The organism is Flavobacterium sp. Root935, from assembly GCF_001429295.1.
Taxonomy (GTDB): Bacteria; Bacteroidota; Bacteroidia; order Flavobacteriales; family Flavobacteriaceae; genus Flavobacterium.
The window spans coordinates 580,025-637,695 of record NZ_LMJL01000008.1 but is presented as its reverse complement, the minus strand read 5'-3'; the positions used below and the strand labels follow the sequence as shown (position 1 = coordinate 637,695).

Below are 57,671 nucleotides of genomic sequence, written 5' to 3'. Positions count from 1 at the left end.
AAAGAAAAATTAGCAGGCGATTTGGCCAGTCTTGAAAAAGCACAAAAAGATTACCAAAGATTCAAAAATATGTATGCAGATTCTGCCGTTACGCGTAATCAATATGATCAAGTAGTTTCAAAATTAAGATCAGAAGAAGCGTATTTAAAAGCAGGTAAAAAAGGATTAGACGCAAATAATTCTGTAACAAAGCAAAGTAACATTAATCTCGAAGCAGCTAGAGCTACAGTCGCACGTAAAAAAGCTGACCTTGAGGCAGTAAAATTACAATTATCGTATACCAATATTATTGCTCCCGCAGATGGTATAGCTGGAGAACGCAACTTATCAATTGGCGAATTAATAAATGCCAATCAAGTCATTGCAACAATTGTACTCAATCAGAAATTATGGGTTTCGGCTAATTTTAAAGAAACACAAATCAGAAAAATTAAAATAGGACAACAAGTTGTTATAACAATTGATGCTCTTGGTGAAAAAGAGTTTAGAGGGAAAGTTACCGGCTTTTCGCCAGCAACAGGTGCTAAGTTTTCGATGGTTGAGCCAGATAATGCAACAGGAAACTTTGTCAAAATAACACAGCGAATTCCAGTTAAAATTGAATTTGAGTCAGATCCTAAAGATTTAGAAGAAGTAAAACCGGGAATGAACGTAACAGTCGAAGTAAAAAAATAAATATGTTTGCAGGAAAAAAAGGAAGCGTTTTTACACTCGTAGGATTATATATCTTAACCATTCCTTTTTTTAATGGATTGAATGTCACCACTTACGACAATTCTCAAGTTTTAGGACATTTTGGTGCATCGACTACCGTTTTTACCTATTCCATTTATATTCCAATTTTTGTCATGCTGGCTTTTATGCCTTTAGGATTAAAATTGGGCAAGCAGATTAAGGTGCGGACAATGATTTTGTCAGCTGCATTTTTATCCATTATATTCAATACTGCTTCCTTATTTGCTTCAAGTATAGAATGGTTTACCTTTTGGCGTTCGCTTTTAGGAATTGTTTCTGTAATTGGAATTTTTGCTTCAATGGTGCCAATTTTATTAAAATACAATCCAGCTTTTAATATGGCATTGCTGTACGGAATTCTGCAATTCATTCAAAAAGGAAGCCAGCATGTTTACCAATATTTAGGAGCACATTTTACTAGTTTTTATAATTGGACATTTGGCATATATTTTCTGAACATCAATTTTTTAATCTGTATTCTTCTGGCGTGGTATTTTTACAAAGCAGATGTTGCTCCAATGAAAACCAAATTTCAATTTGACTGGCGTGGATGGATTATTATGATTTTATTTTTCACCGTAATTCTCTTTCTATGCGCGGAGGGGCAGAGTAAAAATTGGTTTAACGATCCTAAAATTAATTTAGCAGCAGCTTTATTATTGATTCTTATTGGCATTTACTTAATTCATGTACGTTTTACAGATGATCCCATAATTGATCCCGACGTTTATCGTTTTAAAAATGTAATTATTGGCACTTTTTTAATGTTCTATATTGGTGTAATCAACGGAACAGGAAGTGTTGTAACAGGTTATATGACCAATATTTTAGGTTTTGATGCTGTTTCAGGAGCCAGAACACATTTAGCATTATTAATAGGATTATGTATTGCTATTCCTCTATCGACTTATCTTTTGTTTAAGAAAATTTACCTGGCTACTATTTGGATTATGGGATTTGCATGTTATGGATTTTATCATATTATACTTTTTTTTCGGTTTTATCCCGGAATAGATTCTTCAGATTTTTTTCTTCCTTTAATTTTTAAAGGACTCGGAATTGGTTTTCTTTTCCCAATTTCTCTTCTTTATATTTCCGAAGGAGTTCCTCCAAAACTAAGCGCATCTAGAATGATGAGTGGTATTATTGCCCAAGCGGTTTTTGCAGGTTTATTAGGAAGTGCCATTTTAGCGACTTTTATCTCAGGTTTAAATATACAGCATAAAACAGGTCTTAACCAGCAGTTAACAGAACTAAACCAAATGGCGCAGAAGCAACTAGCAAATTCCAAAAGGAATTTTCTCTATATGGGATTATCCGAAACGGAAGCACAAAAAAAGGCAGAAAAAGCGCTCTCGAACAAAACTTCTCAAGCTTCCATATTATTAGCATATAAGGATATTTATCTTGTCATGTCGGCCGTTTGCTTTTTTCCTGTTTTAATTATTTTAATATTTAAACTTTGGCGAAGACCACTCAAAAGAGTAGATGTAGGACCAATACCAATCTAGCTGTCAATAACTTTAGCTAAAATTGAAATAAGTTTATGAAGACAAGAGTGGAATGATATGTAAAGTTTATTTTAATACAATAGATTTTATCTATAAAATAAAAAATATTTATTATTCAAACCAATGGAATTCTCTTTGTATAGTTTGTAATTTAGTAAAAATAAAAAAAAGCAATTATGGATAATCAATCGAATGACATCAGCAAATGCCCATTTCATAATGGGAGCATGGATAAGGAAGCAGCAACAGGCACAAAAAATCGTGACTGGTGGCCAAAGCAGCTAAAAGTAAATATCCTGAGACAGAATTCAGCTTTATCAAATCCGATGGATAAGGATTTTAATTATGCTGAAGCATTTAAAACTCTTGATCTTGAGGCGGTAAAAAAAGATTTACATGAACTCATGACTGATTCACAAGATTGGTGGCCCGCAGATTTTGGTCACTATGGAGGTCTTTTTATCCGAATGGCGTGGCATAGCGCTGGAACTTACAGAGTACATGACGGACGCGGTGGAGCAGGAGCAGGACAACAGCGTTTTGCGCCGCTTAACAGCTGGCCAGATAACGTAAGCCTTGATAAAGCCAGAAGATTATTATGGCCGATAAAACAAAAGTATGGTCAAAAAATTTCTTGGGCAGATTTAATGATCTTAACTGGAAATGTTGCTTTGGAATCAATGGGCTTTAAAACATTTGGTTTTGCAGGAGGAAGAGCAGATGTATGGGAGCCAGATGAATCAGTTTATTGGGGTTCTGAAACTACATGGCTTGGAGGTGATGAACGTTATAAAGATGGTTCTGAAGGTGTGCCAAAAGATCATGGAGTTGTATCGTCAGATGATGATGCAGATGGTCATATTCACAGCAGAAATCTAGATAAACCTCTTGCCGCTGTACAAATGGGGCTTATATATGTAAATCCGGAAGGTCCAGACGGAAATCCAGATCCTATTGCTGCGGCAAAAGATATTAGAGATACTTTTGGACGTATGGCAATGAATGATGAAGAAACAGTAGCATTAATTGCGGGAGGACATACTTTTGGTAAAACTCACGGTGCAGCTTCTTCTGACCATGTTGGTAAAGAACCAGAAGCAGCAGATTTAGGACTTCAAGGTTTTGGATGGAAAAATAGTTTTGGTTCAGGTAAAGGTCCTGATGCCATTACAAGTGGACTAGAAGTAACATGGACAACAACTCCAACACAATGGAGCAATAACTTCTTTGAAAATTTATTTGGTTTTGAATGGGAACTTTCTAAAAGTCCTGCAGGTGCACACCAATGGGTAGCTAAAAATGCTCCAGAAATTATTCCTGATGCTTTTGATGCTAATAAAAAGCATTTGCCAACAATGCTTACTACTGATTTATCGCTGAGGTTAGATCCAGAATATGAAAAAATATCACGACGCTTTTTAGAGAATCCAGATCAGTTTGCTGATGCCTTTTCACGTGCATGGTTTAAATTGACACATCGTGATATGGGACCACGTGCACGCTATCTAGGACCAGATGTTCCGCAGGAAGAATTATTGTGGCAGGATCCTATTCCAGAAGTAAATCATAAATTAATAGAGGAGAATGATATTGCTCAGCTAAAAGAAAAAATATTAAATACCGGATTAAGCACATCTCAATTGGTTGCAACAGCATGGGCTTCGGCTTCTACTTTTAGAGGATCTGATAAACGTGGTGGTGCAAATGGAGCACGTATAAGACTACAGCCGCAAATTGACTGGGAGGTCAATAACCCAACGCAGCTTAGACAGGTTTTAAACCAATTAGAAACTATACGCGTAGAATTTGACAATGCTCAAATCGATGGAAAAAAAGTTTCTCTGGCAGATTTAATAGTTTTAGCAGGTGCTGCAGCAGTAGAAAAAGCGGCGAAAGAGGCAGGAAGTACAGTTGTTGTACCTTTTACTCCAGGTCGTATGGATGCATCATCAGAACAAACAGATGTTGAATCATTTGGATATTTGGAGCCTAAAGTAGATGGTTTTAGAAATTATAGAAAAACTAAATCACCAGTTTCAACAGAAGAACTTCTTATTGATAAAGCAAATTTATTAACCCTTACAGCACCTGAACTAACGGTGCTTTTAGGAGGATTACGCGTGCTGGACATCAATACAGATGGTTCAAAAAATGGTGTATTTACACATCGTCCGGGAAAATTGACGAATGACTTCTTCATAAATCTGCTTGATATGAATACACAATGGCAGGCTGTTTCAAATGATAAAGAGCTGTACGCAGGAAATGATCGCGCAACAGGTCAGCCAAAATGGATTGGTACACGCGCAGATCTTGTTTTTGGTTCTAATTCAGAATTAAGAGCTGTAGCAGAAGTGTATGCAAGTACAGATGCACAAGAAAAATTTGTAAACGATTTTGTTGCAACATGGAATAAAGTAATGAATTTAGATAGATTCGATTTAGTGTAAAACAAAAAATTAATTTTACAATTGCCCCCAAAAAGTTTGCTGCTTATTGGGGGCATTTTTTTATAAAAAAAATTAAAACAGCTATGATTTAACCTTCCGTGCGCTTAGAGCCTTTAATTTTTTGTTAAGCACTTTTTTATCATTCAAACCTCAAAAAAAGCTTTTTTATAAGAGAAGGATTATTATAAAAGAGAGACCATTCTATTTTTTACTTCAAATACTTCATAACCTTATTTTACAGGTAACTTTTAGTTTCAAATGTTAATAATATGTTTCGTTTTAAGACCGTTTTATTAATGTAAACGTAACCTTTTCGACCTACCCTCATCTTTAATTTTGAAGACATATAAAAAGAACCTAATACTTTGTATATGTCATTTTTGAAACAACACGAACATTATCAACACGAAATCAGAAGAAATGCTGCAGACTGCATTTTTCATTTGATTATTCATGCCAAAATAATGTACAATGTATAAGAAGTTTACAGACGAAGAACTTGTCGAACTATTAAGAAACGGCAAAGACAAAGCTTTTGATGAACTCTATTTTAGATATCGAGACATACTTGTTCGATTTGTATACCTCAGAATGAAATCTGTAGCAATATCAGAAGAAATTGTTCAGGAAGTTTTTACCAGTATCTGGGAACGACGCAAGACAATTGTCATTCAAAAAAGTTTTGCGGCTTATATCTACACTTCGGTTCGTTATATGACATTAGATTATATAAAATCTCATACAGTTGCAGACCAATATGTACAAGAAGTTTTGGATAGAAATACTGTTTCGTACGGCAGTCATAATGCAACAGAAGATTCTATTTATTACGACGAACTGCAAAAAGCAGTTGATAAGGCAGCAATGCTACTTCCTAAAAAATCAAAAGAAGTTTTTATTCTAAGCAGGGTAAAACATTATACCAATAAAGAAATCGCTGAGGAACTGAATGTTTCAATCGAAACGGTAAAGTATCATATTACTTATGCGCTCAAATTTATGCGCACTTATTTGGGCGAGTTCAATTAAAAGTGAAATCAAAATTAAGGTTTCTTTTTTTTCTTAACAGAAGCGTAACCTTGCGCACCTACCGAAAATTACAATTCCAAAGACATACTATTAAAGACATAAAGAAATTATAATGCCTGATAAATTAAGACAAGAAATAAAACATTTTTTAGAAGGAAAGTATTCTCCAAAAGGACAAGAAATGTGGAATAAATGGTACGATCGTACTGATGATTTTTTTGAAAACATGGAAATGATACAGTCAGATCGTTCGAAACTAAAAAAAGAGTTACGTCAAATTAAGAAAACCAATAATGTTATTGCTCTTCAATATAAAAACTGGGCGGTTGCTGCCTCTTTGGTTTTTCTAATCGGATTATCAGTGTTTTTTTATCAGTCATCACATTCAATTGAAAACACACAATTAGCGGTAAAACTTGGCGAACATGCTCAAATAAAATTGAGTGACGGAACGCAGATATGGCTGAATGCCGGAAGTGTTTTAAAATATCCAAAAGAATTTAAAGGAGATACAAGAGAAGTATATCTCTCTGGTGAAGCTTTTTTTGATGTAGCCAAAGACAAAAAACATCCTTTTATCATTCACACCAATAAAATGGATACCAAAGTTCTGGGAACCAGTTTTAATGTACAGGCATATCCAGACCAAACAACCCAGGAAGTTTCAGTTTTAACTGGAAGAGTGAACGTGAAATCTACCGTTACAGAAGAGAATGTGTATGTAACTCCTGGCCAAAAAGTGGTATTTAAATCACACAACAATAAGCTTCAGGCTTTTAAAGATATTCCAGTGAATACAATTTCACTATGGCGAAAAAATATTATGGTTTTTGAAGATACGCCTCTGCCCGAAGTTGTTGCCACAATTAACCGCAATTATAATGTGGCTATCGAAATCAAAAATCAAAAATTAAATGCTTTAAAGATAAGCGCCTATTTTAAAGAACTGCCTGCCGATCAAGTAATTGGATTGGTGTGTAATATCATCAATGCCGATTATAAAATGGATTCGGGTATTTATAAAATAGAGTAATTCTTCAGCACATTAAAAATAAACTACGTAGCATCCTAAATAAACAAAAACAATCAACTAAATCTAAAAATTATGAATGAAAAACAAATGCGGTATGCCGTAAATTGTCAGAGCTTAAGGACAATAGGAACAAAATTATTCCTGTTTATGGCTTTGTTTTTTGCGACGCTGACAGTAAACGCCGGGAATGTTGACATTAACAAAAGAGTAACTTTAAAAGTTGAAAATGAAAGTATAAAAAATATTTTTCAAAAAATTGAAAATCAGGTCGATGTGCATTTTATGTACGAAAGCAGCCAAGTCAATACCAATCAAAAATTAAGTTTAAAATTGAGTAATGTAACGCTGGAACAAGCGTTGGACAGAATTTGCGGTGCAGCACTTCGATATGAAATTGTGAGTAATAATATCGTTATCAAAAAAAATCAAAAAGTAGCAGCGGCAGATCAGAATAAAATAATTGTTTCAGGAACTGTTTTTGGAGGAGATGATAATATGCCGTTACCAGGCGTTGGAATCAAAGACAAAGGTTCTGATGCAGCTGCAGCTACAGATTTTGACGGAACTTTTAAAATGGAAATCAACGCAGCCGAAGCGACTCTTGTTTTTTCATACGTTGGTTATATTACACAAGAAGTAAAAGTTACCAGCACACAAACCATTACAGTAAAACTGGCAGCTGATGTAAAACAACTTCAGGAAGTAGTTGTTATGGGTTACGGAAGTGTAAAAAAGAACGAAGTTCTTGGCGCTGTAGGATCTGTTTCTATGAAAGAAACTTCTAGCAGAACGTATAACAATGCTGCCGAATTACTGCAGGGAACAGTTGCTGGTGTAACGGTTATTAATGATGGAGGTGATCCAACATCTTCGCCAACAATCAATATTCGCGGTATAGGATCTTTAAATGCTGAAACTCCGTTAATTGTTCTAGACGGAATTATTTATAGTGGTTCTTTAAACACTTTAAACCCAAATGATATTGCTTCAATAAGTGTTTTAAAAGATGCGGCTTCTGCGGCAATTTACGGTGCGAGAGCTTCTGGAGGTGTAATTTTAATTACTTCTAAAAAAGGAATTTCAGATCGTATCAATGTAAATGTAAACTATCAGGGAGGTTTTCAAAATGTAGCGAAAAAATTAGAGGTTCTAAACGCTGCAGAATATGCTGATGCTATGAATCTGGCAAGAGATAACGCTGGATTACCAAGAATTCCTGCTTTTGACACTGCATTTGAACCAACAGCAAGAACTACAAAAACAAACTGGATGGATGAAATTTTCCGTACAGGAGAAATTCAAGATCTGTCTCTTTCTGTAAACGGAAAAACAGAAAAATCTAATTTCTTTCTTTCTGGAAGTTATAGAAAAAACGAAGGTATTTTGTTAAACACATACGGAGAACGTTATACAGTAAGAGCAAATTCATCTTTTAAATTGGCCGATAATTTCACAATTGGGGAAAATCTTTCATACTCGTTAACTGATGGTCAAACTGCTAATACTTCAAGTTCGTATACAGGAGCAATTCAAGCAGCGATTTTGTATCCGCCAAACGCGACGATTTACAGAGAAGATGGTTCTGGACAATTTGGCGGTGTTCCTGAAAAATATATTGGTTCTTACGGAGATGTTATCAATCCAGTGGCATATTTAAAAAGATTAGATAACAAAAATCCAATTTCTACCATTTTGATCAATCCTTATGCAGAATGGGAAATTGTTCCAGGGTTAAAAGTAAAATCAAACTGGGGATATACCAGAATTCAGGATAATGCAACAGATTTCACAGTAAAAGTTACTGAGCCAGGAAAAATATTTGATTTCAATAGACTGACTCTAAAAAATATGACAATTACTGATTTATTGAGCGAGCAGACTATTTCTTATGAAAAATCATTCGGAAAACACAACCTTAAAGCTTTAGCCGGATATACGTATCAAGAAACTAAAAGAAATTTCTATACAGTTGAAGGAACTGGATTTGACAACGAAGATCCATCACAGCGTTATTTATTAAATGCAAAATTAATTCAGCAGACAGGGGCAGGTTTATCAGATGAAATCATTTCTTCTTATGTAGGAAGATTAAATTATGACTTCAATCAAAAATATTTATTCTCAGGAATTGTGCGTCGTGACGGAACTTCAAAACTTTTACAAGACAACCGCTGGAAAGTATATCCTTCTGTTTCTGCAGGTTGGTTAATTTCTGAAGAAAGTTTTATGAAAGGTCTTGAGCCAATTGTAAGCAATTTAAAATTACGTGCAAGCTGGGGACAAATTGGAAATTTAGGAAACCTTGGACCATATCAGTTTAGTGTGCCATTATCACAAACTCAAGCTTTAATTGGAGCAACTCCATCTATTAATTACGGTTATGCAGAAAGCGAATTATCAAACCCTAATTTAAAATGGGAAAGCTCTGAGCAGACTAATATTGGTTTAGATTTTACAATGCTAAATAATAGTTTAGTTGGATCTGTTGATGCTTATGTGAAAAAAAATAAAGACATGCTGGTTCGTGACCAACTGCCAGGTGTTTCTGGAACGCCGCAAGGAAGAATTGTAAACTCTGGAGATGTTGAAAATAAAGGTATTGAGGTTAGTTTAACGTATCAAAAAACAAAAGGCGAATTTAAGTTTGACGTTACAGCAAACGCTGGATTCTTAACCAATAAAATTGTCTCTATTAAAGACGATTTGACTTCGCTTGAACCCTTAAACTTAAGCAGAGTTCGTAGTTTACCTTTAGCAAATATCTATCAAGTTGGAAGTCCTGTTGGTGCTTTCTACGGATATGCAACAGACGGATTATTTCAAAGTGATGCAGAAGCAAAAGCGTATGTAAACAAAAATGGTGTGGCCTATCAGCCAAATGCTGTTGCAGGAGATATTAGATTTAAAGATGAAAACGGCGATGGTGTTATCAATAACAGCGATAGAGTAGTATTAGGAAGTCCTTTTCCAAAAACAACTTACAGTTTGAATGCTAATTTTAGGTACAAAGGATTCGATATGAATATCTTTTTTAACGGAGCTGCCGGAAATAGTGTTTTCAACGCTGTAAAACATACAGGTTTAAATGCTTCTTTCCCAGGATATAACTTATTGGCAGAGTCTAAAGATGCTTGGTCTCCAACCAATACAAACACCAATGTTCCGGTTCTATCTTCAACAGACAACAATAATAACTTCGGACGTATCTCTGATCTTTATATCGAAGATGCTTCTTTCTTAAGATTGAAAAACGTTTCGATTGGTTATACCGTAAAAGAAAGCTGGCTGAACGGAAAAGCAAAACTTAGATTCTTTATTTCTGGACAAAACTTATTTACAATTACTAAATATTCTGGAATGGATCCTGAAGTTGGTCTTAAAAACTTCGGAATGGATTTAGGTAAATATCCACTTTCACGTATTTACATGACAGGTGTTAATGCAACTTTTTAAAAAATAAAAAATAATTAAAATGAAAAAAATAAGTCTTTTATTATTGAGTTTTGTGCTTTTAATGGGCACTTCGGCTTGTGAAAGTGAACTTGATGTTGTACCACAGGGGGCTCCTTCAAGCGGAAATTTCTGGAAAACTCCAGCAGATGCAAAGGCAGGAGTAAACGCAATATATGCTTTGTATTCTGATGATAATATGTATGGCCGTGGTTTTTTCTGGCTGAATAATGCAAGTGATGATATCGGAACCAAACCAAGACAAAACGCAGAGCGTATCAAAAATTTTATTGTTGACGGAGCAGAATCGGATACAAAAGATATTTGGAGAATTCACTATGAAATTATGAAACGCTGCAACGATGTAATTCGCAATTTGCCAAATATTCCTTTGGATGAAAGTACAAGAAACGGAATGCTGGGAGAAGCTTATTTTAATCATGCCGTAATGCATTTAGAATTAGCATACCATTATGGAGACGATCGTGCAGGAATTCCAATTCAGGACAGAGAAAATCCAACAAATGTGTATGTGCCTCGTGCTAAAAACGTTGCAGAAAACTACGCTTACATTGCTGCAGATTTAATTAAAGCGGCCGATTTATTACCATACTTTGACCAGCTTACGCCAGACAATTACGGACGCGCTCACAAAACTGCTGCATGGGCTTATTTAGTTCGTACGTATTTGTATGCAAAAGATTGGGACAACGCTATAAAATATGCCAACATGATTGTGGCAAGCGGTAAACACAAACTGCTGGACAATTTTGAAGACGTATTTAAAATCAGCAATAACTGGTCAGCAGAATATATTTGGTCTGTTACTTCAAGTGCAGAAAATACTTCTTTAGGATCTATTTTTCCTGGAGTTTGTTTAGAAGATAAAGGATGGGGAGTTTACAACGGATGGGGAAATTTCTATCCAACAAAAGAATTGTTTGATACTTATGTTCCAAACGATAAAAGACGCAGTGCTACGATTTTACAAAAAGGAGATAAATTCATGTATTTTGGAGAATTGGTAACTTTTAATGAAGGAAACCACGTGGTGAGTTCAAGTAATAGAACAGGTTATCAGTTTAAAAAATACATGGAGCCATTCAGCTATCCAAAAACAACATCGGGCGGAGTTGATATTCGTTATGTAAATGCAAACGGAGACAAACCTTCAACGGCTTTAAACGTACCTCTTTTACGTTATGCAGATGTGATTTTAATGTTAGCGGAAGCGAAATTAATGAAAGGGCAGAATGCAGATACAGAAATCAATATGATTCGCCGCCGCGCAGGTCTTACAGATCTTTCAGGAGCTACTTTAGTTGATTTAAAAAGAGAAAGACGCTGCGAATTAGCAGGTGAGTGGACAGACCGTCACTTCGATTTAGTACGTTGGGGAGATGCAAAAGAAACGTATGCCAAACCATTACACCATTATGATGGAAGCGTAATTTATCCAGCTCGTAATTTTAATCCTGCTATTCACCATGTTTGGCCAATACCGCCAGATGAAATCGCAGTAAGCAAAGGAGCTTTGACTCAAAACCAAGGCTGGTAATCAATAATTTCATTGTGTTTTTTTAGTTTTTTTACGCTGCAGTCTTTTTTGTCGGGAGGCTGCGGCCGTAAAAAATTAATAAAACCATTTTTTATTTTCATACAATTCAAGAAGTAACCTACCACTTTTTGTTATTTAATTTATTTTCGATGAAAAAAATAATCACCCTTTTTTGCCTTCAGTTTTTCCTTTTCGCGCAGGCGCAGGAATACAGTTCTTCTAATATTCATTCTCATAACGATTACGAGAGTAAATTACCATTTTATGGCGCTTATTCTAATGAAACCGGTGTTATTGAAGCCGATGTTTTTTTGGTGAATAACGAATTGTTTGTAGCCCACACTTCAAAAGAAATTGCAGCTCACAACACACTTAAAAGCATGTATTTGGAACCGCTTTCTTCTAAATTAAAAACTTTAGAAGGAAAGGCATACCCAAGCGGCAAACCTTTAATTTTAATGATTGATATTAAGTCTGATGCCGATGCGACTTTGAAAGTTATTGCACAGCAGTTAAAGACTTTTCCAGATATTATTTCGAATAAAAATATAAAAGTGGTCATTTCTGGAAATAGACCTTTACCTTCAAAATGGAATGAATATCCAGATTTTATTTATTTTGACGGAAGATTAAACGAAAATTACACGCCAGATCAATTAGCGCGTGTAGAAATGATCAGCGAAGATTTAAAAGAAATCACCGTTTGGAACGGGAAAGGAGTTCTAACGCAGGCAGATTCTGAAAAAATTCAAGCTATTATCAAGAAAGTTCACAATCAAAATAAAAAAGTAAGATTTTGGGCAACGCAGGACAACGTAAATACTTATATGACGTTGATGAATTTAAAAGTTGATTTTATCGGAACAGATAAAGTTACTGAGCTGACTCAGTTCATTAATAACATTAAAACGACATTTTACCAAAACACAGAATTTCATCAAGCTTACGTTCCTAAAAATGCATTTAAAAGTAAACGTCCTAAAAACGTTATTCTTTTAATTGGCGACGGAATGGGATTAACTCAAATATATTCTGGTTACACCGCAAACAAAGGACAATTGAGTTTGTTTAACATTCCAACTCAAGGATTTTCTATCACCAAAGCTTCAGATAGTTACATTACAGATTCTGCTGCTGGAGCAACTGCAATGGCAACTGGACATAAAACCAATAATCGTTTTATTAGTGTTGACGAACAAGGAAAACCGTTGGAATTGATTACACAGCAATTGATTAAGAAAAACTATAAAACGGCAATTATTTCAGCAGGAAATATTACAGATGCTACGCCGGCGGCTTTTTATGCACATCAGCCGGAAAGAAGTTTGAGCGAACCAATCGCAAATGATTTCTTGGCAAATCCTTCTGATATTTTAATTGGCGGAGGTCAAAATGAATTTAAATCCAGAAAAGACGGTAAAGATTTGTCTAAAGTTTTAATCGAAAAAGGATATACATTTTCAGATAGTTTTGCCAGTTTAGATACCATCAAAAACAATCGATTTGTAGTTTTAGAAGATAAAGCAGTCGTTTCTATGAAAAATGGGAGAGGAGATTTTCTAACTAAATCTTTAGCGAAAGCAACAAGCACTTTTTCAAAAACTAAAAATCCATTTTTTATCATGGCAGAAGGTGCGCAGATTGATTACGGCGGGCACCAAAATAATGTTGAATATGTTGTTCGTGAAATGCTGGATTTTGATAAATTAGTTGGACAAGCAATGGAATTTGTAGATAAAAATCCAGAAACTTTATTAATCGTAACCGCAGATCACGAGACAGGTGGATTATCATTGATTGATGGAAGTATCGAGAAAGGTTACGTTCACGGAAGTTTCAGCACAAATGATCATACCGCAGTTCCAGTTCCTGTTTTCGCTTATGGACCAGGAGCAGATAAATTTATGGGAGTTTATCAAAACACAGCGATTTATCATAAGATAATGGAATTACTTTCTGCGAAATAAGATTTTTTTATTGAGATATAAAAGGGCGGTTGATTTTCTTCAAACGCCCTTTTTTAATGAATGACCGAACAAAAAAGGCTGCCCAGAGAGGACAACCTTTAATGACTAATAAAATAAAAATGTATCCTAAAGTTTTACTTTCCTGATTCGATTTCAGGGCTCATAATAACTTCGACACTGCTAGAACTATCCAAAACGTGCTTACTAAACTGCTGAATAGTTTTTTGATTAATTTTAGAAATTAAATTTTTATATTCCTCATCCGTCGAAAACGGAATCTGATTTAATGTGCTGTTATAGATTGTTGTATTCCAGAAAGAATTGGTTTTAAGCGATTCTTCTCGGTTTTTTAACAAAGCTTTTTTAATATCTTCCAAATCATTTGCATTGACTGGATTTGATTTTAAGTCGTTTATTTCTTTCCAGACAATCTGCATTAATTTTTCCTGTTTGTCAGGATTACAGTCAAAAGTGAGAGCCAGACTGAAAGTTGGTTTAGGAATCAATTCCAGATTTCCGCCAACGTTTACACCGTAACTGCCGCCTTCTTCTTCACGAATGGTCTGCAAGAATCGTTTTGATAACAGTTCTCCGATGATATACATTGTCAAGGCATTTTCTTTACTGTATTCTGTTTTTCCGGTTAAGTTTAAATAAACGGTTGCTTTTGCAACTTCCATAGGACGTTTGAAATGAACTTGGGTCTTTCCTTTTTTAGGCTCAAAATTATGATCCACATAATTTTCCTTTAAGGCTGGATTGGAGTTGATATTTCCGATGTATTTCTGAATTAATCCTAATGCGGAATCTGGAATGTTTCCAACAAAAATAAAAGTAAAATCACCGGCATTTTTAATTCTGTCACGGTAAATGTTTTCGGCTTTTTTCAGATCAATAGATTCAAGAAATTTTTCATTGAAAATAAAAGTACGGGCATTATGATTTGAATTTGCTAAATCAATAGAATCTTTAAAGACACTTTCATTATCTTTTTTAATAGTTTCCAGTCGGTTTTTATATTGGTCTTTTAGGATATTGAAAATATTTGGATCAAAACGCGGCGACTCAAAAGAAAGATAAACCATTTGCAGCATGGTTTCGAAATCGGCTTTATTTGAACTTCCTTGGAATCCCTGTGTATTTTGACCAATAAACGGTGCGGCCTGCGCAACTTTTCCGGTCAGTTTTTCTTTTAGACCAATATTATCGAAATTACCTAGACCTGAAGATCTTGCAATTGTTGTTGCAATTTCAGCAGAAGCGAGATCTTCTGTCTTAATTAAAGATTTACCTCCTTTTGAAAATGCTGAGAAAATAATCTGATCTTGTGAATAGTTTGTTGGAAGTACAATTATTTTAGCTTCATTTTCTAAAATATAACCTTTTGCGTCCTTAACTCCAGCTATTTCAAATGTTTTTTTAATTGCAGCAGGTTTTAGTTCCTTATCAATTAACGGCGCGTTGTTTTCTTTTTTAGTGTAAGGTTCCAAAGTCATGTTTTCGACTTTTTTCATTACGCTTACAACAGCTTCTTTTGTTGGAAAATCATTTTTATCCTGATCTGAACCAGTAACTAAAACCACTTGGTTTGTTGGTTTTTGAATGGTTTTCGCATAAGCATTCAATTCCTCTAAAGAGATACTTTTTATAATCCCAACAATTAATTTATAATCATCTTCAGGGGAAAGGAATGGCTTAGCTTTTAAGAAATAATTGGTCAGTTTATCTGCCCAGCTGTCGTTGTCAACTTTATCTTTATTGTTTATAAAATCATCATAAGAGCTTATGAAAATCTTTTTAGTTCGATCTAATTCTATTTGAGAAACACCAAAACGCTTTAGGCGCTCTGTCTCTGTATAAGCTTCTTCAAATGCCTGGATTATTTTTCCTTTTTTGGCTAAAGCCGAAATATTAAAAGAAGTATTTAATCTTGAAATAGGTTCAAAATAGGTTTTTAAGTTTAAAGCACCACTTTGATTTTTTAAAAGCAATTCTTTGAAACGATTGTTTAAAATGCTGGTGTAAAATGAGTTCATTACGTTTTTACGCGTAACGATGCTGTCTTTTAATAAAGGCTCGTCTAAGACATATTGAAGTGTAATGGAAGAAGAAGATGCTTCTTTGTCTGACGCCGTGCCAAAATACAATTCATCGTGTTTTGGAATATTAAAGTAGGGGCGGGAAACTGCTTTTTTTGCCAGTGGAATTCCTGAAAAAATGGTCTTCACTTTTTGTTCCATTGCTTTTACATCAATATCACCAACAATGATTACAGCTTGTAAATCTGGGCGGTACCATTTTTTATAATAGTTTCTCAGTTCAGGATATTTGAAATTGTTGATGATATTTAAATCGCCAATAACATCTCTTTTACTGTATTGCGAACCTTTGTATAAAACGGGATCTGTCTGCATTTTTAAACGAAAATCACTTGTTCTTCTGGTTCTCCATTCTTCTCTGATTACACCTCTTTCAGCATCGATTTCGGCATCAGTTAAAGACAGCGATCCTGACCAGTCATGCAGCACCCAAAGTGTAGAATCGATTAGTTTTTCGTTGCTGACAGGAACTGTGCTGATATTATACACTGTTTCATCCTGAGCAGTATAAGCGTTGATGTCTTTACCAAAACTTACTCCGTTCTTCTCTAACATTTTAATGATCCCTTTTCCTTTAAAATGTTCTGTTCCGTTAAATGCCATGTGTTCCAGAAAATGTGCCAATCCGTTTTGATTGTTGTCTTCTAGAATGGCACCTACATTTTGAACAAAATAAAAACTGGCTCTGTCTTTTGGTTCTTCGTTGTGGAGAATATAATATGTCAGCCCATTTTTTAATTTTCCGGTTGTCACATTTTTATCCAGCGGAATGTTGGTTTTGAATTGGGAAAATGCGCCTTGAAAAGACAAGGCGAGAATACCAATGATGATATTTTTTTTAGTGTTCATTTTGATATTTTTTATCTTCTGTTTCTTCTAATCAGTATGAAAGCAGCACTGAGTATAATCAATAAAGGAAACAGTGCAATAAATACAATTTTACTCATGAAAACCTGATTGGCATTTACCGTTATTTTTTTATCGATATTTTCAGGTCGAGTGGTGTCTATAGGAAATTCATAATTGGTAAACCAGCTGAAGATATCAGTAAAAAACTGAAATGTTCCTGATCCGCCTCGGCTTAATTCGGCATTACCCATAAAATCGGCATCTCCTGCCACAATTATTTTTTGTGATTTACCATTTACATTTCTGGTTAAAGCTATAGCAAGCGGAACAGCAGTTACAGCAGGTTGTTTTTTCAAATCTTCAGGAATTGAAGTAATTCCAGTCTTTGCTTCCCAAGCCGGCTGTGTGTTGGTTTTTAAAAGCGGTGTCACTTTAAAACCAACGTCTTTTACCATTTTAATCCCACTGCTTCCTAAAAACGGAATTGGATTGTTGTCTTTGTTTTTAGTTAATTTGATTACAGTCGAATCAATATTTTTTGAAACTTCAGTAACTAAATAATCTGGCGAATTAGTTTCACTTTCTTGAACTAGAGCTTGTTTGGTAAAACTTAAACCCAACTTATCTGTTACAGCGGCCAAAGCAGAATTCGTTTCAGGTTCAGCCAAAAGCATTACATTTTTTCCCTGATCGATGTATTTATTGATGCGGTCTACAGCACCTTGGCTCAATTGCGTTTTCGGATCGGCAATGATTAAAATTGTGGTTTGTTCTGGAATATTCTGCGCATTAATATCTACAGAAGAAACATCAAATCCTTGATTGATAAGTGAATATCTGAAAGTGATTTCATTAAAACCAGTTTTGTAATTTTTATCTCCAATTTTATCAACGCTTCTTTCCATGTTGCCGGTTGCAAAAACGATTTTAGGAGCAGGAACGACCAGACGTTTTAAAGAGGCGGAGATTTCTTTTTCCATAGGAACCTTAAACATATCGTCATACATTCTTAAGAATGTTTTCTTACCGTTATATTCAATAGTTCGTACAACTCTATTCTGCTCAGGTTTTAAATCTACAACCTTTTTAATCTCTTCTGGAGAATAAAGTTTTTTTAGCTTTAAATCCTGTGTTTCGATCATTTTCTGCGCAAGCTCTTTGTCGTTTAATCCAGGGTTTTGAGCATATAGAGCTTCATTGTTTGAAGTATCATAATAATACACATATTCCATTTCCATCTGTGGTATAAAACGGGTGTATTTTTCAAAGCTTGCTATATCTGAATTTTGAGAGTAAGGCATCGCCATATAATAGTTGATGTCTAGTAAGTTTACATAAGTAGTTAACTTTATAGGGCCGTCTATTTTTTTGACAATATCTAAACTGGTTTTTGTTAATGTTCTGTCTTTTGTACGCGTCATATCTTGATACAGCGTAAGAGAAGCTCTGGAAGTAATATAGCCAAATGATAAAACAATTGTGACTAGTAAAGTATATTTTAAAACTCTTTTTGAGATTGTTTGTGCGTCTCTTCCTGTCTGTAGTTTATAGATGCTCAATACTATAAAAAGACTGCTTACCAAAATAAAGTAGATTACATCTTTACTGATGATAAGACCTTCCAGCATTTCATTTGCACGTCCGGAGATAGAAAGGAAATAGGTGATGTCTTTTACAACTTCAACATCCTGCCAAAGTTTGCCGATGAAATTTAAACCTGCCAAAACTACCAAAGTACTGATCGCAGCCACAACCTGATAAGAAGTGAGGCAAGACATAAAAAGCCCGATTGCGGCATATGTACAAACCAATAAATACAAACCAATAAGACCTGATACGGCAAATTTTAAATCTAAATTTTCAATAGAGAAGTACGCAATACCAACCTGTAATCCTAATATCACAATGAATAAAAGACAGTAAGCAGCGATAGCTAAATATTTACCAAGTACAATATCTTTAATTTTAATTGGCGAAGAAAGTAACAGTTTGATCGAACCGCTGTTAATTTCGCGACTTACTAGTCCCATTGTTAAAAGCGGCACATACAAGTATAAATAATTCTGCATTTCTGTATATAAACCATTGAAGCCTGAAAATGTAATCTGAGTTAAGTTGCCAAGACCCTCTCCAATTTTTTGTGCTTTTTCAAAACGTTCAATAGAGTTGAAAAATTTCCAGCTGGACTGGATTGAAAATATTACTAAAACAACCCATGCGACAGGTGAGTAAAACATAGTGTTGAGCTCTGTTTTAGCAATTCTATATATTGTTTTCATTTGTTTGTTTTTTAAGAAGGAATAGCGTTTTTAGAAGGTGCTTTTTTAGATAATTGTGCGAAGATTTCATCTAGAGAAACTTTTTCGAATTGAATTTCACGTAATTTCCAATTGTTATGAACACTTAACGAAATGATTTTTTCGGCAACTTCCTGAGTTCCGTCAAATGTTATCTGCACTTTTTTAGGAGAAAGAAAAACGGCATCTGTCACTTCTGGAATAGCTGTTAAAGATTCGACTTGCGGTGGATTTTCAAAACTTGCTGTCAATTTATCTGCTTCGATGTAGTTATTGAAGGCATCAAGCGTATCGGCAAAAACCATATGTCCGTTTTCAATCATCCTGATATCCTGGCAGGTTGCCTGAACTTCGGATAAAATATGAGAAGAGAAAATAACGGCTTTATCTTTTGATATTTTTTTGATTAATTTTCTAACTTCTAAAATCTGGTTAGGATCAAGTCCGTTTGTTGGTTCATCTAAAACTACTAATTTAGGTTCGTGAATAATAGCTTGAGCAATACCTACACGTTGTCTGTAACCTCCGGATAAGTTTCGAATTAATCGGTGGCTGAAATGTGAAATACCGCATTGTTCCTTGGCTTTCTCTAAAGCATTTTTTAAATCTTCTTTTTTTACATGACGCAGTTCCGCACAGTGAATTAGATATTCATCTACCGTTAGATCTAAGTGCAAAGGTGGTGTCTGCGGTAAAAAACCAATTAATTTTTTGGCTTCAACCGGGTTTTCCTTTAGATTTATTCCATCAATAAAAATATTGCCGCTTGTTTGGTTTAGCACGCCGCAAAGAATATTCATTGTAGTTGATTTTCCAGCTCCATTAGATCCTAAAAGACCTAAAATTCTATTTTCTTTAATTTCAAAACTTATATTTTGTATTGCCCAATCCTTACTGTATTGATGCGACAAATCCTCAACTCTTACAATTGTTGTTTCCATAGTGTTTTTAAAATCGCAAGAATGTATTTTTGTTGAAAGTACATTCTTGCGTTATTTTTAATTTTTTAGTATCCTTTATTTTGGATTAAAAAGGGATTAGAACGAATAGCAGGTTCTGGTATTGGATATAAATTATCTGTAGTTTTCCAGATTTTATCAGATAAAACAGAGAGGGTTTCATCTAGTTTGCCAGTTCTTTTAAGGTCCAGCCATCGATGTCCGTTTTCTGCAAAGAACTCGCGTTGTCTTTCAAGAGCAATTAAGTCTAGCAACTGATTTACATCTGTTAAGGTAGTATCATTTAATAAGGCTCTATTTCTAAGAACATTAATATCCTGCTGGGCACCTATAATATCATTTGATCTTACTCTGGCTTCGGCTCTAATTAAATACAGCTCTGCTAATCTTAATACAGTAGAGCGTTCTACAGGAGAATCACCAAATCCGTTGTGATATTTATAAGGTGCGATACCTAATAATACGCCGGCTCCATTTGTAATATCAATTGTCCAATTTGTTTTTCTGGCGTCACCAGTTTCAAAGAGCGAATTGCCTTTTCTCAGCAAAAAAGTACCACCGGTTGTAAATACAGAAGATCCTTCGTATGTGTAATCAACATTAAAGTAAGGTATCTGTAATATAGCTTCATCATTGTCTGCAATAAACGGACTGTTATCATCTCCCAGATCAGTAATTATTTTGTAAGTTCCTGTCTGGTTTATTACTGTAGAGGCATGAGCAGCGGCTTCAGTCCATCTTCCTAAATAAAGATTTACCCTTGCCAATAAAGTTTCTGCAGCCCATTTTGTAGCTCTAATTCTTTCTTGGTCATAATCTTTGTAATCCGTTGGAAGATCTTTTGACGCATCTGTTAAATCAAGCAAAATTTGTGCATAAACAGTTTCTTGCGGAGATTGCGGCAACAGTGCAGATACATCTACATTTGTAGTCAGTACTAAAGGCACATTTCCCCAAAGATTAGTCAGATAAAAATAACAATACGCTCGTAAAAATTTTGCTTCTGCAATCCATCGCTTGCTTTTCACATCATTAAGAGAAGTACTTTTAGAGATTCCTTCAATTACGTTATTTGCGTTATAGATAGTTTTATATAATTCGCCCCAATTACCATTTATAGTTCCGTCGGTTTCTGGGATTTCATTAGAACTGTAAACATTGGCAATACCAGCTGCTGGCACCAATTCATCAGCAGTTTCTCCAAGAATAGAATGCACTCTGTTATAATAAAAATCTGTAACCATACTTTGGTAGATTCCGTTTACAGCGGCTTCAGCAGTTGCTTCTGTAGAGTACACATTTTCTGATGATAATTGATTACTAGGGATATCAACATCAAGAGCATCGTCACAGCTCGTAATTCCTAGCAAAAGAAAAAATGAAAATATATAGGTATATTTATTTGAAATATTTTTCATGATTTTGAGATTTAAAATGTAAACTGAGTTCCAAAAGTTATAGTACGTAATGGCGGAAGTGCCAATCCCTGTGTTTCAGGATCAAGACCTTTATACTTAGTAAATGTTACTAAGTTTTGTCCTTGAATCGAAAGTCGGATACTCTGCAAATATTTCTTTGTTGCCTCATCTAAAGGAATTTGGTAAGAAGCACTTACATTTTTAAGTTTTATATACGATGCATCTATAATTGAGGCATTTGATCCCATATAATCATAGAAACTATCTTGAAAACCAGAGCTTAAAACATTTCCCTGCGCTAAATAATGATTATACTCATCCACTTGAAAATTTGCAGTGCTGTAAGGATAACCTGGTTGTGCCCCGGTGTCCGTCATTAAAGTTGTACCATCCTGTTTTACAAATTGAAATAAAAAATCAAGAGTAAAAGCCTTATAGCTAATCGTATTGGAGATACCGCCATAATATTGCGGATAAGTTGGTCCATAATATTTTCTGTCTCCTCTGCCGGTTTCTGCAAATCCGCTGGAGATTCTGCCGTCTCCATTTTTATCTTCAAATTGAGCAATTCCATCTGCATCAACACCTGTAAAGTTGTATAAATATCTGCCGCCTAAAGGTTTTCCAACAACATATTGAGAATAGTAGCTGGTAAACTCTATTCCAGAAAATGATACTAATTTGTTAGAATTGGTTGAAATATTAAAAGAAGTTGACCAGTTTAAATTTTTAGTATGAATATTTGTTGTACCAAGGGTAAATTCCCACCCTTTATTTTCAACTTCAGCCGGTAAATTTGCCGTATAAGTTGTAAAACCTGCCTGTGCACTAAGGGTATAGTTTACCAATTGGTTACTCGAAGTATTTTTATAATAAGCTGCGGTAAAAGAAATGCGGTCGTTTAGGAAACTTAAATCAAGTGCCGCTTCAAATTTCTTTGTTAATCCCCATCTAATGTTAGGGTTTGCAATTCTAGCTGCTGTCATTGAAGCATTTCCGCTTCCATATGTACGAGTGTCAAAAGTATCAGCATATTGGTAATCTCCAATAGCATCGCTTCCAATTTCACCATAACTAGAGCGTAGTTTTCCAAAGCTTAACCATGAAAGATTGTTTAAGAATTTTTCCTGTGTAAATACCCAGGCTGCACCAACAGAACCAAAATTTCCAAAACGATTATTCGCTCCAAAACGGGATGAGCCATCTCTTCTAAAGTTAACGTTTAGTATGTACCTGTTTTGAATATTATAGTTTAATCTGCTGAAAAGGGAAATGTACTTATATTCAACACTTCCATTGTTGGCAGTAATGCTTTCTGCAGTTCCTAAGTTACCAATTAAATTATCTGAGCTGTAACCATTTGAATTCACATAAGAAGGCATCTCTGATTTTCTATTCTGCAATGAACCTCCAACAAGTGCTGTTAAGTTTCCTTTCCATAATTCTGTTGTATAATTAAGCTGAGGCTCAACAGTAAAATTATTGGTATTATTAGTTGAAACCGTATAAGATCTTTGAAAGTTTACATTACTGCCGTTTGCTTCAGCATAAACATGATTAACTGCCGATCCTGGCATAAATTGTTTGGTCTGCATTTGAGCTCTTCCATATCCTAGATCTGTTTTGAAAGAAAGTCCTTTTGCAATTTCGTATTGAAGATTAAAGCTGGTAATTAAATTGAGTCCTTTATCGTCTACTCTCTTCTCTAGAGCGGCAAGAGGATTTATATCACTAAAATAGTCTGGTGACCAATAATAGCTGCCATCTGCATTGTATAAAGGACGGTTAGGAGCAGTGCCGACCGCATATGTTGTGATATCAAAAAATGGTAGTTTATTATTATCTGTAGCAAAAATTACCGAAGCACCAATTTTTAATCTCCTGTCTAATGTGCTGTGATTAATATTAAAATTAGTAGAGAATTTATCATAGCTAAAATCTCCAGGCACAACCGTAGTTTCTTTATGGTAAGCACCACTCAAAAGGAAATTCGTTGTTTCGTTCCCGCCTTTTAAAGATGCCGAATAATTATTAAAGTTAGCAGTTCCTCCAATTAATTTTTTCTGCCAGTTTGTATAAGCATTAGGATCCCAGTCTGTAAGGGCAATACCGTTACTGCCAACATCAGCAACATCGCCGTTATTATTCAAAGCAGTCTGCAGCATGTTCAGGTAAGCGGGAGTATCTAATGTTTTGACCATATGTGCTACTTCCGAAACTCCAGAGTTGGTAGTTATGGTAAACTCAGTTTTTCCAGACTTGCCTTTTTTAGTCGTAATCAGTACAACACCGTTTGCACCTCTTGAACCGTAAATTGCCGTTGCATCGGCATCTTTTAAAATTTCGATGCTTTCGATATCATTTGGATTAATGATGTTTAGCGGACTTGTTGATTTTTGAGCTCCTCTAATCACATTTTGATCCTGCACCTGTTGTTTAATGTCGTCTCCAATGTATGGAACTCCATCTACGATATAAAGAGGAATATTACTGCCTTCAATAAAGTTTCGCCCGCGGACACTAATATTCATATCACTTCCTGCATAACCCGAAGTCTGCGTTACAAAAACGCCAGGAGTTCTTCCCTGCAGCGTTTGCAGAATATTGGTTATCGGTTGTTTTTCAATATCTTCAGATGTAATTTTCACTACAGACCCAGTTGAAGTTCTTTTTGTCGTTGTGCCGTAACCAATCACTACGATTTCATCTAGTTTAGCCAGATCGGGCTGCATTTTAATGGTAATAGAGGTTTGGTTTTCAACGGTAACCTGTTGTGTTTTATATCCTAAATAAGATACTTTCAGCACGTGTTTCCCTGCTGGCAGTTCGATGTAAAACTGACCATCAAAATCTGAAACGCCCTGTTTATTGCTTCCTACAACTGCAATAGACACACCCGGCAGAGGCAGGCCATTTTCATCCAGCACTTTACCATTTAGCATGTAATTGGCTTCACTGTCATCTGTTTTTGATGCTGTGGTTTTAGGAGTTTCTTTTTTATAAATGACAACGTTTTTATCTACTTGTTTGTAAACTAAATTACTGCCCTGAAATACGGTATTCAAAATATCACTAACACTGCGGCGTCCTCGTGGTGTAGTTACTTTTGGAAAATCTTTTATGATCTGCGGCTGATAAGCAAACAGTAGTCCCGTTTTATTTTCTATTGTCTTAAATAAAGTTTTAATGTCTTGATTATGAAGTTCAATATCAACAGATATCGATTCTAAATTCTGACCGCTCATTTCGGTAGCAAATACCATTGGAGTGCCGCAGGTCAGTAAGAAAATGTGGAATAAACTGATTCGCATGATCATAATGGTTTTTTTTGACAAGTGAAAAAAAGATGATTTCTTTTCCCTGTCAAACATGGTTGTTTTACAGCGTAATTTCATAAATTTGCTTGTTTTTTAATGGTTACTGGATTAATTGTTAAAAATCTTGGCCATCTGGTGTAGGAGCTGGATGGCTTTTTTAGTTTTGGTTTTGGGTTGTTTTTCTTCGTTTTTTAAGGTTAATATTTATTTTTCTCAGCTTTCTAAGTAGGAGATTAGCCAGCCTGATTACTAGTTATTATGTATTCTTTACTCTTTACTCTTTACTCTTTACNTTCTTTATTCTTTATTCTTTATTCTTTATTCTTTATTCTTTATTCTTTATTCTTTATTCTTTACTCTTTACTCACACCCTTTGCCATCTAAAATAACAGCGCCGGCTTTGTCGTAATGATATTCTGTTTCTAGAACACTTGAGATTACTTTTAAAACATGATCCAAATCTTCTTCATTTAAGAAACTCGCGGTTATTCTGCAGTTTTTAATTTTTTCATTCTGTATTAAGATCTGAACTTTATATTTCTGAGAAATTAATGCAGCAGCTTCGGTCATATTAATATCATCCAGAATCAAGTAATTACTTTTCCACTCCGTTACAACAGCAGCGTTGATATTATTCTGTTCAAAATTCAAAGTGTTTTTGTTGACTTTAATCTGCTGGTTCGGAGTAATCACACCATAGACTTTTTGAGTGTCTCCAACCTGAACTTTACCACGAGTAACGGTAACTTCGATATTGTTTGAAGAATTTTTGGCATTGATATTAAAAGCAGTACCTAAAACTCTAGTCTGTACCTTACCCGTATGTACAATGAAAGGTTTTTCTTCGTTGCGTTTAATGTCAAAAAAAGCTTCTCCCGTCAGTGTTACTTCGCGAGTTTTGCTGTTAAAAGAATTTTGATCGTATTTTAAACTACTGTTGTCATTTAAAAGAACCGTACTGCCATCAGGAAGGTGTACCAACTGTTTACCGCTGAAATCAATTAAAGTGTTTTCTGCTATAACTTCTGGTTGAACAGCTGGGGCAGGCAGAGAATTATTTTTTGTAAAAAAGAATGAATTTCCAACAGCGATCAAAGCAATAATACTAGCAGCCGCAAATACAAATTTCAAAACTGTTCTTCTGCTTTTTTTCTTAGGATTTAAATCTAAAACTTTATGTTCGTTTTGCGGTTTAGATAAAATGTAGTTTAGAATATCATCTCCCTGCTTTTTATCCATTACTTCAGTAACGTAATCGTTTTTCAGCATATCATGAAGTTTTTCTTTTAGAAAATCATCATGGGTTCCCTGCTGAATTATTTCCATCATTTGCTGCTGTTCTGCATCAGATAGATTATTCTGCAGGTAGCCTTCAAATAACTCTTCGAATTTTTTTTGCTGCATTGTTTAGTAAATTAAATTAGTACTTGTTTGTAAATGATAGATTGGGTTATTCTTCTTTTTTTTCTTTTTTCAGCCCTTCTGATTTTAGGGATAAGACATGTTTAATGTGTCTCTTTATTATAAAGACCATTTAAAAAAGGGGAGGGAGTAGTGAAATGTAAAAAAAAAGTAAAAAAAAGGTAAAATAATAGCCAATGAGGCTTTTTTGAGAGAAAAAACTTTAATCTATAATTTAAAAAATAGAAGAAACGTCATGAACATATTCATGTACGGAGAAATTTTAAGACGTATAAATTTTAGAGCCTGCGCCATATGTTTTTTTACAGTCTCAGTCGAAATGCCCAAACTTTCACCAATTTTTTGATGACTCAAACCGTCCAATTTAGCCATTTTATAAACTTTCTGTTGCTGCGGAGGAAGCTGTTCCACAATCTGGTTTAAAATTATATTGTACTGCTCGTCTTTAATTGAGGTATCTGTATCTATAAAGCCGGTCTCTTTTAAATTAATTTCTGATGCTAAAGTAGCTTCTCTTGCAATTTTCTTAATGGAATTGAACAAATGATTGCGCGAGATGATATAAAGATAATTTTCAAAATGATCTATTTCAGACAAAGTTTCACGATTCTGCCAGATCTTTAAGAAGATATCCTGAACAGCTTCTTCTGATAAAATTTTTGATTTAGTAATTCTAAAAGCAGTAGAATAAACAGTATTTTTATACTGATTGTACACATTTGTAAAAGCAAGCTCACTTCCTTGAGATAATTCAAGAAGAAGTTTTTTTTCGTCAATATTTGAATTTTGAGCCATGCTTTAGGTAAGAATCAATTCAGCAATATTATTTATTTTTTTTCAAATAAAGATTATATATCAAGAATATGCATTCAAAAATGTTGTTTTACGATTTTATTGAAGAAAATAATAAATTATTGTAAAAATAAACATCTCTATTTTGCATAAGATTCATTGCAAGTTATTGTAGTGTTTAAATTATTGTAGGTTAAGTCTTGTTTTAATTGAGGATTAAACAAAATGTAATAAAAAAAGTATTTTTTATTGAAGGATATTTATAAAAAGTATAGATTTGTTTTTTTTCAGACCCTTCTTTTTTTGCAAGAAAATTATTTTAATTCTTTAATTTGATTTTAATTATGAAAAAGAAGTTATTTATATTACTTAGTTTATACTGCAATGTGATTTTTTCGCAAGCAGTAAAAAAGCCTTTAGTTTCTGCAATTACGGTAAAAGATCTTAAAACAGATATGTACCAAATGGCGGGAGACCACTTTAATGGGCGCGAAGCCGGTACTTTAGACGAGTTGAAAGTATCTGTTTGGCTGGCAGAAAAAGCAAAACAAGCTGGAATGTCTCCTGCAGGAGACGATGGTACTTTTTTCCAGTTTTTTGATTTGTACAGGCATCAGGTTACAAACTACACCAAATTTAAGATTGGTCAAAAAGAATTCAAATTGTGGAGTGAGGTTTTAATTGCAGAAACCACAACCAATAAAGTTGAAGCTCCCTTACTTTATTTAGGAAAAATTTCACCAGAAGAAATTAAAAAAGTAGATGTAAAAGGAAAAGCTGTTCTTTTGCTTGCATCGAAAGACGGGATTTCCGAAGACATTTCTCTTTTTGAAAGACGCTATCCAGGATTTGTTAAGCAGAAGTATTATGAAGATCTCGCTTATAGAGGCGCTGCAGCTCTTATCATTATTGCAGATGAATTTGGAGAAAAATGCTGGTCTCAAGTGGAGCCGCAGATGAAAAGAGGTGTTTATGGTATCGAAGGTTATCGCGACAAAATGCCTGTGCCCTCTAGAATGCCTGCTTTTTGGTTGCATAATGATCAAATTGATTTTCTAAAAAACACGAAAGAGAATTTATCAGCCGAAGTCATTTCTGAAACTTATAAATATCCTTCAGTAAATGTTGTTGGAAAAATCGAAGGCACAGATCCCCAATTAAAAAATGAATATGTTCTTTTTAGCGGACATCAAGATCACGACGGTGTGCGTCAAAAATATGGACAAGATTCAATCTACAATGGAGCAGATGATAACGCAAGTACTTGTGTCGCCATGCTTGCCATTGCGAGAGCTTATAAAAAACAACCAGCTAAGAGGTCTGCATTATTTGTATTTCATGGTTCAGAAGAACGCGGATTATTAGGTTCTAGCTGGTATGCTTCGCATCCTACAGTGCCTCAAAAAGATATAATCGCAGTTTTAAACGGAGATATGATAGGAAGAAACGATATCAATCAAGCGGCATTATTGGGTTCAAGTGATCCTCATCAAAATTCTCCTGACCTGGTTAATATCGCTAAGAAAGCAAACGAAGAAGGTCCTAAATTCGAGCTTGATAAACTTTGGGACAGACCTGAACATCCTGAATTCTTTTATTTTAGGTCGGATCATCTTCCTTACGCTCAAAAAGGAATACCAGCTGTTTTTTTTACCAGCGTACTCCACAGTCAATACCATACACCAATGGATGAGTCTGAAAATATTGATTTCGCCAAACTTCATAAAATGACAGATTGGATATACCGCACCGGCTGGATATTGTCTAATAACCCTGATAGACCTAAACTCATAGTAAACAAAAAGACAAAAGAATAATTCTTAGTATATAATTTTGAAATTATACAGCTCTGCATTCAATAATGTTGGAAGATCATTTAAAGTAAATTTAGATGATCTTTTCATTTTATCATTAGTCGCCAAGATTAGTAATTTTTATACCTAACAGTCGATAAGTATTGATTATACTGTGATTTTGTATATTTGCGGTCAGTTTTTAATATACATAACTCAATAATGTTCAAATTTTTACCTCTAGATCCAAAAACGGTTTTTATGCTCTATTTTTGGGGAAACTTATTTATTTGTATTCTTATTTTTAGTTATGCCTTTTCGTATGCTACAGCAGAGAATAAGAAAAAATTAAAAACATTTGGATATGGAAAAATATTACTGACTATTGGCTGGGTATTTATTTTTTTAAGAAACGTAGCTCCAGATTTTATCTCGATAAACCTTGCCAATACTACCATTCTTGCAGGCGCTTGTTATGAAACGATCGCAATAATGTCTATGATTAAAACCAAATTTTCAAGACGTTATCATTTGCAAATTGGTATTACAGTTGTGACAATGTTGGTTTTTAATATTTCAACGTTTTTAGAAAGTACGATGAATACTCGTATTTTGATTATGTCCCTCGGAATATTTGCCATTTATCTGCCGCCAACAATTAGTTATTTTAAAGAAAAAAAGAATAATTTATTCCGTATTTTTTACCTGCTTTGTTATGTTTCTTTTGAAATTTTAATCTTTTTGCGAGCGGTTTACAGCTATATAAATCCACAGAAAAATTTTTTCAGACCAAGTATTTTTGACAGTTTATATAGTATCGGCTTATTTTTATTAACCCTCATTGGTACGGTTGGATTTTTATTATTAGTAAAAGAAAAACAAGATCTTAGAATACAGAAACTTCTAAGAGATAAAAACTTATTCTTTTCTATTATTGCACACGATCTAAAAGGTCCATTGGGATCGTCGGTTGCATTATCAGAAGTAATGTCGGAGGAAATTGACACGTACAGCCGTGAAGAAATTAAAGAGATTACCGAATTGCTGCACGAATCAAACAAAAATATTTACAAGTTGCTTGAAAACCTTTTGGATTGGTCTAGGGTGCAAACTGGAATGATGGAATACAATCCTAAAAAAGTAATCTTAAATAAATTGATTGAAGAAAACATCGGACTTAATAAAAACGCTGCATTAAATAAAAACATTGACATTAAGTTTGAATCAACTGAAATTATTGAAGCTGATCTGGATAAAGATATGATAGATACCGTTTTGCGAAACTTGCTGACCAATGCAATTAAATTTACAGATCATCATGGTGAAATTATAATCAGGATGCAAAAGTCCAATCAAAAAGTTGAAGTTTCAATTAAGGATAATGGTATAGGAATTCCAGACAACATAAAAGAAAAACTGTTTAAAATCAATGAGAAAGTAATCCAAAAAGGAACAGAAAATGAAATCGGAAACGGACTTGGATTATTACTTTGCAGTGAATTTGTAAAAAAACATAATGGCGAAATTTGGGCTGAAAGTAAACTCGGAAAAGGAAGTACTTTTAAATTTATCTTACCATTAAAAAGACAAAATCACTAGAAATCTCCTGTTTTATAAGCAGAACTGGTTTTTTACTTATCTTTATAAAATAAATTTATAATCATGACCATACAACAATTAAAATATATTGTAGCGTTAGACGAAGAAAGGCATTTTGCGAGAGCTGCTGAAGTATGCATGGTTACACAGCCAGGTCTTACAATTCAATTAAAAAATCTGGAAGAAGAAATAGGCATCAAAATTTTTGATCGTAATAAAGTACCCTTAACACCTACAATACTAGGAGTAGAAATTATAAACCGAGCCAAAAAAATACTACGTGAAGCCGACGAAATACGTGATTTTGTAGTAAATGAAAAAAACTTATTAGAAGGAGAAGTTAAAGTAGGAGTAATTACAACATTATCTCCATATCTGATTCCGTTGTTTATTAAGGCAATGAAAGAAGGGACTCCAAAAGTGCATTTTATTATAAAAGAAGCCAATACAGGACAGTTAATGAAAGATCTGGAAACTGGTGCCTTAGATGTGGCTTTAATGGCAACACCAACAGGAAACCCAAATTTAATTGAACATCCAGTATTTAAGGAACCCTTTGTAGCCTATCTGAATAAACTTCATCCGATGATTAAAGATGAATTTTATGAAATGCAGCCAGGAGATAAAACAGAGTTATTGCTGCTTCATAGTGAGTTTTGCTACAATGCGCAACTGCTCGATATCTGCGGTATAAAATCACCAGGAAAAATAAAAGAACAATTTACTTACGATATTAGTTCGATCGAAACTTTAAAAAATCTGGTTCATGCACAATTGGGTTTTGCCATTATTCCAGAGCTTTCTATTCTTAACGAAAAAGATTTGGGACTTTTTAAACCTTTTAAAGAACCAAAACCAGTACGAGAAATAAGTTTAGTAGTTTCAGATTCCTTTTCAAAGAAATTACTGCTGGAAAAAATGAACGAAGCGATCTGGAATTGTCTTCCGGAATCATTAAAAAAAGACTTCGCTTACCGTAAAATAAGATGGAACGATTCTCCTTATTTTGTGAAATCAGTAAGTGATTTTATAATGCAAAGTAAAAAAGCCTGACCGTAAAGTCAGGCTTTTTTAAGTATTATTCTTAGTAAGCTTCTATTTTAATTTGCTTATGCATTTAGTGTTACTGCTAAAGTAATTTCAGTATTTAATAATTTAGATATCGGACAAATTTCTTTTGCTTTTTGAGCTGCTTTTTGAAAATCTTCTTCTGAAATTCCTGGAACTTTACCATTAAGTATTAATTGTATTAAAGTTATACTTCCATCTTCAAAAGTCACTTTAGCTTCTGTACTTAAATCTTCTGGAACAAATCCGGCTTCAGAAAGCAAAAAGCTTAACTGCATAGTAAAACAACCAGAATGTGCCGCTGCGATTAATTCTTCAGGATTCGTTCCCACGCCTTGATCGAAACGAGTTTTAAAAGACAGCTGGGCATTATCTAAAGTAGTACTTTGTGTACTGATAGTTCCTGTTCCTTCCATTCCTGTACCTTTCCAATTTGCGTTTGCTCTTCTTGTAAATTTCATGTTTTCTATTTTTTAAAAGTTATTTTTTGATTTCAAATCAGTTGTTTGATTTTGATGAGACAAATTTATGGCGGTCTGTGTTATTAATCAAATTAATAATTTTTACTACTTATAAAAATAATTTATAATAATATCTTTTTTCAATTTTATTTAAAACAACAAAGCCTTTAAACGTGCTTGTTTAAAGGCTTTGTTGTTTTTTAAATTTTAATACTATTTGTCAAGTAATAATTCTTTTCCTGTAATATTTATTCGGCCAGTTTGAATATCGCTCGAACCATCTGGCTGTTTTCCTCCAATTGAGATCGTAAACCATCCTGGTTCTACAACACGTTGTTTTTTCTTATTGATTAAAGATAATTGTCTCGAATTAATTGTAAAACTAACTGTTTTTGTTTCTCCTTTTTTAAGATGAATTCGCTCAAAACCTTCTAACTGACATATTGGTCTCGGAGTAGAGGCTTTTTCATCTTTTATATACAATTCAACAACTTCATCTCCATCGCGGTCACCAATATTGGTTACATCAACCGATGCTTTTAAGTCTGTTTCTGCAATTGCATTTGCAGGAATTTGTAAATTGCTGTACTTGAATTTAGTATAACTCAAACCAAATCCAAAAGGATAAAGAGGATCTTTTGTAAAATAGCGGTACGTGCGGCCTTTCATGTCATAATTTTCAAAATCTGGCAGCTGGTCTACAGATTTATAGTACGTAACAGGTAATCTGCCGGCTGGATTATAATCACCAAAAAGTACATCGGCAATTGCATTACCGCCTTGCTGTCCTGGATATCCAGCTGTTAAAATAGCAGGAATATTATCATTTGCCCAATTTATAGAAAGAGCACTTCCGTTTATTAAAACTAAAATAACAGGTTTTCCAGTTGCCTTTATTGCTTTCATCAATTCTTCCTGATTTGCTGGTAAGTTAAGGCTGGTACGGTCTCCGCCTTCAAAACCATCCGCTTCCACTTTCATTTCTTCACCTTCCAAACGTTCATTTAATCCCAATACCAAAACCACAGCATCCGCTTGATTGGCAGTTTGAACCGCTTTTTCTAATGCATTATCTTGTGGTTCCGCCCATAAAAGCTGCGCAATTGCATCGCCATAGAAATTTTGGTATTTCACTTCAATCTTGTATTTTTTTCCAGCTTCTAATGTAATTTTCTGCGGACGAATTCTCGGATGATGATTGTTTTTACCGCCAGTAGTTTTCCCCGTTTCAATATCTATGGTCATAAAAGGTTTTGACCAGTCAGAAATATTGTAAATTCCTGTTTTTGGAACCGTTATATAACCAGACCATTTTACACTATAATTTCCCATTTTCATACGCGGATCAGGTGTGTTAATGTCCCAATGAAAATCTATATTGTCATCATTACGAACAAAAAGTGGTTTTCCCTGCCATTCAGTGTTATCAAAATATTCTCCTGTTAAGCCTTGAGTTCCATTTTCATTTTGAAAGTAAATAGACGGAATAACATTCATTTCAGGAACACCTTTCGCAAGGTCTGTTCCCTTTGCATACAATACCTTTGCACTAGGTTCAATTTTGTTTTGAATCCCCTTAAGCACAGTAATTGGATTGCTCGGAACACCGCTGTAATTTCCCCATAGTGACTGTATATCATTTGCGTTTGGTCCAATTACAGCAATTGTTTTGATGTCTTTAGAAAGCGGTAATGTATTATTTTGATTTTTTAAAAGAACAATACTTTTTTGAGAAGCTGTACGAGCAAGCCAGTCATTTGCAGAATTATTATTTACGGAGTAGGGAATTTGAGCATAAGGAACAATTTCATCAGGATCAAACATTCCTAATTTAAAACGAGCGGTAAACAAACGTTTTATGGCAGTATCAATATCCGCTTCTGTCAGCAATTTACGGTCAAGCGCTTCTTTTAGTGATTTATAACTGCTGCCACATTCTAAATCTAAACCTTCTTTTACTGCTAGAGCCGAAGCAGAAGCCGCATCATTGGTTATTTTATGATATTTCCAAATATCAGTTACAGCACCGCAATCGGAAACGATATAACCTTTAAATCCCCAATCATTTCTAAGGATATTGAATAAAAACGGACTTGCACTGCATGATTCGCCTCTAAATCGGTTGTAAGCTCCCATTACAGAATAAACATGGCCGTCTTTTACCAGAGTACGAAAAGCAGGAAGATACGTTTCATAAAGGTCAATATCACTCACATCGACATTAAATTGATGGCGAGATGGTTCTGGGCCAGAATGAACAGCAAAATGTTTGGCAGTAGCAATTACTTTAAAATATTTTTTATCAGTACCTTGAAGTCCGTTAACGTAATTAAGTCCGAGCTGGCTGGTTAAAAAGGGATCTTCTCCATAAGTTTCATGTCCGCGTCCCCAGCGCGGGTCACGAAAGATGTTAATATTAGGGGACCAAAAAGTCAATCCCTGATAAATGCCATGCTGTCCTCGTCTTAAATATTCATGATGTTTGGCACGCGCTTCATCAGAAATAGCACTCGCAACATCAAAAATTAACTGTCGGTCCCAAGATGAGGCAATAGAAATAGATTGCGGAAAAACGGTAGCATATCCTGCACGCGCAACACCATGCAGTGATTCGTTCCACCAATTGTATTCTGGCACGCCCAGACGATCAATAGCAGGAGCTGAATCCATTAACTGATTTATTTTTTCATCGATTGTCATTCGGGAGACCAAATCGTCAACGCGTTGTTCAATAGGTAAATTTGGATTTTTAAATGCAGCGTTTTCTTGTGCAAAAGTGTTTAATGCAAGGAAGTTTAGCATAAACACAAGTTTGTATACTTTTTTCATTGAATTGTGTGAGTGGTTTTGGGTTTATATAGTTAATAGGTTTTTTTTATTGAAATTGCGTAGAATGTTTATCAAAATTGAAGATACAAAATTATAGGATTACATTTTTTAGCTGAGTATTAATTGCTATTTCACACGTGTTGTAAAGCTTAAGCATCATTTTTTATGAATTTGCCTCAATTGGTAAAAGAGTAAAAATAACTATTTAATAGAGGGCATTTTGCTAATTACAGTTCGTATTTTAGGTTAGGAAAGTAATTTTGATATTTTTGTGACTTCCGCCAAAAACTAATTTAAGTATGCTGAAACATAAAACCATTGTCTTATTTTTTTGTTTGATAAGTGCATTTTGTACTGCTCAGCCAACAGGCCTTCTTACTCATTTTTCAAATGATGGTAAGTTAAGCCAATCAAGAGTTTTAGGAATTCAGCAAGATGAGAAAGGATTTATTTGGCTGGCAACTTTCAATGGACTGATTCGTTATGATGGAAATACTTTTCGAAAATTTAAAGTAGAACAAAGTGTGCCTTTAAATATAAAGTCTAATCGTGTCTCTAAATTTAAGTTCGATAATGATGAAAGAATTTGGATTCAGTCTGAGAAAAATGATGTCTATTATTTTGATGCAAGAGAACTAAAATTTCATAATCCTACAGAAGGAGATTCCTCTAATCATACTTTTGACCATTTTAAAATTATGCCTTCTGGAAGGACCTGGCTTTTTCCTGAAAGTAGAAACTACATGATCGTTTTTGAAACTAACAAACAGGTTAGACGAGTTAATTTTGATGTGGATAAGCATTTCGGAAAAATTAGAGATGTTTTTGAAGATAAGTTAGGAACGACTTGGTTTTTAACAGATGCAGGTATTTGCAGGTTAAATAAGTCTGCTAAAATACCGGAGTATTTCTTTTCGAATATGGCAGGACAAGCTGGAAAGTCTAATTCATTTAATATTGCTGAAGAAACAAAGGAAGATCTTTGGTTTGGCGGTGATAAAGGAAAATTTATACGATACAATAAAAAATCAAGTACTTTCTTTGACTTGAATTTAGGAATCAAAGATGATATTCTATTATTGAATATTGTCGAAGACAGTAAGGTATTGATAGTTACAAAAAGTAACGGCTTTTGTTTGTATGATATAAAAGCAGCTAAACTCGATACTTATAATGCTAAAACACTGCCGGGACTGCCTAATGAAAATATCAATTTTTTAGGATTAACGCATTCAAGATATTTTTGGTTTGATACTCCATCAGCAGTATTTCAGTTTGATTTACTTACCCGAAAATTACAACGATTAGAAGTCGATTCAAGCAATCCCGCTACAACAGCCGGTAAACAAAAAAGTTTTCTGTTAACCTCGCCAAACGGAACAGTCTGGATTCAGTCCAATAAAGGAGCTTTTGCTTATTGGGACGAAAAACAGAATAAGTTACGTTCTGTACTGCGATGTATTAAGGAATCAAGGGAAACTGTATCAGATGTTATGCATACCGCAATGTTTGATAAATTAGGAAATCTTTGGTTTTGTTCTTATAAACAGGGATTGGACTTAATTACATTTAATAACAGTAATTTTTTGTCATTAAACTTAAGGACATCCGCAGATAACAAAAAGCAAAATGTCCGCAGTCTGATGGAAGACAATAAGAAGAATCTTTGGGTAGCAAGCCGCGGTGAAAATATTGAATTGTTTGATTCGCAAAAAAGAAAGATCGGTTTCTTGGGTTCTGACGGAACATTATCACAAAACAGTCCAGACTGGGGCGCAGATATTTACAGTATGATGCAGGACTCTAAAGGCAGAATATGGATTGGAACACGCGGAAATGGCGTTTTCTGTCTTACTCCCAAGCAGTCCTCTTTTAGTTTTGCAGTACAACACTATAAATATGATGAAAAGGATAAGTATAGTATTAGTTCAGATGATATTTATAAAGTTTTTCAAGCAACAAACGACCAAATTTATTTCGCTACTTGGGGAGGCGGAATTAATTTAGTTCGAGAATCAAACAACCGAATCAGTTTTGTGAGTTATAGAAACGAACTAAAAAACTATCCAATTGGCGGAGCAGATAAAGTTCGTTCAATCGTTGAAACCAAAGAGCATAAAATCTTTTTTGTATCGTCTTACAAATTATTTTCTTTTTCAGAAGGCAGTAAATCCCAATTGAAAATTAAAGAACATTTTCAGGCTTCTGGAAATGATATTCTGGATGTAATTGTTACTTCTGATAATCGTTTGGCATTGGCTACAAACGGAAAAGGACTGATTCTAATTGATATAGATAAGCAGAATAACGTAAAGGTTAAAACATTTTGGAGTGAAAATTTTGGTTTTCCACTAGAAGGTGTTGTCGGAATGCAGGAGGACAAATTTGGAAAAATATGGCTCATGGGTGATAATCAGATAGTTCGTTTTGATCCTAAAAATAATAGCTGTGAAACCTTTCCGGAGTTAAAGTCTATTATTGGAACCGAAATATTCTCAGAAGCAACAAAATGCAGATTATCAAGCGGCGAAATTGTTTCAGGTTATTCAGATGGAGTTATCTATTTTAAACCAGAGGCAATTAAATCGTCTACGTTTAAACCTTATCTGGCAATATCTGGATTTTTGGTAAACAATAAAGAATTGTACGAAGTAAATCCTGAGACACCCAAAAATCCTGATTTATTAAAGGAAGTCACGCTGCAGCACGATCAGAATTTTTTCAGGGTTCAGTTTTCTGCATTAGATTATATCAAAAATGAAAACATTGTTTATCGCTACAAATTAGAAGGAATTGATAAAGAATGGAATTACATTAAAGCAGGACAATCTATTAATTATACCAATCTGGGGAGAGGAAGTTATACACTTTTAGTTTCCTCTACAAATGGGCACAATTTATGGCTGGACAATGAGAGACAGATTAAAATTACAATAAGACCTTCAATTTGGGGAACCAACTTGGCGTATTTATGTTATTTATTATTGGGAATTGGTTTGTTTTTATTAATTCGAAGAGCGGTTTTAACAATTTTAAAACTGCGTAACGATGTAAGGGTTGAAAAAGAAGTAAGTGAATTGAAATTGAATTTCTTTACTGATATTTCACATGAAATTCGCACGCCTCTCACCATGATTACTGCTCCTTTAGAAGTAATGCTTTCAGATGATCAAATAGATAATTCGGTTAAATCACAGCTTCGTGTTATCGAAAAATACAGTACTAAGCTGCTCAATCTTGTCAATCAGATTTTAGACTTGAGAAGAATGCAGGATAGAAAATTAGAAGTTCGTGAAATAGATCTAGGGCAATTTGTGTCTGAAGTTTGTGAAGGTTTTACAGAAACCAGTATTCAGCGCAACATAAAATTAAAAGTAGATATTAGTGAAACCAAACCGCATATATGGGCAGATCCAGATAGTCTTGATAAAATTTTAGTCAATCTGCTTTCGAATGCTTTTAAATACTGCAAAAAAGGAAATTTGATTGAAGTAAAAGTAGAAGAATCTGAAAAAAAGGTTTCTTTAAAAGTGAGCGATAATGGTCCGGGAATCAATTCGGTAGTTCAAAAAAAGTTATTTGTCCGTTTTTCAAATTATAATGAAAATCCTTTTAATCCAAGTACTGGAATAGGTCTTTCAATCGTAAAAGATTCTGTTGAAAAACATGGTGCCGAAATTTCACTTGAAACAACACTGGGTAAAGGAAGCAGTTTTGAAATTTCTTTTCAAAAAGGATACAGTCATTTTTCGAATGCGGTAGATATAGTGTTTGAAGAAACAGATGAACATTTGGCAGAGGATGAATTAACAGCAGAAGAACATACTGAAACAGAAATAAGAGAAAAACCTATTGGTTTGGTGGTTGAAGATGATCCTGAATTGAGAAAGTTTATTGTTTCAATTTTAGAAAGTGATTACACCATTTATATAGCAGAAAACGGAGAAGAAGGGCATTTAAAAGCGGCAGAAGTATCGCCAGATTTTATAATCAGCGATATTATGATGCCTGAATTAGACGGGATAGAAATGCTTAAAATTATCCGAAACAACTTTGCAATCAGTCATGTTCCTGTGATTTTACTTAGTGCAAAAACAGCAATTGAAAGTAAATTGCAAGGAATGGAATACGGTGCAGATGATTATATTACAAAACCTTTTAATGTAAGTTTTTTAAAAGCAAGAGTAAAAAATGTTTTAGAACAGCGTATTCGTCTGCAGCAGTTGTATTCTACAGGAAGAATTGCTGAAATAGAAGAGGAGAAACCATTGCAGATCTCCAATAGAGACAATAAATTTATGCTTCAAGTAATTGAATTGGTGAAAGAAAACATTTCTAAATCTGATTTTTCTGTTGATGAATTAGGGAAATTAATGTGCATGTCACGCGCTAGTTTTTTTAATAAACTTAAAAGTATTACAGGTGTTTCTCCAGTTGTTTTTATTCGAGATATGCGGCTGAATGAAGCTGCAGAGCTTCTTAAAAATGAAGATCTGCTGATTAAAGAAATTTGTTTTGAAGTTGGTTTTAATGATTTAAAATACTTCGGAAAATGCTTTAGGGCAAAATACAATTATACTCCTGTAGAATATCGTAAACAATTCCGTTAGATATAAATAACTTTTTACAGATTTAATGCAAAGTGAAACGTTTTTGTGGCACAAATAAAATCTATGTTTTTCTGTATTAAAAAATTCCATCATACCTCGATACTAATTTGTATTGAGGTTTTTTTATGAGTTTGCTACTGCGATTTGGAATTACATTAATCCTCAAAGTTTGCCACGAAATGATTTTGGATATTAATTATACGGTGTTTGATATATGTTTTTTTATTTGTGAATATTTTTTTACATAATATAAAAAATAATAAAGTTAATTATCAAATAGTCAGTTTTTATGGGATAAATAGCGATTTAACCCTTTCTGAAAAGCAATATTTACCCCAATTTGAGATTAGCTATATCTAGTTTTGCTTCATAATCTTAACGGATTTTTAACTAACTAATCTTAAAACCAAAATTATGAACCAAACTAACACTCACACCAAATTTTCGCCACCAACGAAAAAAGTCAGCCGCAGCTGTAGAAGAAACGAAAAGGCAAATATTCTTCATTTTTAAATTTATATGGATATGAAAATGATGAAAAACCTAATACTTGGAGTGGGTTTATTTTTCGTGCTGACTTCCTGCTCTAATGATGATTTTAAATATGAAAGTTCTACAGTCAAATCATTAGATTTTCAATTAAATGGTGAGCCGTGGAATTTGAATGTCGGAATCTCAACCAGACCTTTATTTGTCTATAAAGACAATGGAGATTATTTTGCTAATTACAGTTTGCTTTATCGTTTTTCATTAGACAATGGAAAATACAAATTTGTAGCATCCGATTATCCAGATCAAATGATTCCTTCTCCAACCAATTTAAATGATTTGGTTGTGCCTCAGCCTGCATTGGCAAACCAGCATGTCAACTTATCAGATGCCATGCCGTATGCATCTCCTTTTGAAGAACCGCTTACCTTGAACATCATTACGAGGACAGGAATACTACGTTTAAAATCATTGGATATTACGGCAGACAAAAGTTATTCGACAATTAAAACAACAGTTTCCATAAAACGAAGCGGCTATAAAGTTTCTGATGGAACTTTTGTAAAAGAAGACATGTTTGTTACCAGAAGTAAGGCAACTGCCAGCGGCGGAATTAATTATACACACGATTTTATTTTATTTCAAACGGGCGAAGAAGCTAACAATGTTCGTGTTAAAATAGAGTGTTTAGATCAGAACATGCAGGTTGTAAAAACAAAAGAATTACAAGCAGCATTTCCTATTGAAGCCAATAAGGTCACGAATGCAGATTTCTTTTTAAATGAGCTTTAATACATCTGCGGATACACTCGGAATACTTTAATAAAATAAAATAAGCAGTCCTTAACAGATTTACACTTATAACACATGATCCTATCATCGTGGAAACATTCTGCATATAAGTATAAAATCTAATGACTTCATTTTTAAAACAAATAAAAAAATAGTCTAGTTATGAAGATAAAAAAATATATCTGGAGCATTTTAGCCGTGTTACTTTTAACATGCAGCGCTTATGCTCAGAAGCGTGTAACCGTGACGGGTACAGTAAGGGATAATATGGGGCTGATTCCCGGCGCAACGATTATAGTAAAAAATGAAAATACAAATACAGTAACCGATTTTGATGGTAAATTCAGCATTGCCGTGACAGATCCAGAAACAGCCGTTTTGATTGTCAAATTTATTGGTTTGACAGATGAAACGGTAGCGTTAAAAGGGCGCACATCTGGCATTACTGTTCAAATGAAAGAATCTAGCAGTGAGCTGAACGAAGTCGTAATTATTGGTTATGGTACGCAAAAGCGTAAAAATCTAACAGGAGCGATTTCGAGTATTAAAGGTACAGAGTTAGCAAAAGTACCAACAGCTTCGGTAGCTGAAGCTTTGGTAGGAAGACTTCCAGGTGTGCAAGTTACAACTGCCGATGGTTCTCCAGGATCTGAAGTTATGATTAGAGTTCGCGGCGGCGGATCTATTACAGAAGATAACTCACCATTAATCTTGGTTGACGGATTTGAAGTTGCCAACTTAAATGATATTCCGCCAACAGATATCGAATCTGTAGAAGTTTTAAAAGATGCTGCATCAACAGCTGTTTATGGAGCGAGAGGTGCCAACGGAGTAATTTTGGTTACTACAAAAGTCCCAAAGGCAGGAAAAGTTTCGGTAAACATTCATAATTATACACAAATAAAAACGCTTGCCAATCACCTTGATGTAATGGATCCGTATGAGTTCATAATGATGCAGTATGAATACGAACGTCAGCGTAACTCAAATCCAACTGGATTTTATAACAATTACGGACGTGCCAATGAATTATACATTTATAAAGGCAACAAAGGAACAGACTGGCAGGACGAAATATTTGGAAGTAACCCAATTACCAGATATACCGATATAAACGTTAACGGAGGAAGTGAAAAAACGAAATTCAAATTCACATTTGTCAATCAAGAGCAGCCGGGAGCATTGATAGGAACTGGTATGCGCCAAAACTATCTTTATTTAATCTTGAATTCAAAATTAACAGACAATCTTACTTTCGAATATCAAACCCGTTTGACAAATCAAACAATAGACGGTTCTGGAACAGAAGGTGTTAGTTTGCTTCGAGCTTTACGCGAAGCACCAACGGCAGGTTTAGAAGATTATATGACTTTACCAGATGATAATACTTATTTTGATCCAGAAGATTATGAAATACGTGCGCGTTTCAACCCAATAGAAGAATCAGAAAAGAATTACCGTGAACGAACTACACGAACTTTTAATACTACCGGAGCATTAACCTGGACTATCAAAAAAGGTTTAACACTGCGTTCTTCATTTGGTTATGAATACAAATACAGTGAAGATGGTCGTTTCTGGGGTACAGATACTGGTACAGCCAATGCAAATAATAATCTGCCTGTTGTATATTGGTCTATGACTCAGTCGCCGAGATGGCAGTTGAACAATGTTTTAAACTACGGATTCAAATTAAAGGAAAAACACGATTTTCAATTAATGCTTGGGCAGGAAATTAAAGATCAGGAAAGTTCTGCCAAATTTTACCGCACGCGTTATTTCCCAGAAGAAATCTCAGGTTCAAAAGCTTTAGATAATCTGGCATTAGGAACTCCTTTTGATAACGGTTCAATCGCAGGTTCTCCAAATAGAATTTCTTCCTTTTTCGGACGTGTAAATTACGGATTCGACGAAAGATATCTTTTTACGTTTACTGTTCGTACGGATGGTTCTACAAAGTTTGGACCTGATAATAGATGGGGAGTATTTCCTGCGGGAGCTTTTGCCTGGAGAGTTTCAAACGAAAGTTTCTTAAAAGACAGCAAAGTGGTTTCCAACTTAAAAGCTCGTGTAAGTTATGGAGCATCTGGAAATGACAGAATCAGCGGCGATTTATATGCGAAATATTACGGCGTATCTAGAGACCGTTCTGTAGGATGGGGAGAAGAAAATCATTATTACTATAATTTTTATAATGACAAATACTTAAACAATCCAAATGTAAAATGGGAGACAACTTATACCGCCAACTTAGGTCTTGATTTCGGTTTCTTTAACGAACGCCTTACAGGTAGTCTTGATTTTTATCACAATAAAGTAAAAGATTTATTAGTGCCGTCAGATATTGCTTCGGTATCTGGTTTTACAAAAATGATGACAAATGTCGGGCAGACTTCTAACAAAGGAATTGAGTTTGCAATTACAGGAAATGTTATCAGAAAAAAAGATTTTCAGCTTGATTTAACTTTTAATATCGGGCACAACAAAAACAAAATTGATAAGCTTTCAAGTGGAGAACAAGAGTGGATTCTTAGTTCTGGCTGGGCAGGAACACAATTATTAAATGATGACGATTACCGTGCTTATGTTGGCGGTACAAAAGGTTTAATTTTTGGTTTTGAAAATGATGGCTTCTACACAATGGATGATTTCGAATCTTTTGATTCAGTTACAAGAACATGGAAATTGAAAGACGGTGTAGCAAACTCAAAAAATCTTTCGGGAGATCCGCGTCCTGGAAATGCTAAATTCAAAAAACTTACAGCTGTTGATCCGTCAGATCCAAATACGTATGTAATTGGAGATAAAGACAGAAAAGTTATTGGAGATACTAATCCTAATTTCTCGGGAGGATTTGGTTTAAATGCAGTTTGGAAAAACTTTGATTTATCTGCATTCTTCAATTTCATGTCAGGTTTTGATGTGTATAATGCCAACAAAATCATGATGACCTCATGGTATCAAAACACACAAAATAATTTAGGGATGGAAGTAGGTTTGAATAACCGCTGGAGAAATTTTGATGACATGGGGAACGATCTTCGCTATTCACCAGAAATGCTGGCGAAACAAAACGAAAATGCTACAATGTGGAATCCGACGAGTATCGGACGTCCTATTGCAATGTCTTATGCCGTTGAAGATGGTTCGTTTCTTCGATTAAATAATCTGAGTATCGGATATACAATTCCAAAGCAAAACAGCAGTAAAGTAGGATTCAGCAGAATTAGACTTTATGTAACCGGAAGTAACTTATTTGTTTGGACAAATTATTCTGGATATGATCCTGAAGTAAACCTGGAAACAGGCCTAACACCAAATATTGATTACAATGCCTATCCAAGAACTCGTAACTACGCTTTTGGAGTGCAGCTGTCATTTTAATTAAACGAATTAAATCACAAAAAGATGAAAAAGATATTATTAAGTTTTCTGTTAATTTTTGCGCTGACTTTTACAGCCTGCGAAGATTATCTAGATGTACAGCCTGCAACAGGTTTTACTCAGGCAGAAGTTTTCAAATCAGAAAAAGACATACAATCTGCAGTTGCCGGCGTGTACACGCTTATGCTTACCGATGATGCTTATTCAAATCGTCTGGCCTTTGTTTTTAATATGAATACCGATGTCGAAATGTCGGGAGTTACAACCAATACAGTAAACGGAAACGGGTCGGATATTGCCTGTTTTGATCCAAAACCATATTGGACAACCTTAAATTCGACATGGAGTGCGATGTATAAAATTATCAATACAGCAAATGATGTAATTGAAGGAATTGAAAGTTCAGAACTATATAATTCAGATCCTAAAACACAGCCGTCAAATATTATGCATATGTATGGCGAAGTAAAAACACTTCGCGCAATGGTTTATTTAGACATGATTCGTATTTGGGGAGATGTTGTTTTTAGAACAAAATCCTCAACTGGAGACGAAAATTTTGCCGTAGGAGTTACCGATAGAAATACAATTCTTGAGTTTTTAATCGACGATTTAAAATCGGTTGAACCTTTAATGAAAAATGCAAGTGAATTAGATTATGGAGTAGAACGCGCATCGAGAAGTTTCAATCAAAGTTTAATTGGTTTGCTGGCGCTTACAAGAGGAGGATGGACACTTCGCCCTGACGAAAACAATCCTGCAAGTATTGGGCACATGGAAAGAGGTAAAAATTACGAGCAGTATTATGACATTGCCATTCAATATCTGGATAAAGTAATCCAAGGCAGACAGCACGATTTAAAATTGAGTTTCAAAGATTTTTGGGTAAAACAAAATAATTGGGAAACCCCAGTTAATGACGATGTGATATTTTCGCTGCCAATGCTAAAAAACTCATCTGGAGAATACGGCTATTTTGTGGGAGTTCCAATTATTGAAGGAAATCATCCATACGGAAGCGCATCAGGAAATTTAAGTTTATGCGGAGAATATCTTTATTCATTTGATAATAAAGATTTAAGAAGAGATATTACATGTGCACCATTATCATACGATCAAAACCTGAATCAGGTAATCCGTCTGGATTTAGCACGTTTAGCAGTAGGAAAATGGTCGAAATTATTTATGACAGATCCATTAGGAAGCACCAGCACAAAAGGAACAGGTATAAACTACGCATGGATGCGATTTGCAGATGTATTATTAATGTATGCAGAAGCCGTAAACGAACGTTTTGGTCCGCGCGAAGATGCCAAAGAATGTTTGAGACGAGTGCGTCGAAGAGCATTTGCGCAGTCTAACTGGCAGGACAAAGTAGACAATTATGTACAAGCTAAATCATCTCCAGAGTTGTTTTTTAAAGCCATTATGGATGAGCGTAAATGGGAATTTGGAGGCGAAAGCAAACGTAAATTCGATCTAGCACGCTGGAATAAATTTAGTGAAGTTATTTACAATCAATATTATAAACTGCTTAACTGGGGACGCGTAGCAAATGGAGCTTATGTGCCGGGAATAGACCAAGTTCCAGGAAGTATTTATTATAAAAATATTCCAGATCCTGCAAACTCAGGCAGAACCATTTTAGATATTAAAGGTATTGATGAAATTCTACAAGCACGTCCAGCTGGTTATACAGAACTTCCGTTTGCGATAAGCTGGTATTCATTAAATAATGATACTGCAAGTTATGAACCTAGAAATGATATTAAATGGAGTTTTAGAGGTTTTATCAATTACAACAATGCTTCATCTGTATCTCCAAATGATCCATTACGTTATTTATGTCCTTATCCTTCCAAGGTAATTACAGATCATCGAGGAGCCATTCAAAATTTTTATGGTTTTAATTTTTAATCGAATAGTAGTATGAAAAATTTTAGAACATTAATTTATATTTTATCATTTATGGGCTTAATTGTCTGTGGAGAAATGCTAAAATCCTGCGATACAGATGAGTTTCGTTATAAACCTGTCGAAGACTTATTCCAGCCAAAATTCGTGCTTCCTGCCCCATTAGTAAAAAGCAATTCAATCGCTGTGGTGTGGTACAAAGTCAATGATGCAGCGTCTTATACAGTTGAACTTCATTTGGATAACTATTATAAAAGTTTGTACAAATCGTATACCATTACAGATACACAAATTTTGATGGACGACATTCCTTATAAAACCCAGTTTTATATAAGAGTAAGATCGAATCACGTTAACGGAGATCATAATTCACAATGGGCTTACACAAGCGCTTTGACAGAAGACCGCCCGCCGTTTGATCCTATTTTACAGCCAGTAGAAAGAGTGAATATTACCGAAACAAATGTAACTGTAACATGGGCAGTTTCTGCTGGAAATCCAGTAGACAGTATCTCGGTTCAGCCAGCTCAGTCTGCAGAACTTCCTGCTATTGGACGTAAATTAACCTCTGATGAAATGAGTAAAGGAGAAGCAAAGGTTGAAGGATTAGAAAAAAACACTTTGTATAACGTTAATATTTTTGATAACAATAAACCAAGACGTTATGATAAACCTTATAATCAGGTTTCTTTCCGTTCTGCGGGACCATCAGCTTCTACTATTATTGTAACAAAAGGAATGGATTTAGATGCATTACTGCGAACTAACAATGACGATCCAACGGTTCCAGAAGGAACAGAATATTTCCTTGAAGCAGGTTCATTATTCAAAATTACTCCGTTTACCATATCAAAAGGATTTAAGCTGACAGGAGGAACACAAGGAGAACGTCCGCAGATTGAAATGAACGGAAACTGGAATATTGCAGAAGGATCTTACTTATCATCTCTTGCTTTTGAAAATATTCGTTTTTACCAAACTATAGATGCCAGCTATTTCTTTAATAGTGGAACTTCTTGGACAGTAGAATCTATCACATTCTACAACTGTGTTTTCAACTATTTCAAAAGAGGTTTCTGGAGACATCAAGGAAACGGAAAATACAAAGAAATCGGAAACTTTGATATGAGCTATTGCACGTTTGATCAAGTTGGAGGACACACAGGACCTTACGGTACATTTGCTTTTGGTTCTGCCGGAGCTGACAATGTAAAAAGAGCAGTTTTCTCAAATTGTACTTTTATGAGAGATTACTATCAGACAACAGATAAAAATAGAAACTTTAAAAACCTATTCGATTATGGAACATCTGCATATCCAATTCATTTGGAATATCAAAATGTTACCATTTACGATTATGCTTACAACAGATCATTAATCAATATACCATCTGCAGTAGGATCAACATTAATCTTTAAAAATGTGTTACTGGCCTCTGCCTGCGGTAAAGTGATTCAGGCAATTGCGGCCAACACACCTACGACATACGGCAATAATTACACCACAACAGATTATCTGCTTGGTGCCGCTGGAATACAAGGAACAGATTTAGGCATTAGTGCACAAAATTTATTTGTCGATCCAGCAAACGGAAATTTAATGATTAAAGACTCTAATTCTCCAATTGTAACCAACAAAGTAGGAGATACGAGATGGCTCCCATAAGTTTTTGTTAATTAAGTAAGTGGTTTCAGTACTGAGGAAGTATCCTTGTGGTTGAGGATACTTCTATGTACTGTTCGATGCTGATTAACCTAAACGAATCAATGAATTATATCAAAAACAATTAAAAAATGAAATTCAAACAATTACTGCTTTCCCTTGGATTATTATGTTATTTGGGAGTAAAAGCTCAAGGCTGGAATGCCGATTTAGGAAACGGAAAATATAAGAACCCTATTTTACACGTAGATTACTCGGATCCCGATGTATGTGCAGGCAAAGAGGGGTATTATATGACCGCATCCAGTTTTAATAGTATTCCCGGGCTTCCTATTCTTCATTCCAAAGACTTGGTAAATTGGCAGTTGGTTGGATATGCATTACAAAATCAATTTCCTATTGAGCATTATCGCACCGTTCGTCATGGTGATGGCGTTTGGGCTCCCTCTATTCGTTACCACAATGGAGAATATTTCATCTATTGGGGAGATCCAGATTTCGGAATTTACATGGTCAAAACCAAAAATCCAGAAGGTGTTTGGGAAGAACCAGTTTTAGTCAAAGAAGCAAAAGGAATTATCGACACTTGTCCGTTTTGGGATGAAGATGGAAAAGCCTATTTGTCTTATGCTTTTGCAGGAAGCCGTGCCAATGTAAAAACAGTTTTAATGCTGTCTGAACTTACGCCAGATGGCACTAAACTAATTGGCAATGCCGCGATGGTTTTTGATGGACACAACGGCCACACAACAGTTGAAGGTTCTAAAATGTACAAACGCGATGGTTATTATTGGATTATGGCTCCCGCTGGAGGTGTAAAACCCGGATGGCAATTGGCAATGCGCTCTAAAAATGTTTGGGGTCCTTATGAGTCTAAAATAGTTTTGCATCAAGGAAATACTGTAATGAATGGACCACATCAGGGAGGTTATGTAGAAACGCCAAATGGTGACGGATGGTTCATACATTTTCAAGATCGCTGGGCATACGGACGTGTAGTCAATTTACAGCCTGTTACTTGGAAAGATAACTGGCCGATTATGGGAATAGATTCTAATAAAGATGGTATTGGCGAACCGGTTTTAGAATGGACAAAACCAAATGTAGGCAAAAACTATCCTGCAACTCCCTTGGTTTCTTCTGATGAATTTGATGGACATCAACTTGGATTACAATGGCAGTGGCAGGCCAATCAAGACCCGGCTAAACATTGGGGATGGTCGTCTGCAAATCTTGGATTTATGCGTTTAAACTGTATTCCACGCGATGAAAATACCAACACAATGTGGATGTCGCCCAACCTTTTACTGCAAAAATTTCCAGGCGATAATTTTACAGCAACTGCAAAACTGACTTTCGAGAACAATCCAGAAGCAGGAGTAAGCAGTTCTGGTTTAATTGTATTTGGTGAAGACTATTCTTATATCGCAATAGAACAGGATAAAACAGGAAATCTGAATCTGGTACAGCGCACAATGAAAAATGCGAGAACTGTCAAAGAAGGTGAAAAAGATATTGCCTCAGTTTTGATAAATAAAAAAGAAGTACAGCTTCGCGCTAAAGTGGAGATGATTCAGAACAAAGAACCGTTTGATGCCAGAGTTACTTTTTATTACAGTATCGATGGAAAGAATTTCAAAAAATTAGGTGATTCTTTTAAACCAGTTGCAGGAAGATGGGTCGGCGCAAAAATTGGTCTTTTTGCCACAGGAACAAAAGCGGTAAACGACAGCAGTTATGCCGATTATGACTGGTTTAGAGTAGAAGGTAATTAAGAAGTTATGAAAGAAAAATTGAAATATTATGCATTCTTTTTGATTGTTTGTCCTCTAATATCCTTTGGACAATTAAAATCAAAAGAAAAATCTGGAATAACGCCAATCGAGTGGGCAAAGAAAATGGCCGATTCTGATCAAAAACGTGTTCCGAATCCTGTATTTCTTGATGGTGTAAAATTTCCAAAATGGAATTACACCAATGGTTTGGTCACACTTGCTAATCAGAAATTATATGATTATACGAAAGAACAAAAATATTACGATTACGGACTTTCATACGCAGACCAGCTTATTGATAAAGAAGGTAAAATTGGCGGTGGCTACGAGCTTGAAAAATACAGTCTAGATTTAGTGAATTCTGGAAAACTTCTTTTTGAAATTTACAAGAAAACGAATGATAAGCGATATAAAATCGCAATGGATATGCTTCACAAACAATTAGAAACGCATCCAAGAACTTCTGATGGCGGTTATTGGCACAAAAAAAGTTACCCGTGGCAAATGTGGCTCGATGGTGTTTATATGGCAGACCCTTTTGCTGCTCAATATGGATTTGTTTTTAATGATCCAAAAGCAATTGACGATGCGATTTTACAAGCAGAACTTATTCAAAAACACACTTTTGATTCCAAAACAGGTTTGAATTTTCACGGTTATGATGAAAAACGAGTTCAGTTTTGGGCAGATAAAAATACTGGAACTTCTGCCCATGTCTGGGGGCGTGCGCAAGGCTGGTACTGTATGGCGTTGGTAGACATACTAGATTTTGTTCCAGAGAATCATCCCAAAAGAAAAAATTTAATAGAAATTCTTCAAAAGGTATATGAAGCTGTTCTAAAAGCACAGGATTCTAAAACAGGCGTGTGGTGGCAGGTTATGGATCAGCCGGGACGAAAAGGTAATTATTTGGAATCTACCTGCTCAACCATGTTTGTGTATTCGTTTGCGAAAGCCTATAACAAAGGTTATGTCGGAGAAAAATTCCTTAAATCGGCGCAAAAAGGTTTCAAAGGAATTCTAAAAGAGTTTATAAAAGAAAATCCAGACGGCACAATATCGATTACCAAATGCTGTGCGGTTGCCGGATTAGGAGGAAAAAATCCTCAAGATCGTGACGGTTCATTCGAATACTATATTTCGGAACCCATAAGATATGATGATGCAAAAGCTGTCGGTCCGTTTATAATGGCTGGAATTGAACTGCAAATGCTTTCAGACAAAAAATAATACATCACATTATACAATTGGTTATGATAAAAATGAAAAAAACAATTCTTCTAGCAGCATTTCTTTTTGTTGCTTTTTCTTGTATGAGTCAAAAGAAAGGAGCTCAAAATGTGACAGAAAAAAAGGCAGATTCGGGGTTAAAAATTCCCTTCAAAATGCCAGAAGTACAGCTTCCGAAATTTAAAACAGACACATTAAATATTGTTGATTTTGGAGCAGTGCCCAACACCGAGCAACTTTGTACAAATGCCATTAATACAGCAATCGAAAAGTGCTCTAAGTCAGGTGGAGGTGTGGTCGTAATTCCTGCTGGTTTATGGACAACAGGCCCTATAAAACTGAAAAGCAATGTAAACCTTCATACCCAAAATGGCGCTTTTATTTCTTTTACAAGCGATTTAAAACAATACAAGCTGATAGAGTCTTATTTTGAAGGAAGTAAAGTAATTCGATGCGAATCGCCTATTATGGGGGTTGGCCTAGAAAATATTGCGATTACAGGCCAAGGTATTTTTGATGGAAATGGTGCTGTATGGAGGCCTGTCAAAATGGGTAAAATGACTGCAGGACAATGGGACGAATTGGTAAAATCTGGCGGTGTATTGTCTAAAGACGGTAAAATATGGTATCCTTCAAAAGGAGCTTATGAGGGGAATGAGGAAAGAAATAAACATCCTAAAAAACAAACCATAGAAAACATGGAGCCTTACAAAGAAGCGCTTCGTCCAGTAATGGTAAGTTTAGTGAATTGCAAAAAGCTGCTTTTGGATGGAGTGACTTTTCAAAACTCTCCTGCTTGGAACGTAAATCCGTTAATGTGTGAACATCTTACTTTACGCAATTTAACGATTCGCAATCCTTGGTATTCTCAAAATGGCGATGGCCTGGATTTAGAATCCTGCCGAATCGGATCGGTAACTAACTGCCGTTTTGATGTTGGTGACGATGCGATTTGTATCAAATCCGGAAAAGATAAAGAAGGAAGGGACAGAGGAAAACCAACAGAATTATTTGTAATAACAGATTGTGTAGTTTATCATGCACACGGCGGTTTTACTATTGGAAGTGAAATGTCTGGAGATGTTAGAAATATATTCGTTAAAAACCTCACATTCAATGGTACAGACTGCGGACTTCGTTTTAAATCGGTTCGAGGCAGAGGCGGAGTGGTCGAAAATATTTGGATGGAAGATATTCGAATGAACAATATTCCGACTGATGCCATCAATTTCAATTTGTACTATTTCGGAAAATCACTCTCAGAAGATAAAGATACAGGAGAAGTAACAGTAGCAAAAGAACCAATCTCAGAAGAAACTCCTGCATTCAAAAATATGTATTTTAAAAATATCTATGTAAACGGAGCTTCTCAGGCTTTGAAAATTATGGGAATTCCCGAAATGCCAGTTACTAATATCGAATTTGAAAATATGATCATTCGTTCAGATGTAGGTATTCAGATGAATTACTCAAGCAAAATTGCTTTTAAAAATCTTGATTTAAGATTAGACAAACCAGGAATTGCCGTAAGTTTTTCTAATAGCCAGAATGTGAGTTTGGATGGCTTGAAATCTACTGGAGAAAATCAGATGTTTTGGGTTGGCGGTTTAGAAACAAAAGATATTTCATTAAAAACTAACGGAAAGAAAATGGTTATGAATAAAGATCTAAAAGTTCTAGAGTCGATTAAAGGAGAAGTGAAAGTTGTGGATTAAAACAGAAAACAAAATGATACTATTCAGATTTTTAGCAGTCTCGATTTTCTTTACGAATGTTTCATTTGCAAATGATGCTATAAGAACTCAAGCTCCAAAAGAACTCAAATCGTACGATATTGTTGTAGATGCCAATGGCACTGGGAATTTTACAACAGTTCAGGCTGCCTTGAATTCGGTTGCATTATTAAAAACAACCGAAACTACAATTTTCATTAAAAACGGTGTTTACAAAGAAAAACTAGAAGTAGTTTTAAACCAAAACAATATTACTTTAATAGGCGAAAGCAAAGAAAAAGTAATTCTTACTTATGATGATTATGCTTCCAAATCGAGTGGTGCAGGCGGAACAATTGGAACTTCAGGATCTGCCAGTTTTATAATTACAGCAAATGATTTTAAAGCACGAAATATAACTTTCGAAAATTCATCTGGACCAGTTGGACAAGCAGTAGCAGTGAGAATCGACGGCGATAAAGTCATTTTTGAAAATTGCAGATTTTTAGGTTTCCAAGATACACTTTATCTGCGTGCAGATACCAGCAGGCAGTACTATAAAAATTGTTATATCGAAGGAACAACCGATTTTATTTTTGGAGGTTCAACAGCTGTTTTTGATCAATGTGAAATCTTTGCCAAGAAAGGCGGTTCCTACATAACTGCAGCCAATACGCCTCAATCTAATCCGTATGGATTTGTATTTCTGAATTGCAAGTTGACTACAAATTCGGGGAACAGTACTTATTATTTAGGAAGACCTTGGCGCAATTATGCCCGAACAGTTTTTCTAAAATGCGAAATGGGACCGCACATTAAACCAGAAGGATGGCACAATTGGGGTAAACCAGAAGCCGAAAAGACCACCTTTTATGCTGAATATTTGTCTACAGGGACAGGAGGAAATACAAACTCCCGCGTAAAATGGTCTCATGTATTATCAGCCGAAGAATTTAAAAAAGATTATTCGATGAAAGCCGTTTTGAGAGATTGGAAACCGGCAATTAAATAATTCATTTTTAAATCATATAAATCATAATAAGTTAAAGATATGGACAATGAAATTTCAAAATAAAAATCTTAGCGCAGTAATTATTGGGGTTTGTATGATTTTCTTTCAAAACGTAAACGCTCAGTATTTAAAAGGCATTACAAATGTCAGGGATACTTCGTTTACCAATGCAAGTGCTTTTAAGAAAACGCTTAAATATTTTCCGCAAACGACGAGAGTTCCTGAACTGCATTTTGATAATGTGATGCAGAAAACAGATATAACTTATTGCAGTTACGGAAAACGTAAAATGAAACTGGATATATTTTATGATAAAAATGCCAAGAAAAAACAACCCGCAATTATCATTATTCATGGCGGAGGCTGGCGTTCTGGAAGCAGACAGCAGCATCATCAAATGGCACAAAAACTCGCAAGCCTAGGATATGTGTGTTTTACCCCAGAATATCGACTTTCTACAGAAGCGCTTTTTCCCGCAGCGATTTACGATCTCAAAGCATGCATTCGCTGGGTAAGAGAAAATGCAGTAAAGTACAACATCAACCCAGATCAAATAACTGCTCTTGGATTTTCGGCGGGAGGCGAATTGGCCGCTTTTATGGGCACGACAGCAAATATGCCGCTTTTTGAAGGCGTGATAGCCCATTCAAATTCCAAATCTCAGGTTAATGCTGTGGTAAGTATCGATGGCACTATTTCATTTGTACATTCTGAAAGCAGTGAAGGAGATGACAGTAAAAACATTTCGGCAGGAACCTATTGGCTTGGTTATTCCAGAAAAGACAATCCTAAACTTTGGGAAGCTGCTTCTCCTCTCAGTTATGTAAATGCAACAACACCGCCGACATTATTCATCAATAGTTCAATCGCACGGATGCACGCAGGAAGAGACGATTACAGAAACGTTTTGAATGAAAACGCAATCTATTCTGAAGTTCATGAATTTGAAAATTCTCCTCATTCATTTTGTCTTTTTAATCCGTGGTTTGAGCCTACAATTCAATACATCGACAATTTTTTAACTAAAATATTTAGCACATAATATGAAAACAAAATTTGTAATTCCACTAGTAAGCATGACTCTAGCAGTCTTGATAATGGCTTTTACCAGATCGAAAGCGGTAACCACAGTTTATTTAATCGGCGATTCCACAGTAGCTAATTATGCCAATAATTACGAAGAAGGAAAAGATTACATGAAAACCCGATATCCAGTTACAGGCTGGGGACAAGTGTTTCAGCAATTTTTAGTCAAAGACAGCTTAAAAAAGATCGATAAATTAATCAAAACAGACAGCGCATTTGTAGATGACAGGGCGAGAGGCGGCCGAAGCACTCGTACTTTTTTTCAGGAAGGCAGATGGCGTTCTGTTTATGAAAATCTCAAAAAGGGAGATTTGGTTTTAATGCAGTTTGGTCATAACGATGCAGCTGAAGACAAACCAGAACGCTATGTTAATCTTGAAGGCTATAAAGAATTCTTAAGGCTTTTTATTGAACAAACAAGAGCAAAAGGAGCCAAACCAATTTTGATAACTCCAGTATCTAGAAATTTTCCATGGAAGGAAGGTAAACTGCAGAATATTCATGGTTTATATCCTGACGCTGTAAAAGAAATTGCGAAAGAAATGAACGTAATGATTATCGATTTAAACCAGAAATCAATGGACTTTTTTACAAAGAAAGGACAGCCTTATGTGAGTGAAAACTATTTTATGAATTTGCCAGCAGGATTATATGAAGCTTATCCGAATGGTCAAAAAGACAATACACACTTTCAAACCAAAGGTGCTGTAGAAGTTGCAAGGCTTGTTTTTGAAGGAATGAAAGAATTAAATTAAAATTTTTATAAACCGTCAAAAGAGTGTGAAGAAGAATAAAAACTCTTTTGACAAACTATTACTAACTAAAACCAAAAACCAAATGAAAAAACAATTTATTCACCTATTCCTCATACTGTTTACAGTAATGGGGTTCTCTCAGACCATTGAGAGAATTGAAGCCGAAACTTTTAATCAGGCTTCGGGAGCGAGGGCAGAAACCAATGCTTCTCTTTCGGGAGGAGGAAACGTAGGTTACATTAAAAATAATACGTGGATTAAATTTAATGCCGTCCAGTTTACCGAATTTGTAACTCGTTTTGATATCGCCGCTGCGGGTTCAGCAGGAGGTAATATCGAATTGAGGTTAGGATCTGCAACAGGAACTTTAATAGGAACAGCTGTTGTCTCTGGAAGTACTGGATTTTCTGATTATAAAAAGTTCTCTACCACCATTACGCCAACAACAGGTACATACGATTTGTATCTGGTTTTTACAGGATTAGGAACGGGCTATTTATTCAATTTAGATTATTTTGAAAAAATAACCGAAAATTCTAATGCGGTTACTTATAAACTAACCACAAGTGTTAATCCAGCTTCATCAGGAACTGTGGTTACTAATCCTGGAGGAAGCACATTTGCAAAAGGAACCGAATTAAAATTAACTGCCAATAAAAATTTCGGATATAATTTTAAACAATGGATAGATGATAAAGGCGCTGTAGTTTCAACAGCAAATCCTTTAACCTATACCATCAATGATAATACAATTCTTATTGCAGAGTACGAAACAATTCCAACTTATAACCTGACCGTTAATGTTAATGGAGCATTCGGATTAGGAGATTATTCTATTGCTCCAGCTGGAAAGGACGGTGCATTTTCGGTGTATGAAAAAGGAACAAATGTTACCATTACAGCTGTTGAAAATGATATTATTAAATTCAGCAATTGGTCTGATGGTTCTACTTCGTTAAGTACCTCTGTGGTTATGGATCAAAACCAAACAGTTACAGGAACTTATGCCAATCAAAATTTTATTGCGGGATGGACATTCAAAAATGACCAATATGCTAATCCGAGAGTAGCAGAACTTTATTCTAAAATAGAAAATAAACCTCAATTATTTGCTTACAATGTTGTCGACAATGTGTTTGCGCCTAATTTAAGACTTCAAAACAGAGGCGGAAAAAATGGGGTTTGCGTCTGGAATACAGAGCGAGGAAATTTCTATTATTTTATGACAACGCTTTCTACAGTGGGCTACAAAAATATTAATGTTGCCTCAGGACTGCTTGGCTATTATTATGGAGCTGATGAATGGACTTTTCAATATTCATTAGACGGCGTAAATTTCGTGAATGTTTCGGCATTAACGACCATCAATACCAATACAATTACTTCTATTGGAGGAATTCTTCCTGCTGAAGCAGAAGGTAAAGAAAAAATATACCTGAGATGGTTTCCAAATATTAACGGACCCAAACATGGATCTGCTGTCGATGTAACGGCTACGATTTTATCTAATGTGATGATTAAAGCCGATGAGGTTTTGGTTACAGATACAAACCCACCTGTTCTCGAATCTTCGTTTCCAGCAGAAGCTTCATTAACTGTGGGAGCAAATGGAAATATCATTCTGAACTTTAACGAACAAGTTCAATTAGGTACTGGACAAGCAGTTTTAAATGGAAAAAATCTAACTGCCGAATTTGTAAATAAAACGGTAAAATTTAGTTACTTCGGATTAGAATATAATAAACAATATACTTTTACTATACCTGCTGGATTTGTAAAGGACCTTTCCGGAAACAATGGCGACGCGATTAGTTTATCGTTTAAAACAATGGAAAAACCAATTCCAGTTAAACGAAAATTTGATTTAATTGTCGATGCTGATGCTACTACAGAACAGCTTGCTTCTGGAAAATATGTAAAAACCATAGCCGAAGCATTTAACGCAGCGCCTAATAACTCTGCATCGAGATTTTTGGTTTTAATTACCAACGGAACCTATAATTTGGGTGGAGATGGTACAAATCCGCAGGATATTGTATTGAAACTTCCATCAGGAAAAAACAATGTTTCTTTGGTTGCACAATCCAAAGACAAAGTAATCTTTCAGGGAAATCCAGGTCAGGGAATTAAAAATGCCGTTCTTTCTATCGAAGCCAATGATTTGTACATGGAAAATATTACGATAGAACACAAAGACGGAATTATAAATTCTGGACAAAAACCTGCACTAAATCCCGCAGGAGATAGAAATGTTTATAACGGAATTAGATTAAGAAGTAAACAAGATACGCAGGTAACAGGCGGAAAAAGAAGTTTTTATTATAAATCAACAATCGAAGGCGATGTCGATTTTATATGTGGAGGAGGAACACATTGGTTTGAAGAATGTAAATTGGTTTCTGTTGCACCCGGTTATATCGTAGCACCAAACCACGATGTAGCTACACAATATGGCTATATTTTTAATAATAATACCATTACCGCTTCAGCCAGTTATTATTTAGGGCGTCCGTGGCAGAATTCACCAAGAGCAGTTTATCTCAATACTAAAATGATAAATGAGCCCAATGTACTTGGATGGGCAAATATGGGAACATATCCAGCACTTTTTGCA

The 57,671-nt window shown here is 35.0% G+C and carries 32 protein-coding genes (2 of these 32 running past the window's edge); 23 read left to right on the top strand and 9 right to left on the bottom strand.

Annotated elements, in window-relative coordinates:
• The 8 genes from ASE40_RS07900 to ASE40_RS07865 form a co-directional block, all read left to right on the top strand.
• Positions 1–675, top strand: the 3' portion of a protein-coding gene (locus tag ASE40_RS07900; protein ID WP_057116404.1) for an HlyD family secretion protein. 387 nt of this gene lie to the left of the window's left edge; the window shows 675 of its 1,062 coding nt (coding positions 388–1,062); the start codon falls outside the window, past its left edge; its stop codon occupies positions 673–675.
• 2 nt (positions 676–677) lie between these two features.
• Complete coding sequence (locus ASE40_RS07895; RefSeq protein WP_057116403.1) at positions 678–2,246, top strand: MFS transporter; 1,569 nt, start codon at positions 678–680, stop codon at positions 2,244–2,246.
• Between the two features lie 176 nt (positions 2,247–2,422).
• Complete coding sequence (gene katG, locus ASE40_RS07890) at positions 2,423–4,696, top strand: catalase/peroxidase HPI (RefSeq protein ID WP_057116402.1); 2,274 nt, start codon at positions 2,423–2,425, stop codon at positions 4,694–4,696.
• A gap of 471 nt (positions 4,697–5,167) precedes the next feature.
• On the top strand, positions 5,168–5,725 hold the full coding sequence (locus ASE40_RS07885; RefSeq protein WP_057116401.1) for an RNA polymerase sigma-70 factor: 558 nt from the start codon (positions 5,168–5,170) through the stop codon (positions 5,723–5,725).
• Positions 5,726–5,837: 112 nt separating this feature from the next.
• Entirely contained in the window at positions 5,838–6,758 is a 921-nt protein-coding gene (locus ASE40_RS07880) for a FecR family protein (RefSeq protein ID WP_057116400.1), read from the top strand.
• A 72-nt stretch (positions 6,759–6,830) separates the two neighbouring features.
• On the top strand, positions 6,831–10,211 hold the full coding sequence (locus ASE40_RS07875) for a TonB-dependent receptor (RefSeq protein ID WP_057116399.1): 3,381 nt from the start codon (positions 6,831–6,833) through the stop codon (positions 10,209–10,211).
• Between the two features lie 19 nt (positions 10,212–10,230).
• Entirely contained in the window at positions 10,231–11,766 is a 1,536-nt protein-coding gene (locus tag ASE40_RS07870; protein WP_057116398.1) for a RagB/SusD family nutrient uptake outer membrane protein, read from the top strand.
• 149 nt (positions 11,767–11,915) lie between these two features.
• The gene (locus tag ASE40_RS07865; RefSeq protein ID WP_057116397.1) at positions 11,916–13,733 is read left to right on the top strand and encodes an alkaline phosphatase; all 1,818 of its coding nucleotides are present in this window, start codon (positions 11,916–11,918) and stop codon (positions 13,731–13,733) included.
• Between the two features lie 134 nt (positions 13,734–13,867).
• On the opposite strand, the gene ASE40_RS07860 is transcribed toward ASE40_RS07865, so the two are convergent.
• The 7 genes from ASE40_RS07860 to ASE40_RS07830 all read right to left on the bottom strand — a co-directional run bounded on the left by ASE40_RS07860 (position 13,868) and on the right by ASE40_RS07830 (position 26,889).
• Positions 13,868–16,681: a M16 family metallopeptidase gene (locus tag ASE40_RS07860; RefSeq protein ID WP_057116396.1), complete on the bottom strand. Its 2,814-nt coding sequence runs from the start codon at positions 16,679–16,681 to the stop codon at positions 13,868–13,870.
• Between the two features lie 11 nt (positions 16,682–16,692).
• Positions 16,693–18,960, bottom strand: coding sequence for a Gldg family protein (locus ASE40_RS07855; protein ID WP_082586777.1), 2,268 nt, complete (start codon positions 18,958–18,960; stop codon positions 16,693–16,695).
• An 11-nt stretch (positions 18,961–18,971) separates the two neighbouring features.
• Positions 18,972–19,919, bottom strand: coding sequence for an ABC transporter ATP-binding protein (locus ASE40_RS07850; RefSeq protein ID WP_057116394.1), 948 nt, complete (start codon positions 19,917–19,919; stop codon positions 18,972–18,974).
• Positions 19,920–19,984: 65 nt separating this feature from the next.
• Positions 19,985–21,355, bottom strand: a complete 1,371-nt coding sequence (locus ASE40_RS07845; RefSeq protein ID WP_057116393.1) for a RagB/SusD family nutrient uptake outer membrane protein — start codon at positions 21,353–21,355, stop codon at positions 19,985–19,987.
• A gap of 11 nt (positions 21,356–21,366) precedes the next feature.
• Positions 21,367–24,672, bottom strand: coding sequence for a TonB-dependent receptor (locus tag ASE40_RS07840; RefSeq protein ID WP_157848505.1), 3,306 nt, complete (start codon positions 24,670–24,672; stop codon positions 21,367–21,369).
• Between the two features lie 360 nt (positions 24,673–25,032).
• Positions 25,033–26,076, bottom strand: coding sequence for a FecR family protein (locus ASE40_RS07835; RefSeq protein ID WP_057116391.1), 1,044 nt, complete (start codon positions 26,074–26,076; stop codon positions 25,033–25,035).
• A gap of 225 nt (positions 26,077–26,301) precedes the next feature.
• Complete coding sequence (locus ASE40_RS07830) at positions 26,302–26,889, bottom strand: RNA polymerase sigma factor (RefSeq protein WP_057116390.1); 588 nt, start codon at positions 26,887–26,889, stop codon at positions 26,302–26,304.
• A gap of 341 nt (positions 26,890–27,230) precedes the next feature.
• On the opposite strand from ASE40_RS07830, the gene ASE40_RS07825 reads away from it, so the two are divergent.
• From ASE40_RS07825 to ASE40_RS07815, 3 genes are all read left to right on the top strand, one after another.
• Positions 27,231–28,703 (top strand): M28 family peptidase, encoded by a 1,473-nt coding sequence (locus tag ASE40_RS07825; protein ID WP_057116999.1) that lies wholly within the window; start codon positions 27,231–27,233, stop codon positions 28,701–28,703.
• 237 nt (positions 28,704–28,940) lie between these two features.
• Complete coding sequence (locus ASE40_RS07820) at positions 28,941–30,278, top strand: sensor histidine kinase (RefSeq protein ID WP_166669285.1); 1,338 nt, start codon at positions 28,941–28,943, stop codon at positions 30,276–30,278.
• Between the two features lie 63 nt (positions 30,279–30,341).
• Positions 30,342–31,331 (top strand): hydrogen peroxide-inducible genes activator, encoded by a 990-nt coding sequence (locus ASE40_RS07815; protein WP_057116388.1) that lies wholly within the window; start codon positions 30,342–30,344, stop codon positions 31,329–31,331.
• Between the two features lie 56 nt (positions 31,332–31,387).
• On the opposite strand, the gene ASE40_RS07810 is transcribed toward ASE40_RS07815, so the two are convergent.
• Both ASE40_RS07810 and ASE40_RS07805 read right to left on the bottom strand, forming a co-directional pair.
• Positions 31,388–31,807 carry an OsmC family protein gene (locus ASE40_RS07810; protein WP_057116387.1) on the bottom strand — a complete coding sequence of 140 codons (420 nt, stop codon included), beginning with the start codon at positions 31,805–31,807 and terminating at the stop codon, positions 31,388–31,390.
• A 213-nt stretch (positions 31,808–32,020) separates the two neighbouring features.
• Positions 32,021–34,609 carry a glycoside hydrolase family 3 C-terminal domain-containing protein gene (locus ASE40_RS07805; protein WP_241774344.1) on the bottom strand — a complete coding sequence of 863 codons (2,589 nt, stop codon included), beginning with the start codon at positions 34,607–34,609 and terminating at the stop codon, positions 32,021–32,023.
• Positions 34,610–34,935: 326 nt separating this feature from the next.
• Between ASE40_RS07805 and ASE40_RS07800 the strand changes: the two genes are divergently transcribed.
• The 12 genes from ASE40_RS07800 to ASE40_RS07745 all read left to right on the top strand — a co-directional run.
• Positions 34,936–39,246: a hybrid sensor histidine kinase/response regulator transcription factor gene (locus ASE40_RS07800; protein WP_057116385.1), complete on the top strand. Its 4,311-nt coding sequence runs from the start codon at positions 34,936–34,938 to the stop codon at positions 39,244–39,246.
• 534 nt (positions 39,247–39,780) lie between these two features.
• On the top strand, positions 39,781–40,527 hold the full coding sequence (locus tag ASE40_RS07795; RefSeq protein ID WP_128414952.1) for a hypothetical protein: 747 nt from the start codon (positions 39,781–39,783) through the stop codon (positions 40,525–40,527).
• A gap of 162 nt (positions 40,528–40,689) precedes the next feature.
• Entirely contained in the window at positions 40,690–43,911 is a 3,222-nt protein-coding gene (locus ASE40_RS07790) for a SusC/RagA family TonB-linked outer membrane protein (protein ID WP_128414951.1), read from the top strand.
• A 24-nt stretch (positions 43,912–43,935) separates the two neighbouring features.
• Positions 43,936–45,828 carry a RagB/SusD family nutrient uptake outer membrane protein gene (locus ASE40_RS07785; RefSeq protein WP_057116383.1) on the top strand — a complete coding sequence of 631 codons (1,893 nt, stop codon included), beginning with the start codon at positions 43,936–43,938 and terminating at the stop codon, positions 45,826–45,828.
• 12 nt (positions 45,829–45,840) lie between these two features.
• The gene (locus tag ASE40_RS07780; RefSeq protein ID WP_057116382.1) at positions 45,841–47,490 is read left to right on the top strand and encodes a DUF5123 domain-containing protein; all 1,650 of its coding nucleotides are present in this window, start codon (positions 45,841–45,843) and stop codon (positions 47,488–47,490) included.
• A gap of 128 nt (positions 47,491–47,618) precedes the next feature.
• A complete protein-coding gene (locus ASE40_RS07775; RefSeq protein ID WP_057116381.1) occupies positions 47,619–49,262 on the top strand; it encodes a glycoside hydrolase 43 family protein in 1,644 nt (547 codons plus the stop codon).
• Between the two features lie 6 nt (positions 49,263–49,268).
• Positions 49,269–50,492 (top strand): glycoside hydrolase family 105 protein, encoded by a 1,224-nt coding sequence (locus ASE40_RS07770; RefSeq protein WP_057116380.1) that lies wholly within the window; start codon positions 49,269–49,271, stop codon positions 50,490–50,492.
• 32 nt (positions 50,493–50,524) lie between these two features.
• Positions 50,525–52,207, top strand: a complete 1,683-nt coding sequence (locus tag ASE40_RS07765) for a glycoside hydrolase family 28 protein (protein WP_241774343.1) — start codon at positions 50,525–50,527, stop codon at positions 52,205–52,207.
• A gap of 13 nt (positions 52,208–52,220) precedes the next feature.
• Complete coding sequence (locus tag ASE40_RS07760; protein WP_082586798.1) at positions 52,221–53,216, top strand: pectinesterase family protein; 996 nt, start codon at positions 52,221–52,223, stop codon at positions 53,214–53,216.
• A 46-nt stretch (positions 53,217–53,262) separates the two neighbouring features.
• Complete coding sequence (locus ASE40_RS07755) at positions 53,263–54,258, top strand: alpha/beta hydrolase (protein ID WP_241774342.1); 996 nt, start codon at positions 53,263–53,265, stop codon at positions 54,256–54,258.
• Between the two features lies 1 nt (position 54,259).
• On the top strand, positions 54,260–55,057 hold the full coding sequence (locus ASE40_RS07750) for a rhamnogalacturonan acetylesterase (RefSeq protein WP_057116378.1): 798 nt from the start codon (positions 54,260–54,262) through the stop codon (positions 55,055–55,057).
• Positions 55,058–55,139: 82 nt separating this feature from the next.
• A protein-coding gene (locus tag ASE40_RS07745) for a pectinesterase family protein (protein WP_082586775.1) crosses the window boundary here: on the top strand, positions 55,140–57,671 show its 5' end (the start). Its footprint extends 4,755 nt past the window's final position; only the first 2,532 of its 7,287 coding nucleotides appear in the window; it begins with the start codon at positions 55,140–55,142; the stop codon falls past the right edge of the window.

Excerpts from the sequence above, each read along its gene's own strand:
- ASE40_RS07895 (WP_057116403.1), top strand. The coding sequence starts at position 678 with ATGTTTGCAGGAAAAAAAGGAAGCGTTTTTACACTCGTAGGATTATAT.
- katG (WP_057116402.1), top strand. The coding sequence starts at position 2,423 with ATGGATAATCAATCGAATGACATCAGCAAATGCCCATTTCATAATGGG.
- ASE40_RS07885 (WP_057116401.1), top strand. The coding sequence starts at position 5,168 with ATGTATAAGAAGTTTACAGACGAAGAACTTGTCGAACTATTAAGAAAC.
- ASE40_RS07880 (WP_057116400.1), top strand. The coding sequence starts at position 5,838 with ATGCCTGATAAATTAAGACAAGAAATAAAACATTTTTTAGAAGGAAAG.
- ASE40_RS07875 (WP_057116399.1), top strand. The coding sequence starts at position 6,831 with ATGAATGAAAAACAAATGCGGTATGCCGTAAATTGTCAGAGCTTAAGG.
- ASE40_RS07870 (WP_057116398.1), top strand. The coding sequence starts at position 10,231 with ATGAAAAAAATAAGTCTTTTATTATTGAGTTTTGTGCTTTTAATGGGC.
- ASE40_RS07865 (WP_057116397.1), top strand. The coding sequence starts at position 11,916 with ATGAAAAAAATAATCACCCTTTTTTGCCTTCAGTTTTTCCTTTTCGCG.
- ASE40_RS07860 (WP_057116396.1), bottom strand. The coding sequence starts at position 16,681 with ATGAACACTAAAAAAAATATCATCATTGGTATTCTCGCCTTGTCTTTT.
- ASE40_RS07855 (WP_082586777.1), bottom strand. The coding sequence starts at position 18,960 with ATGAAAACAATATATAGAATTGCTAAAACAGAGCTCAACACTATGTTT.
- ASE40_RS07850 (WP_057116394.1), bottom strand. The coding sequence starts at position 19,919 with ATGGAAACAACAATTGTAAGAGTTGAGGATTTGTCGCATCAATACAGT.
- ASE40_RS07845 (WP_057116393.1), bottom strand. The coding sequence starts at position 21,355 with ATGAAAAATATTTCAAATAAATATACCTATATATTTTCATTTTTTCTT.
- ASE40_RS07840 (WP_157848505.1), bottom strand. The coding sequence starts at position 24,672 with ATGATCATGCGAATCAGTTTATTCCACATTTTCTTACTGACCTGCGGC.
- ASE40_RS07835 (WP_057116391.1), bottom strand. The coding sequence starts at position 26,076 with ATGCAGCAAAAAAAATTCGAAGAGTTATTTGAAGGCTACCTGCAGAAT.
- ASE40_RS07830 (WP_057116390.1), bottom strand. The coding sequence starts at position 26,889 with ATGGCTCAAAATTCAAATATTGACGAAAAAAAACTTCTTCTTGAATTA.
- ASE40_RS07825 (WP_057116999.1), top strand. The coding sequence starts at position 27,231 with ATGAAAAAGAAGTTATTTATATTACTTAGTTTATACTGCAATGTGATT.
- ASE40_RS07820 (WP_166669285.1), top strand. The coding sequence starts at position 28,941 with ATGCTCTATTTTTGGGGAAACTTATTTATTTGTATTCTTATTTTTAGT.
- ASE40_RS07815 (WP_057116388.1), top strand. The coding sequence starts at position 30,342 with ATGACCATACAACAATTAAAATATATTGTAGCGTTAGACGAAGAAAGG.
- ASE40_RS07810 (WP_057116387.1), bottom strand. The coding sequence starts at position 31,807 with ATGAAATTTACAAGAAGAGCAAACGCAAATTGGAAAGGTACAGGAATG.
- ASE40_RS07805 (WP_241774344.1), bottom strand. The coding sequence starts at position 34,609 with ATGCTAAACTTCCTTGCATTAAACACTTTTGCACAAGAAAACGCTGCA.
- ASE40_RS07800 (WP_057116385.1), top strand. The coding sequence starts at position 34,936 with ATGCTGAAACATAAAACCATTGTCTTATTTTTTTGTTTGATAAGTGCA.
- ASE40_RS07795 (WP_128414952.1), top strand. The coding sequence starts at position 39,781 with ATGAAAAACCTAATACTTGGAGTGGGTTTATTTTTCGTGCTGACTTCC.
- ASE40_RS07790 (WP_128414951.1), top strand. The coding sequence starts at position 40,690 with ATGAAGATAAAAAAATATATCTGGAGCATTTTAGCCGTGTTACTTTTA.
- ASE40_RS07785 (WP_057116383.1), top strand. The coding sequence starts at position 43,936 with ATGAAAAAGATATTATTAAGTTTTCTGTTAATTTTTGCGCTGACTTTT.
- ASE40_RS07780 (WP_057116382.1), top strand. The coding sequence starts at position 45,841 with ATGAAAAATTTTAGAACATTAATTTATATTTTATCATTTATGGGCTTA.
- ASE40_RS07775 (WP_057116381.1), top strand. The coding sequence starts at position 47,619 with ATGAAATTCAAACAATTACTGCTTTCCCTTGGATTATTATGTTATTTG.
- ASE40_RS07770 (WP_057116380.1), top strand. The coding sequence starts at position 49,269 with ATGAAAGAAAAATTGAAATATTATGCATTCTTTTTGATTGTTTGTCCT.
- ASE40_RS07765 (WP_241774343.1), top strand. The coding sequence starts at position 50,525 with ATGAAAAAAACAATTCTTCTAGCAGCATTTCTTTTTGTTGCTTTTTCT.
- ASE40_RS07760 (WP_082586798.1), top strand. The coding sequence starts at position 52,221 with ATGATACTATTCAGATTTTTAGCAGTCTCGATTTTCTTTACGAATGTT.
- ASE40_RS07755 (WP_241774342.1), top strand. The coding sequence starts at position 53,263 with ATGAAATTTCAAAATAAAAATCTTAGCGCAGTAATTATTGGGGTTTGT.
- ASE40_RS07750 (WP_057116378.1), top strand. The coding sequence starts at position 54,260 with ATGAAAACAAAATTTGTAATTCCACTAGTAAGCATGACTCTAGCAGTC.